This is a genomic window from Salegentibacter agarivorans, from assembly GCF_900113135.1.
GTDB lineage: Bacteria > Bacteroidota > Bacteroidia > Flavobacteriales > Flavobacteriaceae > Salegentibacter > Salegentibacter agarivorans.
This window is the reverse complement of record NZ_FOOH01000020.1, coordinates 1-57671: the sequence shown is the minus strand read 5'-3', so window position 1 is coordinate 57671 and position 57671 is coordinate 1. Positions and strand designations below refer to the sequence as shown.

Annotated in this window: 46 protein-coding genes (1 of these 46 running past the window's edge); 34 read left to right on the top strand and 12 right to left on the bottom strand. The window is 35.6% G+C overall.

Features of this window, described 5'->3' with window-relative positions:
- The 4 genes from nirD to BM084_RS13995 all read right to left on the bottom strand — a co-directional run.
- Positions 1-67: the 5' portion of a nitrite reductase small subunit NirD gene (nirD, locus tag BM084_RS14010; RefSeq protein WP_075326659.1), read on the bottom strand. Its footprint begins 311 nt before the window's first position; the window shows 67 of its 378 coding nt (coding positions 1-67); it begins with the start codon at positions 65-67; its stop codon lies off the left edge, out of view.
- Between the two features lie 45 nt (positions 68-112).
- Entirely contained in the window at positions 113-2623 is a 2511-nt protein-coding gene (gene nirB / locus BM084_RS14005; RefSeq protein WP_093305611.1) for a nitrite reductase large subunit NirB, read from the bottom strand.
- Between the two features lie 432 nt (positions 2624-3055).
- Positions 3056-3835 carry an NIPSNAP family protein gene (locus tag BM084_RS14000; protein WP_245764385.1) on the bottom strand — a complete coding sequence of 260 codons (780 nt, stop codon included), beginning with the start codon at positions 3833-3835 and terminating at the stop codon, positions 3056-3058.
- Between the two features lie 134 nt (positions 3836-3969).
- Positions 3970-4935 (bottom strand): DUF438 domain-containing protein, encoded by a 966-nt coding sequence (locus BM084_RS13995; RefSeq protein WP_093305609.1) that lies wholly within the window; start codon positions 4933-4935, stop codon positions 3970-3972.
- A 366-nt stretch (positions 4936-5301) separates the two neighbouring features.
- On the opposite strand from BM084_RS13995, the gene nadA reads away from it, so the two are divergent.
- Together nadA and nadB are read left to right on the top strand one after the other, a co-directional pair.
- Positions 5302-6246 (top strand): quinolinate synthase NadA, encoded by a 945-nt coding sequence (gene nadA / locus BM084_RS13990; RefSeq protein WP_093305608.1) that lies wholly within the window; start codon positions 5302-5304, stop codon positions 6244-6246.
- Positions 6247-6249: 3 nt separating this feature from the next.
- Entirely contained in the window at positions 6250-7782 is a 1533-nt protein-coding gene (gene nadB, locus BM084_RS13985; protein WP_245764384.1) for an L-aspartate oxidase, read from the top strand.
- Between the two features lie 35 nt (positions 7783-7817).
- Here nadB and BM084_RS13980 read toward each other — a convergent pair whose 3' ends face one another.
- From BM084_RS13980 to BM084_RS13970, 3 genes are all read right to left on the bottom strand, one after another.
- Entirely contained in the window at positions 7818-9056 is a 1239-nt protein-coding gene (locus BM084_RS13980; RefSeq protein WP_093305604.1) for an APC family permease, read from the bottom strand.
- Positions 9057-9283: 227 nt separating this feature from the next.
- Positions 9284-9952, bottom strand: a complete 669-nt coding sequence (locus BM084_RS13975) for a LytR/AlgR family response regulator transcription factor (RefSeq protein WP_093305603.1) — start codon at positions 9950-9952, stop codon at positions 9284-9286.
- Positions 9945-12986 (bottom strand): histidine kinase dimerization/phosphoacceptor domain -containing protein, encoded by a 3042-nt coding sequence (locus BM084_RS13970; protein ID WP_093305601.1) that lies wholly within the window; start codon positions 12984-12986, stop codon positions 9945-9947. Before BM084_RS13970 ends, BM084_RS13975 begins: the two co-directional genes overlap by 8 nt.
- 1392 nt (positions 12987-14378) lie before the next feature.
- Between BM084_RS13970 and BM084_RS13965 the strand changes: the two genes are divergently transcribed.
- The 8 genes from BM084_RS13965 to BM084_RS13930 all read left to right on the top strand — a co-directional run bounded on the left by BM084_RS13965 (position 14379) and on the right by BM084_RS13930 (position 27869).
- Positions 14379-15197, top strand: coding sequence for a 3-keto-disaccharide hydrolase (locus tag BM084_RS13965; RefSeq protein WP_075326668.1), 819 nt, complete (start codon positions 14379-14381; stop codon positions 15195-15197).
- 30 nt (positions 15198-15227) lie between these two features.
- Positions 15228-18614: a VCBS repeat-containing protein gene (locus BM084_RS13960; protein WP_093305599.1), complete on the top strand. Its 3387-nt coding sequence runs from the start codon at positions 15228-15230 to the stop codon at positions 18612-18614.
- Between the two features lie 291 nt (positions 18615-18905).
- The gene (locus BM084_RS13955) at positions 18906-22166 is read left to right on the top strand and encodes a SusC/RagA family TonB-linked outer membrane protein (RefSeq protein ID WP_245764382.1); all 3261 of its coding nucleotides are present in this window, start codon (positions 18906-18908) and stop codon (positions 22164-22166) included.
- A 28-nt stretch (positions 22167-22194) separates the two neighbouring features.
- On the top strand, positions 22195-24051 hold the full coding sequence (locus BM084_RS13950) for a RagB/SusD family nutrient uptake outer membrane protein (protein WP_245764381.1): 1857 nt from the start codon (positions 22195-22197) through the stop codon (positions 24049-24051).
- Between the two features lie 88 nt (positions 24052-24139).
- A complete protein-coding gene (locus tag BM084_RS13945) occupies positions 24140-24826 on the top strand; it encodes a 3-keto-disaccharide hydrolase (RefSeq protein ID WP_093305593.1) in 687 nt (228 codons plus the stop codon).
- Between the two features lie 54 nt (positions 24827-24880).
- Positions 24881-25864 carry a formylglycine-generating enzyme family protein gene (locus BM084_RS13940; RefSeq protein WP_075326672.1) on the top strand — a complete coding sequence of 328 codons (984 nt, stop codon included), beginning with the start codon at positions 24881-24883 and terminating at the stop codon, positions 25862-25864.
- Positions 25865-25882: 18 nt separating this feature from the next.
- Entirely contained in the window at positions 25883-27226 is a 1344-nt protein-coding gene (locus tag BM084_RS13935; protein WP_093305591.1) for a Gfo/Idh/MocA family protein, read from the top strand.
- Positions 27227-27596: 370 nt separating this feature from the next.
- On the top strand, positions 27597-27869 hold the full coding sequence (locus tag BM084_RS13930) for a hypothetical protein (RefSeq protein ID WP_143083667.1): 273 nt from the start codon (positions 27597-27599) through the stop codon (positions 27867-27869).
- Between the two features lie 90 nt (positions 27870-27959).
- Here the strand turns inward: BM084_RS13930 and BM084_RS13925 are convergent, their stop codons facing one another.
- Positions 27960-28853: an AraC family transcriptional regulator gene (locus BM084_RS13925; RefSeq protein ID WP_093305587.1), complete on the bottom strand. Its 894-nt coding sequence runs from the start codon at positions 28851-28853 to the stop codon at positions 27960-27962.
- Between the two features lie 197 nt (positions 28854-29050).
- On the opposite strand from BM084_RS13925, the gene BM084_RS13920 reads away from it, so the two are divergent.
- The 16 genes from BM084_RS13920 (at position 29051) to BM084_RS13845 (ending at position 43050) form a co-directional block, all read left to right on the top strand.
- Positions 29051-30169 carry an alpha/beta hydrolase gene (locus BM084_RS13920; RefSeq protein ID WP_177195715.1) on the top strand — a complete coding sequence of 373 codons (1119 nt, stop codon included), beginning with the start codon at positions 29051-29053 and terminating at the stop codon, positions 30167-30169.
- A 27-nt stretch (positions 30170-30196) separates the two neighbouring features.
- Complete coding sequence (locus tag BM084_RS13915) at positions 30197-31054, top strand: DUF4440 domain-containing protein (protein ID WP_093305585.1); 858 nt, start codon at positions 30197-30199, stop codon at positions 31052-31054.
- Positions 31055-31065: 11 nt separating this feature from the next.
- Positions 31066-31527 carry a nuclear transport factor 2 family protein gene (locus BM084_RS13910; RefSeq protein ID WP_177195714.1) on the top strand — a complete coding sequence of 154 codons (462 nt, stop codon included), beginning with the start codon at positions 31066-31068 and terminating at the stop codon, positions 31525-31527.
- Positions 31517-31645, top strand: coding sequence for a hypothetical protein (locus BM084_RS19550; RefSeq protein ID WP_262506681.1), 129 nt, complete (start codon positions 31517-31519; stop codon positions 31643-31645). Before BM084_RS13910 ends, BM084_RS19550 begins: the two co-directional genes overlap by 11 nt.
- 192 nt (positions 31646-31837) lie before the next feature.
- Positions 31838-32446, top strand: coding sequence for a flavodoxin family protein (locus BM084_RS13905; protein WP_093305583.1), 609 nt, complete (start codon positions 31838-31840; stop codon positions 32444-32446).
- Positions 32447-32485: 39 nt separating this feature from the next.
- Positions 32486-33607: a cupin domain-containing protein gene (locus BM084_RS13900; protein ID WP_093305581.1), complete on the top strand. Its 1122-nt coding sequence runs from the start codon at positions 32486-32488 to the stop codon at positions 33605-33607.
- 138 nt (positions 33608-33745) lie between these two features.
- The gene (locus BM084_RS13895; protein ID WP_093305579.1) at positions 33746-34204 is read left to right on the top strand and encodes a (2Fe-2S)-binding protein; all 459 of its coding nucleotides are present in this window, start codon (positions 33746-33748) and stop codon (positions 34202-34204) included.
- Between the two features lie 15 nt (positions 34205-34219).
- Positions 34220-36496 carry a xanthine dehydrogenase family protein molybdopterin-binding subunit gene (locus BM084_RS13890; protein WP_093305577.1) on the top strand — a complete coding sequence of 759 codons (2277 nt, stop codon included), beginning with the start codon at positions 34220-34222 and terminating at the stop codon, positions 36494-36496.
- A 16-nt stretch (positions 36497-36512) separates the two neighbouring features.
- Positions 36513-36851, top strand: coding sequence for a winged helix-turn-helix domain-containing protein (locus BM084_RS13885; RefSeq protein WP_093305575.1), 339 nt, complete (start codon positions 36513-36515; stop codon positions 36849-36851).
- 66 nt (positions 36852-36917) lie between these two features.
- Positions 36918-38075 (top strand): cysteine desulfurase family protein, encoded by a 1158-nt coding sequence (locus BM084_RS13880; RefSeq protein ID WP_093305573.1) that lies wholly within the window; start codon positions 36918-36920, stop codon positions 38073-38075.
- On the top strand, positions 38072-39226 hold the full coding sequence (locus BM084_RS13875) for an XdhC family protein (RefSeq protein WP_093305571.1): 1155 nt from the start codon (positions 38072-38074) through the stop codon (positions 39224-39226). The genes BM084_RS13880 and BM084_RS13875 overlap by 4 nt, the downstream gene beginning before the upstream one ends.
- Positions 39223-39825 (top strand): nucleotidyltransferase family protein, encoded by a 603-nt coding sequence (locus tag BM084_RS13870; RefSeq protein ID WP_093305569.1) that lies wholly within the window; start codon positions 39223-39225, stop codon positions 39823-39825. The genes BM084_RS13875 and BM084_RS13870 overlap by 4 nt, the downstream gene beginning before the upstream one ends.
- Positions 39826-40198: 373 nt before the next feature.
- Positions 40199-40405 carry a hypothetical protein gene (locus BM084_RS13860; protein WP_093305567.1) on the top strand — a complete coding sequence of 69 codons (207 nt, stop codon included), beginning with the start codon at positions 40199-40201 and terminating at the stop codon, positions 40403-40405.
- A 484-nt stretch (positions 40406-40889) separates the two neighbouring features.
- Positions 40890-41249, top strand: coding sequence for an SPW repeat domain-containing protein (locus tag BM084_RS13855; RefSeq protein WP_093305565.1), 360 nt, complete (start codon positions 40890-40892; stop codon positions 41247-41249).
- Positions 41250-41408: 159 nt separating this feature from the next.
- The gene (locus BM084_RS13850; RefSeq protein WP_093305563.1) at positions 41409-42467 is read left to right on the top strand and encodes a class I fructose-bisphosphate aldolase; all 1059 of its coding nucleotides are present in this window, start codon (positions 41409-41411) and stop codon (positions 42465-42467) included.
- Positions 42468-42501: 34 nt separating this feature from the next.
- The gene (locus BM084_RS13845) at positions 42502-43050 is read left to right on the top strand and encodes a hypothetical protein (protein ID WP_143083666.1); all 549 of its coding nucleotides are present in this window, start codon (positions 42502-42504) and stop codon (positions 43048-43050) included.
- Between the two features lie 87 nt (positions 43051-43137).
- Here the strand turns inward: BM084_RS13845 and BM084_RS13840 are convergent, their stop codons facing one another.
- From BM084_RS13840 to BM084_RS13830, 3 genes are all read right to left on the bottom strand, one after another.
- Entirely contained in the window at positions 43138-43575 is a 438-nt protein-coding gene (locus BM084_RS13840) for a hypothetical protein (RefSeq protein WP_093305559.1), read from the bottom strand.
- Between the two features lie 226 nt (positions 43576-43801).
- A complete protein-coding gene (locus BM084_RS13835; protein WP_093305556.1) occupies positions 43802-46945 on the bottom strand; it encodes a PAS domain S-box protein in 3144 nt (1047 codons plus the stop codon).
- A 377-nt stretch (positions 46946-47322) separates the two neighbouring features.
- Entirely contained in the window at positions 47323-47784 is a 462-nt protein-coding gene (locus BM084_RS13830) for a DUF2267 domain-containing protein (protein ID WP_177195713.1), read from the bottom strand.
- A gap of 477 nt (positions 47785-48261) precedes the next feature.
- On the opposite strand from BM084_RS13830, the gene BM084_RS13825 reads away from it, so the two are divergent.
- From BM084_RS13825 to BM084_RS13795, 7 genes are all read left to right on the top strand, one after another.
- Positions 48262-49281, top strand: a complete 1020-nt coding sequence (locus tag BM084_RS13825) for a helix-turn-helix domain-containing protein (protein WP_177195712.1) — start codon at positions 48262-48264, stop codon at positions 49279-49281.
- Positions 49282-49327: 46 nt separating this feature from the next.
- Positions 49328-50350: a helix-turn-helix domain-containing protein gene (locus tag BM084_RS13820; protein WP_093305548.1), complete on the top strand. Its 1023-nt coding sequence runs from the start codon at positions 49328-49330 to the stop codon at positions 50348-50350.
- Positions 50351-50535: 185 nt separating this feature from the next.
- A complete protein-coding gene (locus BM084_RS13815; protein WP_177195711.1) occupies positions 50536-51498 on the top strand; it encodes a Gfo/Idh/MocA family protein in 963 nt (320 codons plus the stop codon).
- Positions 51499-51957: 459 nt separating this feature from the next.
- The gene (locus BM084_RS13810) at positions 51958-52443 is read left to right on the top strand and encodes a YciE/YciF ferroxidase family protein (protein WP_093305545.1); all 486 of its coding nucleotides are present in this window, start codon (positions 51958-51960) and stop codon (positions 52441-52443) included.
- 25 nt (positions 52444-52468) lie between these two features.
- Entirely contained in the window at positions 52469-52822 is a 354-nt protein-coding gene (locus BM084_RS13805) for an SPW repeat domain-containing protein (protein ID WP_093305543.1), read from the top strand.
- Positions 52823-52865: 43 nt separating this feature from the next.
- On the top strand, positions 52866-53735 hold the full coding sequence (locus BM084_RS13800) for a manganese catalase family protein (protein WP_093305541.1): 870 nt from the start codon (positions 52866-52868) through the stop codon (positions 53733-53735).
- A gap of 125 nt (positions 53736-53860) precedes the next feature.
- Positions 53861-54718 carry an MBL fold metallo-hydrolase gene (locus BM084_RS13795; protein WP_093305539.1) on the top strand — a complete coding sequence of 286 codons (858 nt, stop codon included), beginning with the start codon at positions 53861-53863 and terminating at the stop codon, positions 54716-54718.
- A 605-nt stretch (positions 54719-55323) separates the two neighbouring features.
- Here BM084_RS13795 and BM084_RS13790 read toward each other — a convergent pair.
- Positions 55324-56586, bottom strand: coding sequence for a DUF389 domain-containing protein (locus tag BM084_RS13790; RefSeq protein WP_093305537.1), 1263 nt, complete (start codon positions 56584-56586; stop codon positions 55324-55326).
- Between the two features lie 831 nt (positions 56587-57417).
- On the opposite strand from BM084_RS13790, the gene tnpA reads away from it, so the two are divergent.
- On the top strand, positions 57418-57671 hold a 254-nt coding region (gene tnpA, locus BM084_RS13785; RefSeq protein ID WP_093305534.1), incomplete at its 3' end, for an IS66 family insertion sequence element accessory protein TnpA.

The following is a 57671-nucleotide window of genomic DNA, read 5'->3' as shown; positions in this document are numbered from 1 at the left end:
CCACATTCACCCATTTGAGCACTTCTGGTGCAGTTACACTTTGATACTGAGCTAATAATTCTTGCATGGCTTTTAAAGTTTGAAATTAGAAGTTGATTTGAAAAAGGAAAATTTAAGTCCAGGCCTTAGGCATTTTTTGGTCTCGAAGCGGGACATAACTAATATTATCATCACCTTCATCTGAATTGACAAAGTGTTTAAAACGCTTCATCATTTCAGGATCTTCAATTGCCTGCTTCCATTCGCATTCGTAATTGGTTATTAGACTCTGCATTTCTTTTTCAAGATCTTCGGCAATTCCTAAAGAATCTTCAACTACTACTTTTTTTAGATGTGCAATTCCACCGTCTAATTTCTCCAACCAGGGCGCAGTTCGCATAAGTGGCGCGGCGGTACGTATGTAATACATCAAAAATCTATCAAGGTATTTTATAGTGGTTTCATCGTCTAAGCCTTCAGCGAGTAAAATTGCGTGTTTTGGGGTTGCGCCTCCATTTCCGCATACGTATAAATTCCAACCAGATTCTACAGCAATAATTCCAAAATCTTTTCCGCGTGCTTCAGCACATTCCCTAATACAGCCCGAAACACCACCTTTTAATTTATGAGGAGAACGCAGACCGCGATAGCGTTCTTCAATTTGAATGGCAAAACTTACGCTTTCATGCATCCCAAAGCGACACCAGGTAGAACCTACACAGCTTTTAACGGTTCTTAGCGATTTTCCGTAGGCGTGGCCGCTCTCAAAACCGGCATCAATTAATTCTTTCCATATTTCGGGCAGTTGATGCAATTCGGCGCCAAAAAGATCTATACGTTGCCCACCGGTAATTTTTGTGTAAAGGTCAAATTTCTTGGCTACGGCGCCTATAGTCATTAATTTATCTGGGGTAATTTCTCCGCCCGGAATGCGTGGAACTATAGAATAAGTTCCATTTCGCTGAATATTGGCTAAAAATTTATCATTACTATCCTGGATAGTCACCTGTTTATTGGCAGTTTCCATAGTAGTACTCGCAAAAATTGAAGCCAGAACCGGCTTACATTTTTCGCATCCATGTCCTTTTCCGAAAAGATTTAATGCTTCATCAAAATCTTTTACTTTATTAATCTTTACCAAATCAAAAAGTTCTTGGCGGTTAAAATCAAAATGTTCACAAATCACCTCTTTTACTTCTTTTCCGAGAGATTTCATGGTAGCATTAAAGAGATCTGTTACCATAGGTTTACAACCGCCACAACCTGTAGAGGCTTTAGTTTTGGCCACCACATCTTCCATAGAGCAGCATTCTCCAGCTTCCAGTGGTTTACAGATATCTCCTTTTGAAATAGCTTCGCAGGAGCAAATTTGTGCAGAATCTAGTAACTCGGTTACCGAACCAAGGCTTGAGTTTTCGCCCCCGCGGCTTCCCAAAATAAGATCTTCAGGATTCTCTGGGAGTTTCATCCCATTGATATATATCTGGAATAAATTCTGATATTCTGAAGCATCGCCAACTAAAATTCCACCGAGAAGTTTTTTGCCATCGCGGGATACGTTGATTCGTTTATAAATTCCGCTTTGCTTGTTTTCGTAGGTAATGGCAGAAACTTCTTCATTTTCAATAAACGGATCGCCAAAACTGGCTACATCGGTGCCAATTAATTTTAGCTGGGTAGACATATCTATATGAGCGGCCATAGTTTTATCGCCCCCACAAATTTGAGAAACGGCAACCTCAGCCATATTATATCCCGGCGCAACAAGACCGTAGATAGCGTTATTATAAAGCGCAGCCTCCCCAATGGCATAAACGTTTGTTGCTGAAGTTTCCATCTTATTATTAACAAATATGCCACCGCGCTCGCCAGTTTTAAGTCCTCCAGATTTTGCAAGTTCATCCCGGGGCCTAATTCCGGCAGAAATAATAAGCATATTGGTCTCGTGCCTGGAGCCATCGGAAAACGTAAGCGCATCAATTTCCTCTTTACCGCTAATTTCTGAAGTAGCTTTATTGATTAAAATTTTAATACCTAAATTTTCTATTTTACGAATAAGGGTATTACTAGCAGCTTCGTCTAATTGTCTTGGCATTAACCGGGGCGCAAATTCTACCACGCTGGTTTCAAGACCAAGTTCTTTGGCTGCGTTTGCCGCTTCCAGGCCTAAAAGTCCGCCGCCTAATACAGTGGCTTTAGATTTATTGCTCTTCTGAAGTTTTTTTGCATAGGTTTTTATTGCATCTAGATCTTCTGTAGTACGATACACAAAAACCCCGGCTTTTTCTGAACCTTTTATAGGTGGAATAAATGGGGAAGAACCCGTTGCCAGTACAAGGTAATCGTAGCTTATTTTTTCACCTTTATAGGTGATAACTTCTTTTTCTTTGGTATTAATTTCTGAAATAAGCGAAGAAGTACGTAGTTTAATTTCATGATCTTTATACCAGCTTTTGGACGCCAGAAGTAATTCATCTTTTCCTTTCTCAGAAAAATATTCGCTAAGGTGAACACGATCGTAAGCCGGACTCGGTTCTTCCCCAAACACCTCTATTTGATAGTTTTCTCTATCAGGTCTGGTTACCAGTTTTTCACAAAATTTATAACCAACCATCCCGTTTCCTACTACAACTATTTTCTTCATAACTACGTAAGTTTAATTCAAATTTAAGTAAAAATACGTATTAATACGTATTGAATTGAATTTTCTGCGTAGAAAAACGGAATTAAGAAAAATAGCCGCTTATAAATAAAAAATCGGTATTATTTGAAGTTTATAATGATTTTTAGTGAAATCTAATAATTTGAAGGGTGGCTTAGTATTTTTATTATTACCGATTATTTTTAGAATTTGTTAAAAGTTTAATTAAGAGTCGAGATTTAAATGTTCTAGGCTTTATCTCGAAATTTAATCAATGTTTCCCTATAAGAGCTTCGGGAGCTTGGTTCGAGGTAGTTTATTTTTGATAGAGAAAAAGCTACAAAAAAAATGAGCCTGATAAGTTACCGGGCTCATTTAAAAAATATTTCAAATTATCCAGAGTTTATGTGTTACTTTCTGGACTATAATTTTTTACTAATAATCAGAATAATCGGTAGGATATAAATAGTGAATATCTATTTTAGAAACATTGCCTTGGTATTCGGGAATAGCTTCCATTTTCTTCCATACGGGTGAGTTGCCAAAGCTTTCCCAGTGCTCATCTCTTGATTCCTGGTCGCTAAATGTTGTGAGGTACATAAGATTTGGCATATGGGGCCCCGCTATCACTTCACCATAAAAAACAGCATTAAAATCCAATTCATCAAAAAGCTTTATTTCCCCTCCTTCATTAAACATTTTTATCTTATTCTTCAGCAAAGCTTCGGTTGAGGATTGATAACTTCTTAGTTCATAAACCCGGTCTTTTTTAGGCCCCTCAATTGCTGAAGGTTTCATTACCGGCATATCTTTAAATGCTTTTAGCAAAATGGTACTCATCCTTTTATAAGGTGGATTATCATTTGAACCCGATATATAATCACCATCTTTTTGCTGAAAAACTTCTGAATTCTGAAAGGCTTTATTTTTTGACGCAAATTCCTCTAAAGAAGTATAAGGAATCAACACATACAGTTTATTTAGGCTGTCGGCCTTGGGTTTGAAAACACCAATATTTTTCACTCCTAAATCCTTTAAGCCGGGGAGTAGTGCGTTTTGAAGGTAATTTTCGGTCTTTTCTACCTGATCGTGGTTTTCGAATTCATAAACCTTGAGTTCATAATATTCCTGTTCTTGAGCCTGGTTCACCAAAGGAGCGATAATTAAAAGGAACAGGGGAAGTAAAGTCTTAAAATTGGGAGCATATTTCATCATGATATATTTAAAAGGTCAGGAAATCGATTTTAGCAAAGTAAAGGTTTTTAAAATTATCAAAAAAAAGCGGCTGCTATCTTGTTTCCTAGTTTCTTTCTGGGTATTCTTTTAATTACTTAGTGATTACCTAATTTTTAATCCCAATCCAATAGGCGTTTTTCCCCTTCTATATTTTTAATATCAGTAATATCCTGAGACATTTCAATTACACCTTTATAGTTTTTCTGTGCATCACGAACAGCAAAGTACCTAATGTAGATAAGCCGACCTTTAAAATTGATCCAAAAAGATGATTCACTTTTTGTTCCTTTTCTAAATTCTTCCAGAATTTTTAAAACAGTACCTACACTTTTTGGAGGATGACAAAATTTTACTTCCCGGCCAATAATACCCGCACTTCTAGGAAATACGCGTTCTTCTCCACGATTGTAAAATATCACTTTGTCATTTTCATCTACATAAGTAAGGTCTAACGGCATAGTTTTAAGAAGCAGGTTTACCTGGTCAACCGTCATATAACCCTCATCGTAATGGGCGGTATTCTCTAACGAAAATGAAAGCTCTCTTTTGGTGAAATCCCGGCTGGGATGTATATATTCCTTATTAGGAAAGGCTGGTGGAACCTGCGGTAGCATCCAACCTATTTCTTCTTCTCCCACACGTACTTTGGTCCAATCTTCTTCTGTTAGTATTTTTAGAGCGTTTGGAAATAATGTTGTTTCTTCAATTAATAACAATCTAAAAATTCCGCTGATAAGATATTGTACGTCCTGGTCTATTTCTTCTATTTCCCTTGCTTCAATTTTTTTCCTCAATAATCTAAATTGCTCTCTTAAAGTGTCGTGAAAAGACCACATTCCCTGTGACGGGCCGTTCCATCCTTTTTGTTCCAGGAAAGGAAATAGTTGGTTCTCTTTTCTCTCAAAACGTCTTTCTATAGATTGCAACTGATTGAAAATATTATAGAACTTTTGATATTCAGCCGTGGGATCTGTATTTTTTAGTTCTTCAGTAAGTAATTTTATCAATTCTTGTTCCTGAAAATATACACTTACCGGGTGTCCTGCAGCTAGTTTAGAAGTATCAATCGTATCATTCATTTTTGTAAAATTTAATTTTTACAAAGAAAGATTTTAAGGCATACACAAATTTATGATCGCAATCACATTGCAGAAATTTGTATAAATAGCTGTAATAACTGAATTTTTCACAATAGAAAAATTCAGAAACGATAAGAAATTCCTTTTTTCTGATTAGGGTCATAAATCGCAGAATAAAATCCTATTAATTTTACTCTATAATCGAGATTAAATGCATCGGGGTTTACTTTGCAAATTTATTAACCGTTTACGGTGAGTGCCTAAGTTTGCTGTGAGGTAGCTTAATTCAATTATATTCATCTGATAGTTTCAGAAGAATAGATTTTCAAAAGATTCTGAATTCTTTTTTCTCTAAAAGTCATCATAATGAGTGTGTTAACGGAAAATAAATTATCACCACAAGAAGAAATTTCAATATTAAAAAACACGAAAAATGCCGTTATCCTGGCTCATTATTATCAGGAACCGGAAATCCAGGAGATCGCTGATTTTGTCGGAGATAGTCTGGAGCTGGCCAAAAAAGCTGCTACCACAAATGCTGATATTATTGTTTTTGCCGGCGTACATTTTATGGCTGAAACTGCCAAAATCCTGAATCCGTCTAAAAAAGTTCTTTTACCCGATCTTAACGCGGGTTGTTCTTTAGCCGAAAGTTGTCCTCCTGAAGCTTTTCAGCAATTAAAAGATAAGTATCCCGATCACGTGGTGGTCACTTATATTAATTGTTCTGCTGAAATTAAGGCAATGAGTGATGTGGTTTGTACCTCCTCTAATGCCGAAAGAGTGATAAATTCCATTCCTTTAGATAAACCAATCATTTTTGCACCCGATAAGAATCTTGGCCGGTATTTAATAGAAAAAACCGGCAGGAAAATGTTACTCTGGGATGGCGCGTGTATTGTTCATGAAGCTTTTTCTATAGATAAATTGCTGGAATTGTACGCAAAGTATCCTTCGGCTAAAATTATAGCTCATCCGGAATCAGAAGAACATATTCTTAAAATTGCAAATTACATAGGGTCAACTTCGGGAATGCTCAATTTCGTAAAATCCAGTGATCAGGATACTTTTATTGTAGCTACCGAAGCAGGAATTCTACATCAAATGCAAATGGATGTACCTGATAAAACCTTGATTCCGGCACCGGCAAAAGAAGATAATAGCTGTGCCTGCAGTGAATGTGCTTTTATGAAAATGAACACGCTACAAAAATTATACAACTGTTTAAAGGATGAATCGCCCGAAATAGTACTGGCAGAAAGCCTGATGAAAGCTGCTCACAGGCCAATAAAACGTATGATGGAACTGTAAATTATGAAAACAGATGTTTTAGTTATAGGTTCAGGAATTGCCGGGTTATCATTTGCAATTAAGGTAGCTGCAGCAAAACCAGATGCCATTATTCACGTGCTAACAAAAAGTAATAATGACGTTGGGAATACTACTAAGGCGCAAGGTGGGATTGCGGTAGTTCTCGATAAAATAAGGGATAGTTTTGAACAACATATAGAGGACACCATGAAAGCCGGCAAAGGCATAAATGATCCCGAAGTCGTAAAATTGGTAATTTCTCAGGCCCCGGAGAGATTGTACGAACTTATTAACTGGGGGACCAGCTTTGACGCAAATGAACTGGGAGAACTTGAACTGGGACTGGAAGGCGGACATTCACAAAAACGAATTGTTCATCACCAGGATCTTACCGGGAAGGAAATGGAGACTAAATTGCTTCAAAAAGCAGCATCTTATTCAAATATTATTTTTTGCGATCATTATTTTGTGACCGATTTAATTTTGAAAAAAGAAGAATCTACTACAACCTGCATAGGAGTAAGGGCGATAGACAGGCAAAAGGCTGAAGTGGTAAGCATCAGCTCTCGCGTTACATTTTTGGCCACCGGCGGAAGTGGAAGAATATTTCAAAATACTACAAATCCTTCAGTTGCAACAGGAGATGGAATTGCAATGGCGTACAGAGCTGGCGCAGAAATATTAAACATGAATTTTATTCAATTTCATCCCACAGCCCTTTATACTAAAAACCAGCATTCTTTGTTCCTTATTTCTGAAGCGGTTAGAGGTTTTGGAGCATATGTAATTGACAGTGCCGGAAATAGATTCCTTTTTAAATATGATGCTAACGGAGAACTGGCAACCCGCGATATAGTTTCTGAAGCGATTATGAAAGAGCTGCAACAATCGGGTAAAGAATCGGTATTTCTTGATTGCCGCCACCTTGAAGCAGAAGCTTTCAAAAGTCATTTTCCAACCATTGTACAATATTGCCTGGACGAAGGGATAGATTTTAAAAAAGATCTTCTCCCTATTGTGCCGGCCGCTCATTACCAGTGCGGTGGAATTCAGGTAGATAAATTTGCCAGAACCAGCATTAATAAACTTTATGCTTCGGGAGAATGTGCACACACCGGTTTGCATGGCGCCAACAGGTTGGCTTCAAATTCTTTGCTGGAAGCTCTTGTATTCTCTCACCAGGCCGCAGGTAATGTGGTAGAAAAGTTGGATTCAATCCCGTTAGAGGAATGTGAGCAGGAAGTGATTTTTCAAATTGATGTAAGCAAAGAAGAAAGTGATATTCTAAATAATTTCGAAAAAGAGCTAAATCGCCTCATGAGCTATAATTTGCTTTATACTTCCGAAGAAAATGAAAAGCAGAGAGTATTATCGAAATTGAAATTTTTAGATGAAAAAATTGAAAAACTATGTAAGAATAGTAACCCGGAATTTTTTGAGCTAAAAAATATGATTCAAACAGCCATGATTGTACTTGAACATGCAATTAAAAGCAAGTTTTTGAATAAAAAGGAAACCCATAAATTTTCTAATTGATGTCGAGCTATTTTTAATTTTTATAAAATTTCAACTCACATATTTCCCTGGGTGAGATTATATAGGTTGTAGCCGAATAAAATAAGGATGGTAAGCAATGCAATAACAGTAGGAATGGGAATATTATGTACATTTAAAGGAATATGAAAAGGCGCTTTTTTCTTATTTTTTCTGTTTTTATAACGAAACATTAATAATGAAAAATTGACCATTCCAAAAACAATAAAAATAAAAATATTACTGATGCTGGCCACCATTTTTAAATCTCCTAACAGTCCGAAGGCAATAGCTAAAATTGCGATGGCAATAATGGCGTAATTGGGAGCATTTCCTATACCTGATATGGTTGTAAACTTTTTTAACCAGGTTACCCCGCTATCGCGGGCAACATCATAAAGTAATCTGGAAGTTCCCAATATATTACTTAAAATGGTTTTGCTCGTGGCAAAAAGAGCCACTACAACCAGCCCTGTAGCGCCAATCCTGCCCCATTTAGTTTCTATTACTGCAGCCAGCGGTCCTTCAGATTCTGCAAGTTTCTGCCAATCTAATACACTTACGGCGCTTATTGCAATTAGAACATACAAAATAAGTACAGCCAATCCACTTAGAAGTACCCCTTTGGGCATATTCTTTTCGGGATTTTTAGTTTCTTCGGCCATTTTTACCAGATCTTCGAAACCTATATAACTAAAAAAAATTAAAGCACTACCAGCTATAATTCCATTCCAGCCTGAATCATTAAGCTTGGTGAGATCTGTAGAGCCAAACTCGGGAATACAAACTGCAATAACGGCGGCAAGTCCCGCCAGGGTTATCACAGTAGCAACCGAATTATAATAAGAACTGTATTTAGCGCCAAAAATATTGAAGAGAGCCATTAACGCAACTATGCCTATTACAATTATCCATGCCGGGAAATCCCATAATCTATTTAAGTAACTGGCAAAGCTAATAGCTATAGCAGCAGCGGCTACCACACCGGTAAATACCATAAAAATAGACATAAAAAAAGCCGGCTTTTTACCCAGGCTTTGTTTAATATATTCAAAACTCCCACCGGAATCTGGAAACCGACTAACAAATTCGGCGTAAGACAATCCCGTTAAAAGAGCTACTGTTGCAGCTATAATAAAACTTAGCCAAAGCATATTGCCGCCAAGTGCTGCTGCTTCTCCTATAATTGCATAAATACCGGCACCTACAATACCACCAATCCCGAACATTAATATGTCCCATAATCCCAGGGACCTTTTTAGTTTCTTTTTTCCCATACTTACAATTTATATTTATTGTAAGAAATGACTAAATGTTTTAACGTCATCTAAGGAAAAAATAACATTCTATTTAAATTTTATGAGATTTTGGAAACGTAAGTATTTAAAATGTAATGATCTATGTGCCCTTATAAAAATCAGTATTGGAGTAAAACTAAGTTATTACATGAGAATCAATAAAATCTATAGATAAATGATAAGTGAAAACAAGGGCTGGAAAATAATTAAGAAATTTCTTCTAAAATTTCTTTAGCATAGCTTTTTGATATGGGAATGCGGCTGTTATTAATAATTATTTCTTTGCTATTAAATGCAGTAACACAGTCTTTATTGATTACATAAGAACGATGCACTTGCAAAAATGATGGAGAATTCATTTGTTCTAAAAAATCTTTAATACTGGACCTTATTAATTTTTCAGAATCTTTTAAATGTAATATTAGATATTGATCTTCTTTCTTTGCATATAAAATCTGATCTTCAGAAAGGATGATTTTTTTGTCTTTATCCTTTACTATTATTTGCGCCTTATTTTTTATTTTACTTACAGCTAATTCAACAGCAATATATAAATCCTTATTATTAAGGGGTTTTACCAGGTAACTTGTTGGTGTTGTAGCAATTGCTTTTTTTATGGTCTCTACATCATTAAAAGCTGTTAAATAGATGAGAGGAATATCTAACTGGTTCCCTAACCATATCCCTGTCTGCGGGCCTTCTACTCTAATATCTAAAATAGCAATATCTGGTTTTAAAAGGGCAATCTCGGCGAGTGCGGTTTCTGCATTTGTTGCCATCCCACAAATTTTAAAACCTAAATCCTCCAACGTCTGTTTTAGAAGCTCCTGGGTTATTATTTCATCTTCTAAAATATAGATTTTTATGCTATTCATTTTTCGAAAAAAGTAAGGTTAATTTAAAATTAGTAGTGTTTTCAATCTTTAATTCTCCTTTCAATTGCTTGTTCATCATTCCTATAATTTTCATACCCATAGTTTGTTTCTGGGTTGCCTGTTGGGTAAAATTACCATTGTCAAAATAAATAAATACATACTTTTTATCCCGCTGCTGAAAATTTATAAATATTTCGGGATTCTTGGTTTGATGAAAAGCGTGTTTATTTGAGTTATTTATTAGTTCATTTAATAAAAGTGAAAAAGGGGTGGCTTGAGTGACGCTTAAAATGGAACTGTCAATATTTAGATGATACGTAATATTAGTAGGAAAAAGCTTTTTGTAATAAGCAACACAGCTTTCTATATTTTCTTTAACAGAAATAAGATCCTGGTTGCTTGAATTATATAACAGGTCATGAATACCGGCGATAGACTCGATCCTGCTTTGGCTATCCTGTAATTTTACTTTTAATTCTTCATTTTTACTGTTTGCCATTTGCAAACCTAATAGCCCGGAAACAATTTGAAGATTATTCTTAATTCTATGATGAATTTCTAACATCATAGTATTTTTAATTTGCGCTTCGTTCAATGCAATTTTATTTTTTGCAAATAATTTCTGTTTTACTTTATATTGATAAAATAGAAACAGAACAGAAATGACAACAAAAAATAGAATCAATAAAATAAACCACCAGGTTTTATAAAAAACTTCTTTAGAAATTACTTTTAGTACAATCGTTTCTCCTATCTTTTCTTTAGAAGCACTGTAGGCTTCAACTTCTAAATTATAAACTCCTGCTGCCAGATTTGCGAATAAAATTTCTTTACCAGCGTAGGTAGTAAACCAGTCTGAGTTACTTCCGATATTTAATAAACGATACCGGTACTTAATATCCTGAGGGTTTAGCTGTCCAAAAACAGAGAGTGTTGCAGAAAATCTTCTGTATTCTGAAGGCAAATCAATCTTGCGAGTATTATTTAAAAAGTCTGGAGAAGTGTTAACTTCCCAGCGATCGTTTTCTGAATTAAAAAATGAGATAGAAGTAAATTGAGGTTGTGCTTTTAAATTATTTTCAACTAATTCATCTGGCTTAAAATAGCTAAGACCTTTATTACTTCCCATTAAAATACTGCCATCCTGTTCATCTTTATAGGTGCTAAACCTATTGCCTTCTAGCTCATAAACGCCATCTTTTGTAGTATATCTAATAATTTTTTTTGAAGATGGGTTTAAGGATACAATCCCGGCATAGGTATTTAACCATAAAATACCATTGTGATCTTCAACCATCCCAACAATGGATGCATTTAATGCATCTTTATAAAGCAGATTTAATTTTTTAGTTGTGGTATCGAATGTATAAATTTCCCCGAACTTTGTGGAAACCAGAATGCCATAATCTTGCAGATAGTTTATAGATAGCAAGTGATCTGTTTCTACATTTTCAAATGTATAGGTATTAAAGTTGCCGTTTTTGTATTCAAAAATTCCCTGGCCAGTGTTTGCAAAGAGGGTGGTGCCATCTGTAGCAAATTCCTTTACTTGTACAACCTCGGTATTTGCAATTTTAGTATAGCTATTTTCATTAAGACTGTATTTATAAATTCCACTTCCTGGATCTGCCGTAAATAGGCTGTCTTTTAGTTTTATAATTATTCCACTATGTATTTTTATCGTTTTGTCCTGAATTACCTCATAATTTGAATCCAGGGTATATAGATAATCAGAGTTTGCAATTATAAGATTGTTGTCTGTTCCATTGAAAATACCCCGGGAGTAATTAATGTTCAGCTTGGTAGCATCGGATAGAATTTTTATTCGTTCTTCTGTATTTTTTTTTACGTCGATCTTGTAAAGCCCCTCTGTATCTGTTGCTATGATATACTTGTTTTCCTTTAACTTTTTAATTGAACGGATGCTTTTATCTTTTAAAAAAGTTTTGATTTTACTTTTAATAAAAGAATAGGAATCTAAGGTGTTTCCGTCGAGTATTACCAGGTCTTTTCCAAAATCCTTGTAAGCAATTCCTGATATATTTTTTACTTTAATTGTAGTAAATAACTCCTTTTGAAAATCTTTAAGGCGATATAACTCCATTGCTGTGAAGTCTCCATCAATTTCAGTGGAAAAGGCATAGTTGAAACCTGAAGTAAACTGCAGTTTTTTATTTCCGCCTAGAACACTATCAGTATGAGGTATTTCTAAGAATTTTTTAAATTCTTTATTGAATTTGAAAGCATTCTTATAGTTATCAATATAGGTGTAAAAGGCATCACTGACTTTAAATGGGGGCTGTATTATCGTTGGATAAAAATTAATTCCATTTGTGGCTTCAAAATCACTTTCGGCTATTTTTTTTATGAACTTTCCCTCCTTATTCAGAAAAACGCCCTCTTTTTCGGTTTGTAATTTTATCAGGGTAAAGTCATCCATTGTGATTGGATCATCCAGCACCGGTTGAGCAACCGGTTTTTCAAAAGGAATAGAATCAATAAACCTTAATTTTAACTTATCAAGTTTGGCACTATAAAATTTATTGTTTGACGTAAGAACAATAGGGCTTGAATCTTGAGCAGTGTAGGCTTTTGAAATTAAAAAGTTTGCGTTAAGCTTATTATATTCTTTGACAGCTTTAAGCGTTAAGGTTTCTGTGTTGATATAAAATAATTCAGCTCGAGCAACCTCGTAAGATAATTTTAGATAAAGTCCGTGGTCCTGACTTTTAAAGAAATGACCTTCTTTAATCTTTTTATTAAAAGTATCAGGTAATTTCAAGGTGAAGAAATTAGCCCCATCAAAACGTTGAATAATAATTTCCTGCTCTCCTAAAATATATTCGTTTGAAAGTTTATTCTCGCCTAAAATCCATAGCCATCCGTTAGTATCGTAGATAGAGTGGAAGGAATTGGAGATTAAATAACCATCTCTAAATGAAAAGGTATTTTTACTAACTAATAGAGAATTATCTTCTTGACACCAAAGTGCAACTGAAAAAAGGAAAATGAATACAGCAAATAAGTTTTTCAAATTTTGATTTAAAGAATATTAGATCAAATGTAAAGAAGCATTATAGTTTTTTAAGTAAAATATATAATTATTTAAAAAAGCTATAACAGCTATAACACTTCAATATTAAATCAATTAAAATTATTTGTGAAGAACTTACCTGTTTTAAAGATGTAAAAAATACGTTCATTATGCTTAAAAAACTCGTTCACGACAAAAAAGTGGCCGTTCACGACATTTTTTTTAATCCTTTCTGCATCTTTTCTACTTTTGACGGGAAGCGTAAATATTCAACTAAAAATAGTCATTGATAAAATAAGTAATACCTGGGATATTCGAAAAGTTACTCAAATTATTATGAACATTGTTTAGGATTAAATTAGAAGATGTAGAGCGAAGACTTCACATCTATTGAATGTATAGAGAAGATATTCTCTAATTAATAATGAATCTTAAAAAAATGGGGCGAACTAACGAATTACCAAATTCTCTCACATGGAGAGAGAAGGCTCTTTTAGAGGAGCAGGTATATTTAATTAATTATAACAAATATGAAAAATCACTAAAAGATAAGTTTAGTAGCATAATTAAGTAGATAGAGCTAGAAACTTTTTGACGATATAATTTGGGGATTAATTCGATGCATGTTTTTTAAGTATTTTTATTTGGGGATAGGAATACTTAGGTGTTAAGCATAAAGAATATGTTTTCGGATTAATTTTAAAACCTTTCCGTTCGCGGAAAGGTTTTTATTTTTCATATACTTTATGAATTTAATATTACCAGAAGATGGTGAATCAAAAAACCCTTTTTTTTGACTAACTAATAGCCTTCCTCAATTGTCAAATTTTTTAAGTTTGGAGCAGTGAACAGCGCTAAATCTGATTTGAACCTACAAGCAAATTTTGTAATTCACATTAAAAGCGGTTAGAATTAGGTTGGAAAACAATCTATCGCTTTATATTATTACCAGAACTAATTTTCGTTTTTCTTCCAAAACTTGAGTTTTATAAATTTCTCTTTATTCCCTGACAACAGAATGAAATTTCGGTAAAGCTATCCTGTTTTTTTTATTAAAAATTTTTTAGGTGAAATTTGATTATAGTAAGAATTTTCTAAAAAAATGAAAAAAAATGTATGAGGTACATTTATTTAGAAATAATATTTATATATTCATTTCCTAATAAATCTGTTAACTTAATATTAAATATTGTTTAATGTGATTTCCCACTGTTTATCTAAGCTAAATTTTTTACAAAATTTAGCTTATCCAATAAAAGATCACAAGCTATAAAACTAATTTTTTAATAACTATTTCATTCTTCTTTTACCTACAAGTAAGCTAGACTTGAATGTAATAGGAGGAATCGGATTGGAGAATTCTGGTTATCGTTTTCAACTAAATAAATATATATGTTTAAGCCCCTCATAAACGTAGCATTTGGAATTATTTTAGGAAGTTTTATATGTACTTCACAAAAATCACGTCAATGGCAACCCCTCTTTAATGGAGAGAACTTAGATAATTGGGAAGTTAAAATTCGCGGATATGATCTTGGTGAGAACTTCGGTAATACTTTCAGAGTAGAAGATGGGAACTTACAAATTAGATACGATCAATATGACGGGGGGTTTGATAATAAGTTCGGACATATATTTTATAAGGAGTCTTTCTCCTCTTATCTCATAGGAGTGGAATATCGCTTTATAGGCGACCAGGTTACTAACAATCCAGGTGGTTGGGCCTATAGAAATAATGGAATTATGTTACATGGACAGGAGCCGACAACTATGGGCAAAGATCAGGACTTTCCTAATTCAATAGAAGTCCAATTACTTGGGGGTAACGGAGAAAATGAACGATCTACTGCTAATCTTTGTACTCCTGGAACCCAATATATAATGAAAGACAAACTCATAAAAACTCATTGCAAAGAATCTTCTTCTCATACCTATCATGGAGATCAGTGGGTTCGGGTAGAAGTGCTGGTGCTAAGAGATTCATTAATGGTTCACTATGTAAACGGGGAAGAGGTAATGCGTTATAGTAAGCCACAAAGAGATGATGGGGAGCTTTTAAAAGAAGGTACCATTTCGTTACAAAGTGAAAGTCATCCTACTGACTTCCGAAAAGTAGAAATTATTGACTTAAGTGAGTATGAAAATAAGCCAGATAAACTTCAAAAAGTGGTAAAAACACTTATCAGTGAAAAGCGAGTAGCAGGTAAGTAGTAGTAACCGTTATAGTGTTCCTCTAAGTTTATGAAATTAGAAAAGTTTTTACGAAATATAGCGTCGGGTCTTACTCTGGGATTAATCATTATAATCCAGGGATGTGAGAAACCTGGTATGTTTACAGAAATGTCTTCTGATGAAACAGGAATAGTGTTTTCTAATGATATTACAGAAGATGGACATAATAATATAATGACTTATGAATATACCTATAATGGAGCGGGGGTAGCAGTTGGAGATCTAAATAATGACGGCTTGACTGATATTTATTTTATAGGTAACCAGGTGCCAAATAAATTATTCCTTAATCTTGGAGACTGGAAATTTGAGGAGGTTACTCTTCAAGCAGGTCTTCAGGGTAGAAATGACTGGAACACAGGGGTAAGCCTGGTGGATATAAATGGAGATGGCTGGTTGGATATTTACGTTTCCTATTCTGGAAATTCCCCTTCTGAAGGATACAACAAGGCCATTGTAAAGGAGTACTCTTCCAGATCAAACCAACTCTTTATTAATGACGGAGGAAAAAAAGGTGGAACTCCTACTTTTACGGAAAGTGCTCGTGAATATGGAGTCGATGCTCGGGGTACCTTTACTTCTCAAGCCTATTTTTTTGACTACGATCTGGATGGAGATCTTGATATGTTTTTATTGAACCACGCGAATATGTTTTATTCGGCATTTTTTAATGTGCAAAAATTAAGGAGTTTAAGACATCCCTACTTCGGTAATAAATTATACAGAAATGACAATAATAAATTCACGGAAGTAACCGAAACAACCGGGATACATGGCAGCGGGCTTAATTTTGGATTAAGTGCATCAATTTCAGATATTAACAAAGATGGCTGGCCAGATATATATGTAACTAACGATTACGAAGAGCAGGATTTTTGCTATTTGAATAATAGAGATGGGACTTTTAAGGAAATTTCTCATCTCGCCATGGGACAGCTTTCAAAATACGGTATGGGATCAGATATTGCTGATGTTAATAATGATGGTCTCCCTGATATTTTTGTGGCTGATATGCTTCCTGAAGATAATTACAGACAAAAAATTCTGAAAGGACCCGATGAATACAATAAATTCTCCAAAGCGGTAGATAGCGGCTATCACCATCAATATATGAGAAATACATTTCAGCTTAATCGTGGGCTTGCCGAAGATTCAATTCCGCGTTTTAGCGAAATTGCCCAATTTTCGGGGATTTCTAATACAGATTGGAGCTGGGCCACACTGTTTGCCGATTTTGATAATGATGGTTTAAAAGATCTTTTTATAACCAATGGCTATCTACGGGACGTGACCAATCTCGATTTTGTGAACTTCACTACAAGTAAGGAAATATCCGAAGCTAATGCCAGGAATCAAACAGTTGATTTATTACCGTTAATTAGTAAAATGCCTTCTACTAAAATTTCAAATTACTCCTTTCGAAACACTAATGGAATAAAATTTGAAAACCACGCTACAAAATGGGGCCTGGATAAACCCTCTGTTTCTACTGGCGCGGCCTATGCAGACCTGGATAATGATGGAGACCTTGATCTTGTAGTTAGTAATTTAAATGATCCTGTTACCATATATCAAAACAACCAGCAGGAGTCTCATAAGAATAATTATATTAAAATAAAGCTGAAGGGGGAAGGCCATAATACATTTGGTCTGGGAGCAAAAGTCATCACAACACTAGGAGATCAAAAGAAGCTTTATCATGAAGCCTATTATACGCGAGGATATTTATCTTCTGTTGAACCTCAATTGACAATAGGGATAGGTAAAGAAAAAAACTTAAAAAAGTTGGAGGTGGTTTGGCCAGATGGAAGAGTATCTATTCTTGAAAATATAGATTCTAATCAAGTTTTGACTATTAATCAAACTGATGCGGTCAATAAGTACCAATCACCAATAGACATCGAAACACCTTTATTTAAAGAGGTGACAAAATCATCAGGATTAGATTTTGAGCATAAGGAAAACGATTATGTAGATTTTCTTCATCAGGGATTAGTACCATATCAATTATCCCGTTTAGGAGGTAGAATGGCTGTTGGAGACGTTAATGGAGATGGTAATGATGATGTTTTTTTTGGAGGAGCTTCCGGTCAGTCAGGGCAGATGTATTTGGGAAAAGATAATGGAACTTTAGAGAAAGGGCCAAAAGGGCAGCCCTGGACGGCACCAGAAGATGTTTACAGTGAGGATGTAGGAATACACTTTTTTGATGCTGATACTGACGGTGATCTTGATATGTATGTATTGAGTGGGGGAAATGAAAAACCTGTAGGATCTTCTTTTTATGAGGATAGGCTTTATATTAATGATGGAGCTGGGAACTTTGAAAAAGCAGTAAACTCCCTACCTAATACTTCTTTCAGTGGGGGAGTGGTGGTTTCTACAGACTATGATAAGGACGGAGATCTTGACCTCTTCGTAGGAGGACGCCATAAAGCAAAGAATTATCCTTTCGCCTCGCAGAGTATATTGTTAAGAAATGACAGCCGGGATAGTATTGTGAAATTCACAAATACCAAAGAAATAGCTTTGGAAAAACTAGGAATGGTAACAGATGCCGTTTGGACAGATATTGACAATGATTCCTGGCCAGATCTCTTTATAGTTGGGGAGTGGATGCCCTTAACGGTACTTAAAAACAACAATGGTATTCTTACAGATAAGACCACAGAATTGAACCTGGATAAGACGAAGGGTTGGTGGAGTAGCATAGATGCACAGGATTATGATCTTGATGGAGATATAGATTTTCTTCTTGGAAATGCGGGGCTCAATACTCAATTTTATGCTTCCGCGACAGAACCAATGGTATACTATGTTCAGGATATAAATAAAGACGGGAATTTTGATCCGGTATTGTCATACTATATAGACGGGGAGAGTTACCCTCTCCCAGGAAGAGATGAAATGCTTGGGCAGGTAGCTTCACTACGAAAGAAATATACTTCTTATGATGACTATGCCAGTGCAACTATGAAGGATTTGCTAAAAGCAGCAAATGTAACATCTACTTCAATCCTTGAGATTAATGAACTAAGCTCGAAGTATGTAGATAATCTTGGTAATGGTAAGTTTAATTTAACCTCCCTGCCAGAGATGTCTCAATTATCAATGATCAATGCTTTTGCCTTTGATGATTTTACTGGTAATGGGAAGAATGATATCGTAGCTCTTGGAAATTTTTTCCCTTATAGAGTGAATTTAGGAAAATCTGATGCATCAAAGGGAGTTCTTTTGAATGTAATTGATAAAGAAGTTACCACTAATAACCAATTTTCGAGTTTATGGTTATCCGGAGATATTCGAGATGCTAATCTTATGCGCTTCTATAATGGAGCAAAAAGGTTAGTCATTTCCCGCAATAACGATAAGGCCAGTATATATAAATACAATTAAGAAGCACGAATTTAATATATCGTGATAGAATTAAGACCTAATAAATTATGGATGCATATTACGTATTTACTAAAACGTTTAATTAAAATTCTTCCTTATAGATGGATTTAAACATAAATGACCACATTCTAAAATAAGTATTAATTAAATCTGCCCCGCCAATGAAATAAACCAATTTAAACAGAATGCACAAAACAAAAAAAGCTTATGAAAAGAGAAAATTCATTCATTTAATTAACCAGAAACGTGGTCTTATAGAACACTGGATGCGTTTTGAAATTTAAATTTAATATGAATAAATTAATATTTTTTTACTTACCATTTATTATCTGTCCGATGGTAGTTTCCGCCACAGGAAATAGTCCAGGTGAAGAAACGCTATTTTCGGAAGAATTCGTTCCGGACTTAAAACTTCCAGATAAAAATGAATTAATATCACTGGGATATTCCCCTAAAAAATCAACTTCGGAAACCCAACAGACCGTAAGGGGTGTCGTAACAGATCCCACCGGGATGCCTATACCGGGTGCGAATGTAATAGAAAAAGGAACTACTAATGGAGTAGTCACAGACTTTGATGGAAATTATGAAATAACCGTAGGATCGGATGCGGTATTACTTTTTTCCTATTTAGGTTTTTTGACTCAGGAAGTGAGTGTAGATGGACAAGCTACTTTGGAGATAGTACTTCAGGAAGATCAGGCTCAATTGGATGAGGTTGTTGTAGTGGGCTATGGTACTCAAAAACGAGAGAATATAGTTGGATCAGTTGCTACGGTCGGTGGGGAAGAAATTCAAAAATCTGCGAACCTAAATGTATCTAACGCATTAACAGGTAGAATTCCGGGAGTTGTTGCTACCCAGGGAAGTGGTGAGCCAGGCTATGATGGCTCTAATATTAGAATTAGGGGAACCAATACTTTAGGAGATAGTAGTCCCTTAGTTGTAATTGACGGTATTCCTGCCAGAGCTGGGGGTTTTGAACGATTAAACCCAGCAGATATTGCAGATATTTCTGTTCTTAAAGATGCTTCTGGAGCTATTTATGGAGCTCGAGCAGCAAACGGAGTTATTTTGGTTACCACCAAAAGAGGAAGGGAAGGAAAGGCCCAATTATCATATAATTATAATATGGGATTCACGCAGCCTACAGTAATTCCAGATCTGGCTGATGCCGTTCAATACGCTGAGATGAGAAATGACCTGGAAGTTTATAAACTTCCTGTTAATGAATGGGAACCTGCAAATAGTGCCTTTCAGTCCACAGGTGTCTATACCCGACCTGATGGAAATGAAGTATTGGCGCCATTTACGCCAGAGGAATTTGCACTCTTTCGAAGTGGAGAAGATCCCTGGAATTATCCCAATACCGACTGGTTTGGAGAAACTCTAAAAGATTGGTCTACCCAGCAAAAACATAATTTACAAATTAGTGGGGGAAGTGAAGACGTTAACCTAATAGCCTCCATTGATTATCAGGATCAAGATGCCTTTTACAAAAATTCGGCGACAAATTATCAGCAATATGGAATTCGTGTTAATATGGATGCGGAAATTAGTGATTATATAAGCACACAAATTGGAGTATTGGGAAGAGAAGAAGACAGAAATTTTCCCACCCAGGCCGCTTCAGATATTTTCCGGATGTTAATGAGAGGTAGTCCCGTTTCCAATGCCTATTGGCCAAATGGTATGCCAGGTCCTGATATTGAGAATGGTCAAAACCCTGTGGTAATCACAACAGACCAAACCGGATATAACCGGGATAAAAGATATTATTTTCAGACCAACGGGAAGGTAGTAATTGAAGCACCCTGGGTAGAAGGGCTGAAATTTACAGGTACCGCTGCTGTAGATAAATATGTTAGGCAAACTAAAACCTGGCAAACGCCCTGGTATTTATACACGTGGCAGGGGGATTATGAAGATGATGGGGAAACTCCTGCACTCATAAGAGGTCAAAGAGGGCCGGCTGAGCCAAACTTAAATCAGGGAAATGAAGATCAATTGAATATTCTCTTGGGTGGCGTATTGAGCTATGATAGAGATTTTGGAGATCATGAGATTAACTTGCTCGCAGGGGTAAATCGTGAAACCATCAACAATGAAACTTTTGGAGCTTTTCGAAGGTATTTCCTGTCAACTACAGTAGATCAAATGTTCGCGGGTGGTAGAGAAGAACTCAACAACTCAGGAAGCGCCTGGGAGCGAGCAAGGTTAAATTATTTTGGCAGAGTTGGATATAATTACAAACAAAAATATCTAGCTGAATTCTTGTGGAGATATGATGGTTCTTATATGTTTCCATCAGAGAACCGCTACGGCTTCTTTCCAGGTTTTATGCTTGGATGGCGTATCTCTGAAGAAAATTTTTGGAAAGAGAATGTTTCTGTAGTTAACTTCTTGAAATTAAGAGCTTCCTGGGGGCAAATGGGTAATGATAATGTATATTACGATGATGTGCTTCAGGAATACCAGTACTTTGCTACCTATGGACTTGGTTCATACGTTGCCGGCGGGGCTGTAAACCAAACTCTCTTCGAAAGTAGAGTCCCAAATCCACTAATTACTTGGGAGGTTGCAAATAACTATAATATAGGATTGGATGGACAGATGTTTGAGGGAGCGATTAATTTTGAATTTGATGTATTCTTAAACAAACGTTCTAATATTCTCTGGAGAAGAAACGCTTCTATACCGCAATCAGCGGGGATGACACTTCCGGCTGAAAATATTGGTGAAATTGAAAACAGAGGATTTGACTTTAATATTGGGCACAGCGGCAAGGCTGGCGAAGTTACTTACAATGTAAATGTTAATGGAGGATATGCCAAGAACAAAATTATTTTCTGGGACGAGGCGCCGGGTGCGCCAGAATGGCAACGAACTACAGGAAGAACAATAAATTCCGGTTTGTATTATATCTATGATGGAGTTTTTGTAGATGAAGAAGATATAGCCAGTAATACTCTTGATTATAGTGATATTACTAATACCATCCGGCCTGGGGATATGAAGTACCGGGATTATGATGGAGATGGTTATATTACACCAGATGACAGAGTACGTCGGGATAAAAACACCACCCCTACCTTCCAGGGCGGGCTTAACTTTGGAGCCCAATATAAAGGCTTTGATCTTTCTGTCCTTTTTCAGGGTGCAGCCGGAGGAGAAATAAGAGTTGGTACTGATGAGGCCGGATCTATTGGAAATTACCTGGAGGAACATTACGATAATCGTTGGACCGTAGAGAATCCCAGTTCGGTTCATCCTCGTATCACCGATCGTGGTAATCAATATTATTCTTATAATAATACCTATTGGCTTCAGAGTACAGACTATATCCGTTTAAAAAATGTGGAATTAGGATATACACTTCCAGTTGAAATAGGGGAAAAGATTGGAATGAGTAGTCTAAGGGTTTACACAAGCGGTTTTAATCTTATTACCTGGAGTGGCATGACTGCCTATGACCCCGAAGTGACCAACTCCATTGGACATTATTATCCACAATCTCGAATTTTGAATTTGGGAGTAGCAGTAACTTTTTAAATATTCTCGAAATATGAAAAATTATAGAATGAAAAATATAGGATATTTCCTGCTCTTACTTTTTGCAGTAGTAGGTTGTAATGACGATTTTGTAGATACCCAACCTTTAGATGAATTCTCGCAATCAGATGTTTGGGTGGATGCAGCCCTGGCAGAGGCCTTTGTACTCGAAATATACAATGGTTTAGGACAGGGAGGATTTGATGAACAAATGATGGCTTCACTATCAGATGAAGCTTTGTTTACGCACCCTGGTAGAGGGATTAATACCATCACCGAATCGCGATCTGGACCTGCGGAAAGAGGATTTATAAATTATACGTATAACTGGGGAGACCTATATGGTCGAATTCGTGCGGCTAATATCGCTTTAGAGAATTTGGAAGAGCCTGGTTTTGATGATCCAGATATGGTTAATCAGCTTAGAGGAGAAGCATTGTTTTTACGAGCGTATTACTACCATAACCTTTTAAGGATGCATGGAGGAGTACCTATCGTTGACAAGGTTTATACGTTAGATTCCGAAGACCTGGAGATTCCTAGAAATACATTTGAAGAAACTGTAGAATTTATTGTTTCAGACTTAGATAGTGCCAAACCTTTATTGGAAGGCTTAAATGTAGATGGGAGGGCTAGTATGGAAGCTGCGCTTGCTCTTAAAGCAAGGGTATTATTATACGCAGCGAGTGATCTTCACGATATTCCAACAGCCTCGGCTAACTCGTCTGATATTGCCGGTTATTCTAATCCCGAATATCTTGGTTATGTAAGTGGAAATCAACAAGACCGTTGGAGAAGAGCACAAGCTGCAGCCAAAGAGGTTGTAGATTTAAATAGAGGATATAAAATGGATCTAATTGAACCTATTTCTGCAGAAGAAGGCAAAGAAAACTATATGGCCCTTTCCCTTGGAGGTGGCAGTGTTATGGCAGATCCTGCAGCAGCTACCGAACTACTTTTTGCAAGGTATTTCGTAGCTGCAAAAAATGAATCGGGACAACAGATAGGACTTTATAATGGTCCAAATGGTTATCATAATTGGGCGGGGAATGCTCCTACCCAAAATTTAGTAGACCATTATGAGCTCATAGATGGAAATGAGTTTAACTGGAATAATTCTGAACATGCTAATAATCCATATGATAATCGGGATCCACGATTTTATGCTACTATTTTATACGATGGTGCAGACTGGAAACCCCGAACCGCAGATGTGGCTGGTAGTGATCCATTTGACCAAATCCAGACGGGAACTTATGAAGTAAAATCTGGTACCGGAGAAACCATAACACATAATGGTTTAGATACACGTAGTAGTGCCATAGAAGACTGGAATGGAACTCATACTGGATATTATGTAAGAAAATTTACCGATCCAGATCCTGCTATCGTGGATCAGAATGTTCGTCAGCAGATTCCTTTTCCCTTTCTTAAATATACAGAAGCCGTACTTAACTATGTTGAAGCTTCTATAGAACTAGGGGAAGAAGATATGGCTAAAGAATGGCTTAATAAAATTCGTTATAGAGCTGGTATGCCAGCTATTACAGCATCTGGACAGGATTTGATGGAGCAATATAGACAAGAACGTCTGGTGGAGTTGGTTTATGAGGAACATCGTTTTCATGATGCCCGGAGATGGATGATAGCACCCCAAACCCTTGGGCAACAGGTTCGTATTATTGACGTAGAAGGGTTTCTTAAACCGGGAGCCAATATCCAGATATATAGATATGACCCTTCCAGTTATAATTACGAATATGAAGTCAGAGATCTCTCACCGGGAATAGAAAACCGTGAATGGCTCGATAAGATGTATTTCATTGCAATACCAAGGGATGAGATGAATAGAAATGATCAATTGATTCAAAACCCTGGATATTAAACTAAGTGAAAATAAACGTCGGGAATTTAAGATGATAAAATCTTTTCCTGGCGTTTTATTTAAACATATTTAATTTTAAAAGATTTAGATGAAAAATTATATAGCAATTTATATATTATCCTTTTTAATATTCTCCTGTAAAAGCCACGAAACAAAACGGAGTGACACAATCAATCTATTTAATGGGAAAGATCTTTCAGGATGGCATGTGGATGTACCTAAAATGGATGAAGATCCTGGTGCTAAAAGTCCATTTATAATTAGGGACGGCTTATTGGTTAGTTTGGGTGAACCGCAGGGGCATCTAATTACAGATTCAGTATATCAAAACTATAAACTGGACGTGGATTATCGCTTTCCGGGAGAACCAGGAAATTGTGGAGTGTTAGTACATGCATCTACCCCGCGTGCTTTGTATGGTATGTTTCCAAAATCAATAGAAGTGCAAATGATGCACGAAAATGCAGGTGATTTTTGGTGTATAGTAGAAAATGTTGAAGTTCCTAACATGGAAGAGCGTAGAGGGCCCAAGGAAAACTGGGGTATAACAGAAGGAAAAGAACGCAGGATTAAAAATTTAACCGACGATTCTGAGAATGCTTTGGGAGAATGGAATAATATGGTAATTGAAAGCCGTGCAGATACTATTAAAGTATGGGTGAATGGCGATCTGGTAAATGAAGGATTTAATTCTACAGCAAAAAAAGGACATATCGCCTTACAGGCTGAAGGTGCCGAAGTAGAATTTAGCAAAGTAGAACTTACTCATTTATAAACTCAATCCCATTTTCAACCAGTATTTATTTAAGAAGTCAGAAAATTTATAAAGATGAAAAGTAGACAAAACCTGTTTATTTTACTGTTTCTTTTAGTTGTTACAATAGCTTCTTCCCAGGAAAAGCAACTTGAAGATTATACTCAGCAAATAGCAGGATCAGATTTGGTAATTGAAATGGTAGCAATCCCTGCCGGAACCTTTACAATGGGAAGTCCGGAAGGTGAAGAAAACCGCTATATGGACGAAGGTCCTGTACATGAAGTGAAAGTAGACGCTTTCTGGATGGCCAAACATGAAATTACCTGGGAGTTATATAATTTGTTTGTGAACAGGGCAATAGATGGAGTTCCACCAACTGCCAAAGCGGGGGAGGTAGATATAGTAGTAGATGCAGTCTCGGGAGCTACTATTCCTTATGTAGATATGAGCCTGGGGATGGGTACCGGTGAAGGTTTACCGGTAGGAAATGTAACCCATCATGCGGCTTCTAAATTTTGCGAATGGTTATCTGCCAAAACAGGCCATTTTTATCGGTTGCCTACAGAAGCCGAATGGGAATATGCAGCTCGTGCGGGTACTACTACAGCGTTTCATTTTGGAGATAATATAGAAGATTTGGACGAATATGCCTGGTTTTATGGCAATAGCGAAAATTCTTATCATAGAGTAGGTCAAAAAAAGCCGAATCCCTGGGGGCTTTATGATATGTATGGAAATGTAGCAGAATGGACACTAGATCAATACCTGCCAGAAGTTTATAGAACCAGGAAATCTGTAACAATAAACCCTATAGAATTTCCTGAAACTGAATATCCACGCTCGGTTAGAGGAGGCTCTTATTATGATGATGCCGAGTATTTAAGAAGTGCCGCCCGATTGGGCTCACTAGAAAATTGGAAAATGCGGGATCCGCAATTTCCTAAAAGTAGATGGTGGAATACAGATGCCCCATTTGTAGGATTTAGAATTGTAAGGACTCCAAATCCACCATCAGAAACCGATTATGAAAAATATTGGGGTTCACAAACCCCGTAACTTTAAAACAATAGAATAATGAATAACTCTAAAAAGAACCAGAAACCTGATTTGCAATCTTCAAGAAGAACTTTTTGCAAGAATACAGCTCTTTTCACAGCCGGAATGATGCTACCCGCTATGGAAATGGGGGCTATGGCAAATGTTTTTAATGATAAAACCTTAAAGATAGCAGTGGTAGGCTGTGGAGGTAGAGGTACAGGAGCAGCAAACCAGGCATTGAAGGCTGATGAAAATGTGGAATTAGTAGCAATGGCTGATGCCTTTGAAGATAGGTTGAACGGAAGCCTACAAAGCCTTCAAAAAGAATTTGAAGGAACAAAAAAAGTAAATGTTAAGGAGAAAAATAAATTTGTTGGTTTTGATGCTTATAAAAAAGCCATAGACCAGGCAGATGTGGTTATCCTGGCAACTCCGCCGGGCTTCAGGCCCTATCATTTTGAGTATGCTATAAATGCAGGCAAGCATGTGTTTATGGAAAAACCCGTGGCTACCGATGTACCTGGAATAAGAAAAGTACTCGAAATGGCCAAAGTTGCGAAAGCGAATAAACTAAATGTGGTTGTTGGTCTTCAGCGGCATTACCAAAACAATTACATCGCAATGGAAGAAAAAATTAATCAAAATGCGATTGGAAAAATAATTTCGGGCCAGGTATATTGGAACAGCGGCGGAGTATGGGTAAATCCCAGAAGAGCAGGCCAGAGCGAAATGGAGTACCAAATGCGGAATTGGTATTATTTTAATTGGCTGTGTGGAGATCATATCCTTGAACAGCACATTCATAATATAGATGTTGCAAACTGGTTTATTGGAGAATATCCCGTTTCTGCTCAGGGTATGGGAGGACGCCTTGTAAGAACAGGTTCTGAACATGGGGAGATTTTTGATCATCATTTTGTAGAATTTAAATATCCTGGGGGTGCAGTAATTTCAAGTCAATGTCGTCATCAACCTGGGACCTGGTCTAAGGTGGGAGAGGATTTTCAGGGTACAAAAGGATCTGTTCATATGAATGATGCAGGTGCTGCTAGTATTACAGATATAGAAGGTAATAATATCTTTGAATACAGAAACCGAAGGGATCCAAACCCCTATCAGGTAGAGCACGATAAACTCTTTGCTTCCATAAGAAATAAGGAGGTTATAAGTGATGCGGAAAATGGAGCAAAAAGTACCATGACTGCCATCATGGGAAGAATGGCTACCTATTCAGGTCAAATAATTAACTGGGATGAAGCTTTAAAATCAGATAAAGTTTTAATGCCAGAAGAGGTAACCTGGGAGTCTACTCCTCCAACTGTACCGGGTAAAGATGGACTATATCCAATTCCAACCCCAGGTAAAACAGAGATAATTTAAAATTTGCAAAATATATTTTTAATAACGAGCATATGGAAATTTCTGTATGCTCGTTTTTTTTTATTTTCCCGTACTAAATAGCGATATACCTATTAAAGAAATTAAATATAGGATTTTGATAATTTTTGTGATATTTTGATATCTTAAAAAGTCGGGATGACAGGGCTATTAGACCCTTCCCAGTATACCTTTAAATTCAGTACTTTTCTTAATTTTCTTTCCTTCAGGTAACCGATTAGGTAACTTTAAGGTTAATATTAATCAAATGTAAAGAAAATTAATAAGTTTTTTAAACATTTTATTTGAAAAAAATTGGATCGTTTTGTTAATCCTACTCGGTTGAAAAATTTTAGTGACTGCTTAGAAAATTATGATGACAGGTTTTTATGTTGAAAATGAAAAACCTAAATACTCTAATCCTAAACGTAAGAAATTTGATATAAAATTTAATAGCGATCGTTCTGCCTATGCAAAATGGAACCAATATAATCTTGTGGATGAAAAAAATAAGTATTACTTAAGTAGTGAATCAAGACTAATGCAAAAAGAAGACGATCAGTGGAAGATTATTAACGTGATATCTTTTTGGGATAGGGTAAAACCTATAAACCCACTTGAAATTGAAAGTCAGTTTAAGGATTAATTCATTCCCTTAAATCAAAAAGACTGTTGATAAATCCAAAATGCGGCAAATATCCTCCGCATTTTGGATTTTTAATTTAGAATTTAACCATTAATTCATTGAACGATACTCACTAGGTGTAATACCAGTTTCCTTTTTAAACATTCGGTTGAAATGCTGGGGGTATTTAAAACCCAGTTCATAAGCGATTTGGCTTATTGATTTATCTGCTTCGAATATCTTTTCTTTTGCGATATCTATTAGCTTAAGGTGAATATGATCCATTGCCGATTTACCGGTTTCCTTTTTGATTAAATCTCCAAAATAATTTGAAGAAAGGTTTAATTTATCAGCAAAATAAGCTACTGAGGGTAATCCTAATTTCGTCGGATTTTCAGAATGGAAGTATTCATTTAATAATTTCTCAAAATTGGAAAGAATACCTTTATTTAAATTTTCCCTGGTAATAAACTGCCTGTCGTAGAAACGTTCACAGTAGTTCAGTAGTAATTCAATATTGTTGGCTACGATGGTTTTACTGTGCTTATCAATATTCTGATCGAGTTCATAATCGATTTTTAAGAACAGTTCTTTTATTATTTGCTCTTCTTTTTTAGAGACATGTAAGGCTTCATTAAGCTCATAGGAAAAAAAGTTATATCTGTGAATGTTTGCTGCAAGCGGGGTGCCTTTGATGAATTCCGGATGAAAAAGTAGGGCAAAACCTTTCGGATTGTAATCTTTTTGGCTTTTTATTCCCACTACCTGCCCGGGCCCCATAAAAACTAAAGTCCCTTCTTCATAATCATAATTATTTCTTCCGTACTGGAGCTGACCACAGTTGACACCCTTTAAGAATATGGCATAAAAACCAAAACTGAAATTACCGCTAGGCAATGGCCTGGCGGTTGAACTGTCAAAAGCCGTTATTAAGGGATGCCTGGTGGGTATCTCCTTAAGTTCATTGTATTGAGAAATGGTATCTACTTTAACTAAATCCTTCATTTTTATAGTTTCTATAATTTCATAACAAATATACCAATCAGATTATTGGTAAATTAGAAGAACAGAACACATCAGTAAAAATGGTAAGGATATCAGTATTTTATATACAAAGTATGGTTATTTATTAATCGATATTTGTATAGAAATGAGTATTTATCCTTATTCAGGTATATGTTCAATTCAAAAAATAAAGAAGAATGACATTAAAAACACATATTAAACCTAAGACATTATCTTCTGCTTTTAAGAGGATTTTAGTATTGCTAAGTTTTATTATTTTTTCCTGTGGGGTTAAACCTAATGGGGAATTAGTTATTGCAGAGCAAGGAAGTTTTGCCGCTGGAGGCACGGTAAAAAAGAGTCCTGGAAGCTTTGATCCTGTTGAGCACGGAGCATTCAATCCGGGTAACCAAAGTACGGCAGGACAAACCATTCATGGTGACCACGCTACGGTTTTTTATCAAAAACCTGTAAACGCTCGCGAATTACCACTAATATTTTGGCACGGGTTCGGCCAATCGATGAGAACCTGGCAAACTACGCCCGATGGCAGGGAGGGATTCCAAAGTATTTTCCTTCGGAAACGCTTTCCGGTTTACCTTATCGATCAACCCAGAAGAGGATTAGCCGGAAGGAGCACAGAACCTACCACAATTTCGGCAAGTACCGATGACCAGTTGTGGTTTGGTATCTTCAGATTGGGAATGGGGACGGAATTTTATGAAGATGTACAGTTCTCAAAAGATCCCGAAGCTTTAGATCAGTTCTTCAGACAAATGACGCCTGATACCGGACCCTTGGATATTGAAGTAAATATTGATGCTGTTTCTGCTTTATTCGATAAAATTGGTCCTGGTGTGCTGGTGACCCATTCCCATAGCGGTGGACAGGGCTGGCTCACAGCCTTGGAAAATGAGAATATAAAGGCTATAGCGTCTTATGAGCCCGGAAGCAATTTTGTGTTTCCGGAAGGAGAGGTGCCTGAGCCTATGCCTTATTTAGGCGGTGAATTAAGTGCCAGGGGAGTTCCAATGTCGGAATTCGAACGCCTTACCGAAATTCCGATTATCATCTATTTTGGAGATTATATCCCTGAAGAAGAAACACAAAACCCAGGTAAAGAACAGTGGCGTGTAGCCCTTGCTATGGCCAGAAAATGGACAGATGTAGTAAATGAACACGGTGGAGATGTTACGCTGGTGCCTCTACCTGAGATTGGGATGAAAGGAAATACGCATTTCCCAATGTCAGATTTAAATAATCAGGAAGTGGCCGATCATTTATTCGAGTGGCTGCAGGATAAAGGCCTGGATTAAAAAATATTAAACCTTAAAAAATATACTATGAAACTCATAAAAACATTTTATTTAATCACTATGATAACCTTATTTTCCTCACAATGGTTGATGGCCCAACCTGAAATTTTTCCAAAGGGAGAAAAAGCACCCAATGTTCATCATACCGGTGATGTTTGGTTAAATCACCTGGCTGAGGCTGATGAAAATTTTGATTTTAATGTCGTACAGGCAACAATGGCAGCCGGTTCAAAGCTGAATTGGCACCTTCACCCCAAAGGCCAACAATTATATATCACAGACGGAGTAGGTTACTATCAGGAAAAAGGAAAGGAAGTCCAGGTAGTAAAACAGGGGGATGTGATAAAATGTGAACCTGAGATAGAACATTGGCACGCTGCTACACCCAACACCCCGGTTACCTATATTGCAATAAGTGGAAATGCCCCAACAAAATGGACTGATACCATTACTGCGGAAACCTATAATGCTATCAAGGCTCCGGAATTATCAAGTTCGGATACTGAAAAAGAAATCAAAGAACTTTCCAAAAAGAAATGGGATTGGATGGCCGATAAGGATGTTGAGAAACTTGAAAAGCTATTTCACGATAAAGCAAAATTTGTACATATGAGCGGTTCCTGGAAGAAAGATCGGGAACTGGAAATTATAGAAACTGGGAGCATTTGGTATAAAAAGGCTGAAGTACATGATGTAGCCGTGGAGACCTTTGGAGATGATACTGCAGTTTTATGGAACCGAATTACACTTACCGCCCATGTTCGGGGAAATGATGTGTCCAATGAATTTACCGTGACAGAATTTTATAAAAAAGAAAGTGCCCATTGGAAGTTACTCGATCTCACATTTAGTAGTGTTCGGGATGACCATGAAATTCAAAAATAAAACTATTAGCTATGACAAAATTTAATATCAAAACAGTAATTATTGGAGCATTTTTATTGCTGAACGGTATCGGAGCTACTGCTCAAAATACTGACAAAGAACAGAAAATGATCGAGCTTTCCGAGAAGAAATGGGAATGGATGGCTGATAAGGATGCCGATAAACTTGAAGATTTATTTCACGATAAATCTCAATTTGTCCATATGGGCGGAAGCTGGGGAAAAGACCGTGAAGTTGAGGTTATTCGTAGCGGTGGTATACACTATAAGAAAGCAGATATTCATGAAGTTTCTGCTGATATTATTGGCAATACAGCTATTGTATCCAGCCGAATTACCTTATTGGCAGTGGTAGGTGGTAATGAAGTAACTAATCCTTTTATAGCCACCGAAGTGTATGTGAAAGAAGGTAAAGATTGGAAATTAGCAAACCTTTCTTTTGTAAAGCAACTTTCTAGTCCTAATGAAGATTGAAAAAGCAGGGATGAAACTCCCTAAAGTATTGTTGATATTATTTTTAGCAATATTCTGTATTAGTTCTTATGGCCAGGAAAAAAATGAGGACCAGGATGTTGAAGACGATCTACGCTAATAAAAAGGCTTATCAGTCACATTTAGAAACACCCCCATTTTAAATCTTGTAAAGAAAAAACGAGAAGTATGATTGATACCCTCGAATTAATTGATATGTAAGCTTTAGATAAATAAACAATGCCTCTAATTTTTAATAAAATTAAAAACTATTATTAATTAAAATTTTAGTCTCAATTAACTATTGAAATTAATGAACAAGAGTTTAGTTGTCATATTATCATTCCTAATTTTTGCAGTAGAAATGAATTGTGCTAATTCTCAGAAGAAATTATCTGTAGGTTCAGAGAAGACCCTTATTGTATACCTGTCCCGAACCAATAATACAAAAGTGGTAGCCGAGTTAATTCAGAATAAGGTGGGTGGTAAACTGGTAGCCCTTGAAAAAGAAAACCCTTACCCCGAGGATTATCAAAAAATCGTGGACCAGGTAGATCGTGAAAATGAAGAAGGATATCTACCTCCCTTAAAAACCAAAATTGAGGATCTTAAAAAATATGATACGATCTTCATAGGCTTTCCTACCTGGGATATGCAAATGCCACCACCAATGAAATCCTTTTTAACTGAAAATGATATAAGTGGAAAAACCATAATTCCATTTAACACCAATGCCGGATTTGGAATAGGCCAGGGTTTTGAGCAATTGCGAAAGCTATGTCCTGAAAGTGATATTCTTGAAGGTTTTTCGGTAGAGGGAGGCTATGAAAAAAGAGGGGTGTTCTTAGCCATTGAAGGAGAACGTGAAGAAGAAGTTTCAGATCAGGTTGATACCTGGTTGCAAAAAATTGGACTACTATAAAAACTGTCCTGATAACTATTGAATCTTAAAATTAAAAAAATGAACTATAATTTTAGAAGTATACTTTTTTGTTTGTTGATAGTAGTTCCTTTAACTATTTCAGCACAATCGGAAAATGAAAAGTTAAGTCCTACTGAATATAGTATTGCCAGAATTTCTGCTGCTACTGCTACAGGAGATCTTGAAACTTTAGAAGATGCCTTGAACGAAGGTTTGGATAATGGACTTAGCATTAATAAGATAAAAGAGGAACTTGTTCATCTGTATGCATATACAGGTTTTCCCAGAAGTCTTATGGCCATCAATACGCTAACCGATGTATTGGAAGATAGAAAGGAAAAGGGAATTGAAGACGAAGCGGGGGAAAAACCTAAAGACTTAAAAGAAGGGAATAAATATGAAATAGGAAAAGAAGTTCTGGCTGATCTAACCGGAGTGGAAAATCGTCCAAAAGCTGGTTATGCCAAAACAGTTCCAATCATTGAAGTGTTTTTAAAAGAACACCTCTTTGCAGATATTTTTAAACGAAGAGTCTTGAGTTACAAAGAGCGGGAAATTGCCACGGTAGCCGCTCTTTTAAGTATGGGAGGTGCTGCACCTATGGCTACAGGTCATATTAAAATTAGTATGAGGCACGGTGTGACGGAACCACAGATACTCCAGATTGTGAAGATGATTGAAACCGAAATAGATGAAGGAACAGGTCTTGAGAGTAGGGAAGTTGTTGCCGCACTTATCTCCGGGGAGCGTACTGAAACGAAAGCCGCAACTGATGACGGTGAAAAAATATATCCACGAGGGGAAAAAATAGAAAACCCTGTTTTTACAGGGAATGCGTGGGTAAATTTTTTAGTAACAGCCGATGAGGTAAATAAGAATTCTGTAGGTGTAGTAACTTTTGAACCCGGAGCCAGAACTTTTTGGCACCGGCATCCCAACGGGCAGATTATACTTGCGCTTTCAGGGGAAGGCTATTACCAGGAAAAGGGGAGTCAAAAAGTAATAATGAAAAAAGGAGATGTAGCAAAATGCCCGGCAGATACGCCTCACTGGCACGGCGCTGGTCCGAATGACGACTTTGTGCAAATAGCCATTACCAGTAGAGTTGATGGCCCAACGGAATGGGAAGATGAGGTTTCAGATTCTCAGTATAAGAATTAGAGCAATAAAATTAAATAGAGGTGAATTTTTATAAAATGCTTTAATATTTCTAAGCTTAAGTCTCAATTTATTAAGTTTTACAAGTTAGAAGGATTATTTTTTATACTTTAATAGGCTTTCAACTAAATATACATAACTATGGCGCAATTCGATTTAAATATTAACGGTAAGAAACACTCGGTAGATGTAGACCCGGAAACTCCCTTACTTTGGGTGCTACGGGATAATTTAAAATTGGTTGGTACAAAATATGGCTGTGGAATTGCTCAATGTGGCGCATGTACCGTACACTTTAATGGTTCTGCTGTAAGATCCTGCCAGGTTCCAATTTCTGCTGCCCAAGAAAATGAAATAACTACTATAGAAGGTTTATCCGAGAACGGAGACCATCCTGTTCAAAAGGCCTGGTTGGAGCACGATGTCCCGCAATGCGGGTATTGCCAGGCGGGGCAGATTATGGCAGCCACGGCACTTTTAAAGAATAATCCCAGTCCCAGTGATGCAGAAATAGAAGATGTAATGAACGGAAATATTTGCCGCTGCGGAACTTATAACCGAATTAAAGCCGCTATCAAATCAGCGTCCCAAACCGTATAATTAAAACCTGAAAAAATGAAAAAAGTAAAAACAGGAATGGGCAGAAGATCATTCATCAAGAATGTATCGCTTGCCGGAGGTGGATTATTAATCGGTTTTAATTGGTTGGCCTGTAAGCGTGCGGCTGAAGAAAACGGGGAGGAAGTAGCGATGCAAATGCCCGATGAGTGGTTTGAACTCAATGGATATTTGAAAATAGGGGATAATGGTATTATAACGATCTACTCTCCCAATCCGGAGATAGGACAAAATGTGAAAACAGCGATGCCTATGATTGTAGCCGAAGAGCTTGACGTAGATTGGAACAATGTCATTGTAGAACAGGCACCACTTAACCTTGATGTTTTTACTCGTCAACTTGCCGGTGGTAGTCAATCTATTCGCCAGGGATGGGAACCGCTAAGAATGGCTGGGGCCACCGCCAAACAAATGTTGCTTAGTGCGGCGGCAAAAGAGTGGGAGGTACCTGTTACTGAACTTTCTGTGGACAAGGGAATTATTAGTCATAAAGCTAGCGATAGGTCTATAGGTTATGGTGAAATCGCTAAGGCGGCCACAAAGATTGAAGTACCTGATGAAATTGAACTAAAAGATAATAGTGACTTTAAAATTATCGGTACTTCCCGAAAAAATGTAGATGCTAAAAAAATAGTAACAGGAAAACCCTTATACGGGTTGGATATTTATGAAGATGATATGCTTATTGCAATGATAGTCCAACCTCCGGCCTTTGGGATGGAGTTTAAATCTATGGATGCAGCTAAAGCAAAAGAAATGCCCGGAATAAAAGATATTTTTACCATAGATACATATCCTGAAGATATGGAGCGGGAATGGAGTGATGTGGCTGCATTTTCCAAATTGGTAGTTGTCGTTGGGGAATCCACCTGGCAGGTCATGCAGGCAAAAAAGGCCCTAAATGTAGAATGGGATTTAAATCCTGATTTAACGCATCAAATGCAAATTCTCGAAAAATCCCCGGGTATGGAAGATACAGGTGGCCTGGAAAATTCCGACATGCATACAGCCCTGATGAGCGATGCCGGGCCCGCAAAATCAGAAGTAGTTCGAAAAGATGGTGATCCTGAATCAGCCTTTAGCAATGCAGCAAGGGTTATTGAGCGTTCGTATTCCTGCCCATTCCTTGCCCACAATTGTATGGAGCCGATGAACTTTTATGCCAATGTAACTGATGAAAAGGCCGAATTATTAGGGCCTATTCAAACCCCGGAATTTGCTGAAAAAAGTGTAAATAAACGATTAGGGTTCGAGCTAGATAAAATCGATGTCCAAATGACCCGAATGGGAGGGGGATTTGGCCGCCGACTGTATGGGAATTTCCTTGTGGAAGCCGCTGTAATTTCACAAAAAATGAAAAGGCCGATAAAATTAGTATATACCCGGGAAGACGATATGACCAACGGGGTTTATCGTCCGGCTTACAGGGTGTCTTACCGTGCAGCAATTGATGCGAATAATAATATTACCGCATTTCACGTAAATGCCGGGGGGATTACCGAAAGCCCCCTTTTTGCGAATCGTTTTCCGGCAGGAGCAATTGATAATTACCTTGCCGAGAGTTGGACGATAGATTCGAGTATTTCCACAGGAGCTTTCAGGGCACCGCGTTCTAATTTTATTGCCGGGGCCGAACAATCTTTTTTAGATGAACTTGCTGAGGAAGTTGGAAAAGATCCGATTCAGTTCCGCTTGGATATGCTAAAGCGGGCGAAAAATGACCCGGTAGGGGAAGAAAATGATTATGATCCCGCGCGATATGCTGGCGTTCTGGAACTTGTTAGGGATAAAGCCGGTTGGAATAATGGTAATTCTACTTCAAGTAAAGGAGTAGCTGCCTATTATTGCCATAATTCCTACGTCGCACAGATTTTAGAAATGGATTTAAAAGATAACGAGCCGGTCATCGATAGAGTAACCTGTGCCGTAGACTGTGGTATTGTGGTAAATCCTGATGCAGCCAAAAATATGGTGGAAGGTGGGACTATCGATGGAATTGGACATGCTTTATACAGTGAGTTATCATTTAAAGATGGCGGCGTTCAACAAAATAATTTTGATTCCTATCGTCTAATTCGGCATCGTGAAGCTCCAAAAAAGATTGATGTACATTTTGTAGAAAACGGTATTGATCCCACAGGACTAGGAGAGCCGCCTTTCCCACCGGTGCAGGGAGCATTAGCCAATGCCCTTTATAAAGCAACAGGAAAAAGAATTTACAAGCAACCCTTTCTACCGGAAATTAATGCGGAAAGCAGGGAATTAAAAACTTAATTACAGCTGGCTCCCAATGAAAAAAATTAAGTTTAAATATTGGGTAGAAAATGAAGGTGAAAAATTCTATGGACCAGGACCCAATGAATTGGTAAAAAGAATTCATAAAGAAGGATCCCTATCCAGGGCAGCTGCACAGATGAATATGTCCTATAAAAAAGCTTGGGATCTGGTTCAGCGATTAAATAAGCATGCTGCCGAGCCTTTAGTGATTTTAAAGAAAGGAGGATCCCATGGTGGTGGCGCGGAAATAACCCCCTATGCCTTAAAGGTTATTCGGGAATATGAGAAATTGGAGCAAAAGGTTAATGAGCTTCTGGAACAGGAAAATGATCTGCTAAAAATTATAAAATAACGGAAAATAGGGGAGCAGTGAAATTCCCTTTATTTTAAAAACCGATATATATAGCAATATATAACGATGAAGTCAAAAGATAAGCCTATATACCTCGATTACAACGCAAGTACTCCGGTAGCCCAGGGAGTCGTCGAGACAATGCTGCCGTATTTTACTGAAAAGTTTGGTAATGCCGGTAGTGACCATGTCTTTGGATGGGATAGCCGCGAAGCAGTGGAACTTGCCAGGGAACAAATAAGCGGATTGTTGAACTGTAAACCCACGGGACTAACCTTTACTTCAGGGGCTACTGAAGCTGCCAATCTTGCCCTTTTCGGGTTTTGCGAGAAGCATAAGGTAAAAGGGAAGCATATTATTACCTGTGAAACCGAACATAAAGCGGTGCTGGATCCTATGCAGGCTTTAGAGAAAAAGGGTTTTGAGGTGACGTATCTTAAGGTGGATCGAGCTGGGAATATTGATTTGGAAGATTTGGAAGAGGCTATTTCATCTGAAACAATATTGGTTTGTCTGATGCTGGCAAATAATGAAACCGGGCTCATCCATCCTATGGCTGAAATTGAGGAGATTGTGCATTCAAAAGGAGCGATATTAATGAGCGATATTACCCAGGCGGTAGGTAAAATTCCGGTGAATTTGGAAGAATTGAATTTAGATATGGCTATTTTCTCTTCCCATAAGATTTATGGACCTAAAGGTATTGGAGCCTTGTATATAAATAAAAAGAATAAGGTAGCAATTGATCCTTATGTTTTTGGGGGCGGACAGGAAAAAGGTTTGCGACCTGGAACTTTAAATGTTCCCGGAATTGTAGGCTTTGGAAAGGCTGCTGAAATTGCAACTTCCAAAATGTCAGTGGAACCAGAAAGAATGATGAAATTAAAGAATAAATTAGAAAACGCCCTAGGGAAAATAGATGGAGCTATTATCAATTGTAAGCATGCCAACCGTCTTCCTAATACCACCAATATTTCTTTTAAAGATATAACCGGAAATTTATTGCTAAGGAAGCTAAAGCATTTAGCCGTTTCACGCGGTTCGGCATGTACTTCCAATTTTGTCAAGCCTTCTCATGTGCTAATGTCTATGGGTTTAAGCGATGAATTGGCTTTATCTTCAATAAGGATCAGCCTGGGAAAGGAAACAAGTGATCAGGATATTGAATTTGCTGTTAATGAGGTCGAGAAAGTGGTAAATAGTTTAAAAACTGCAGCTGTATGAGAGAACTGGATGTCATAATTTCTAAATATGAATTTCTGCGGGAGAATAGTACTGGGTGCGTTCTGGCTACAGTGGTTCACGTACAGGGTTCCTCATACAGAAAAGCCGGTGCACGAATGCTGGTTGATGAATATGGAAATATCACAGGGGCAATTAGTGGCGGCTGTCTGGAGGGCGATGCCTTGCGCAAAGCGCTTCACGCCCTGCACAGGCAAAAAAATAAATTGGTATCGTATGACACCAGTGATGAAGACGATGCTATTATCGGTGCACAATTGGGATGTAACGGTATTATCCAGGTGTTATTTGAACCCATTGATTATTTGGATGCTTTAAACCCATGCGAACTCTTGAAAAAAGTTACCAAACAAAATAGTCCTTTGGCCATTGTGGTGCAATTTAACCTAAACAAGCAGAAAGAGCAGTGCGGAACAAAATTGGTAATTACCAAGGACTTGAAAACTTTTGGACAAAAACCAGAAAAGGAGTTATTTCATTATATAGAAGAACAAGCAAGTCTTACACTAAAATATAATCATCCCCATTTTGCTGAATTTACAACGGAAAAAGAATCCACTCATATTTTTATTCAGAATTATCAGCCCCCGGTGAAACTTATTATTGTTGGTGCCGGAAATGATGCTCAAATTCTTGCACAACAAGCTGATTTATTGGGATGGGATGTAATAGTGACCGATGGAAGGCCAACCCACGCAAATAAAGACCGGTTTACCTCCTCCTGCCAGGTGATCGTTTCTAAGCCGGAAGAAACCTTGAAAAATATTGAAATAGACCATCGCAGCTTCTTTGTACTTATGAGTCATAACTATAATTATGATCTGGCGGTTTTAAAGATGCTTTTTAAGGAAAAACTTATCCCGTACATTGGCATCCTGGGGCCATTGAAAAAATACCAGCGAATGCTCAACGATTTAGAAGATGAAAATTATGATTGGGAAGATGAAAATTTGGATAAAATATATGCACCGGTAGGATTGGAAATAGGTGCGGAAACACCTGCAGAAATAGGGCTTTCTATTCTGGCTGAAATTCAAATGGTTTTAAACGGTAAAAGTGCTAAGCCGTTACGAGAGAAAGTGACGCCCATTCATGACAAAAAGCTTAATCATTTTACCAAGGTTGCGATATGATGGGAAGAGCAAAAATAGGAGTTATTATTTTGGCAGCAGGAGCTTCTAGAAGGCTTGGTTTTCCAAAACAACTCGTTGAATTTAAAGGCAAATCTTTGCTACAGCATAGTATAGATGTAGCGGAATTACTTGAATTCGATTACAGGATTTTAATGTTGGGTGCAAATGCAAAAAAGATTGAAAAGGGGCTGGACATTGGGAACTTTACCATCATCATTAATGAAGAATGGGAACTTGGAATGGGCACGAGCATAAGCAAAGGGGTTTCCGCTGCGCTAAACGTTAAAAGTGATCTGGAGCTTATTTTAATATTACTTTCAGACCAACCTTTTGTTACCAAAGAAAAAATTCAGGAATTAATTCGCGAACAGTTAGAAAATAAAATGCCTGCTACATTCTCAGAATATGCGGGGGAGGTCGGAGTGCCTGCTATTTTTTCAAAGGAAACTTTTTCAGATTTAATGACGCTAAAAAAAGATCAGGGCGCTAAAAAACTAATATTAGATGAAAAGATAAGCTTTGAAACCATAAAATTTGAAGAAGGAATTTTTGATGTGGATACCGCTGAAGATGTGGAACTATTAAAACAGATGGAATAAAGTTAAATATTAAATATTTTGGAATGATTGCCGAAGCCGCGGGCAAAAATGAAGAAATCCTGAAAGTGCATGAGAATCTAAGATAGGCTGAAACCAATTGATAAGCAGATAGAGATAGGAACCATAAAGCTTCAGCAGGAAAAAGGCGGAAAATCTTCATTTAAAGTGAACTACTAAGGGATTAAAAAAATGATGAATTGCCTTTTTACCAGTTCTGATACCGATTTGCTAACTCCAATGCGAAAAGGGTAACCAATGGAACCCTCATAATTAACACCATACAATCCAAGAAATATTCCCGGAATGGGATGGATGTAAAGATGGACGGCGATCATTATGTGAAAAATATGATAATGATTTCAATAGGAGGCTAATGGTACCAATGAAAGAAGCTTTAAAAATTATCCGGGATCAACAAATTCAACTTAAAACTGAGAACAGGCTGTTGAGCGATTGCCTGGGGTATTCACTTTCTAAAGAAATCTTAGCCCCTTTTGATATGACGGGGCTTTTAGACCCTTTCCCAATACCAGTAAAATTAGCACTTTCTTTAATTTCTTTTCCATTTGGTAACTTTTAGAATGATATTATTCCGATAAAAAGAAAATCATAAAAATAATCCCAAAGTTTAGTTGATGGTCTAAAAATTAAGTTCCACGAAAATGACTGGCTTCTCATAACTCGAAAGTCACTGAGTCCAATTCCCCTTGGAGCGTTTTATTTTCGCAGTTTGCTAACTAAGACAAAATTTCAACAAAGAGCATATAATAAAAAAGAGTATTACTATAAAAAATGTAGGATTAAAGTTTTTTTAACAATAAAAAACGCATATTAAATTTTGTTTTTAACAACCTGGAACATTCTCCAGGTATGATTGTAAAGAGTACATTAGGCGTTAATTGGCATTCTTAGGAGAGAATTATTCAATCAGTTTTAATAAAGGTTTGACCTCTTTTTAATACTAAAATTGGTTGTTCATTTTTAAATTTAAGGTAAATGAAAACCGTAATTAAAAGAACGGTTGAAAGTTGTAAATCTTTAGTATAATTAAAATCCCTCTTGGTATGATACGACCCAAAGTTCATGGTTACCTTGATTATCTCATCGGGAGTTTATTAATAATAATCCCTTTATTATTTTTAGACAACTATTATTTACCAGCATGGATATTATTAGGTTTTGGAATAGGAACTATTTTATACAGTATATTAACAGACTATGAAATGGGTATTGCTGGTCTAATTAGTTTTAAATTACATTTAATTATAGATATAATTATTGGACTATTCCTGGCCTTTTCTCCGTGGTTTTTTGGTTTTCAAAAAGAAATCTATCTACCATTTTTGATTATAGGAATAGGGGAGGTTCTAATTAGCTTATTTACAGAGAGAAAATTTTATAAAGCTAAAGCCTTACTTTTCTAAATATGGATTTTTTCCTGGTATATTTTAAGTGTTACTTCCTCTTATAGTTAATTTATCAAGGAATATTTTCAAGTGTAATTAAACAATAAAATATTCTTTATAGAGTAAATATTTGAAAATTTTAAACAGGCAATACTTTAGTTAATCCACCAATTGATTATGGATACATTTGAAAGAATACAGAAAATATTGGGTGACAATGCGGACTATTACCTTAGTCACCGTTCTAAAAAAATTGGGCTAGATAAATTGACAAAGCCAGGACCCAGCGTTATAGATAACTTTAGAAATTCTGATAGAAGTACACCAGTACTTAAGAGCTTATCCCAATTATATAATAACGGAAGATTGAAAGGAAGCGGATATTTAAGCATACTTCCGATCGATCAGGGGATTGAACATTCAGCAGCCTTCTCATTTTATAAAAATCAGGATTATTTTAATCCAGAAAATATTATAAAATTAGCTTTAGAAGGTGGATGCAATGCCGTTGCCAGTACTAAAGGTGTTCTAGCCTTGCATTCTAGGAAATATGCAGATAAAATTCCATTTATCGTTAAAATCAACCATAATGAGCTATTAACTTATCCCAATACTTATGATCAAATTAAATATAGTTCTGTAATAGAAGCATGGAATATGGGTGCAACTGCAATTGGAGCTACTATTTACTTTGGGTCTGAACAAAGTAACCGGCAAATTCAGGAGATTGCAATGGCATTTGAAAAGGCACACGAATTAGGAATGGCCACAATTCTTTGGTGTTATACGCGAAACAATCAATTTAAGAGAGATAATACTGATTATCATACTGCAGCCGATCTCACTGGCCAGGCTAATCACATAGGAGCGACTATTAAAGCGGATATCATAAAGCAAAAACTACCCACTCTTAATTATAGTTTCCGTGAACTTAATGCTGGTAAATATAATGATGAAATGTATGATGCCCTTGGCACTGAACACCCGATTGATTTATGTAGGTGGCAAGTTGCCAATTGTTATATGGGACAAATTGGGCTTATTAATTCTGGAGGAGCTTCTAAGGGAGAATCTGATTTAAAGGATGCAGCCACGGCAGCTATAATAAATAAACGTGCTGGAGGTTCGGGATTAATTATGGGGAGAAAAGCATTTCAGAAACCTTTGAAGGATGGAATTGAAGTTTTGAACCTGGTTCAGGATATTTATCTCGAACCAAAAATTACCATAGCTTAAAACTGAAAATTAAGAATTAACTAAAATGAATATTATGAAAGAATTATTTAAATTTTTGACGGGCGTTCTTTTATTCGTATCAATCTCCAGTTGTAACAACAATCAGCAGGGAAATATTGAAGATGATGAAGACCAGGATATTCGTATTGAAGGTCATCAGAAACAAACTGCGGGGGATGATGCCTATCCTGAAAATGCAGTAGGAGAATATTTGGACTATATATCTCAAGATCGTTCTGCTGATTATCCAGACCCAGAAAAAGCACTAAAATTATTAGCTGCGGCTATATCTGAAAAGAATGAAGTAGCAGGTATAAGTTCTGGGAATGAACTCCAGAAGCTAACTAATATTAATGAAACCAAGGATTATAATATTAATAAATCAGATTTCGTTACGATATTAAATTCTTTTGAAGATAGCTCTAATAGCGGCTCATTTGAAGGAGAAATCGATACGAAAGAGCTAGAAAAAACTGTGAAAGAAATAAGAATAAATAATGATGAAACATCAAATGATAACATCAGAATTTTCTTTAAACAGTCTGGTGAATTACTTCAAAATATGGATGTAAAAGGCAACTAAGCATTATTTCTATTTCTTATTTATAAAAATTTCCGAACATTTGGCCACATAAAGGATTAGTCTCTATCCATATGTGGCTTTGCTATTTTAGATTAAATACTTTTCAATTTTTACCATTTCCTCTCGCAGTAATTTTATTTGGTACTTTTGATTCAATATTAAGGCACGAATTTTCCCGTCAGTAATCTTTCTTAAAGATTCACAATATGCTGAATATAAATTTTTCTCAATGTTACAGCACATAAGACTATGTTTATTATTTAAGTCCGGATGGTATTTCTGCTGTAGTTCTCTGAGTTCATTTTTGCATTCCCGATCCAGTTTTTGGAGGTATTCCTGATCCACTCTTTTCAGCATTTCTTTTATTATTAGCTTGTGAAATGATATTTTTTGACAGACTAACTTCTTATAGAGATCTTTCACATAAGGCTTTTTGGAGGAAAGAATACATTGTTTATAAAACAAGCCCCATTTATAATTTTGCTTATAAATTTTTTCCAGTTCTTTAAGTTCAACGGTTTTCAATTTAAATAATTTAGAGGTTAACAATTCTAAAATTAAATGAAAATTGATATCTGAACTTTGTAAAAAAGTTAATTAACCTGTTTTTAAATCTTCCTTATTTTAGAGGGTTATAAAGGATAATAGCACAACAAAATTTTAATAAATTCGAAAATAAATAAGTTAATAAAGGCTTAAAAATATTATTGATACGGTAGACAATAGACCAAAAAATAAGAAAAATTAATTTCTAGTTATTCTCACTCTGTAGTTTTTCTGTTCTATCTACGATATCATGAATAACTTTGTCTAATTCTTCAGCAGCGGTTAAAATCATATCAATGATTTCTTCAAATGATTTTTCATTTTTGTCTGTTTGTTTAATTAGATCAATTAAACCCATTATCGAGGAAAGTGGAGCTCGTACAATGTGTGATTGTACCCAGGCTATTTCACGTAGTTTTTTATTTTGTTTTTTTATTTTTTTTATTTGTTTTCTGGAAGTAGTAACATCTAAAGCGGCGCCTACACTACGAATAGGATCACCATTCTCATTTCTAACTATATAGCATCTATCAACTAAAAAAGCTAATGAGCCATCTTCGGTATAAATTCTATATTCACTGTACCAATAGTTTTCTTTTTTATTATTAAGTATTTGGTGCAGTGAATTCCAAACAATATCAGCATCCTGGGGATGAATGTTCTGATTCCAAGAATTATCTTTGGAGAAAAGGTCTTTGGTAGTGTACTTAAAAGTTTTCTCATAACTTTTACTACGATTAATTGTATTAGTGGTATGGTCTATATCCCATATCATTTCATTACTTGCCTGCGTAGCTAATTGAAACCGTTCATTACTAATTTTAATCTGGATTTCAATTTCTTTTTTTTCCGTAATATCTTGAATTGTTCCTTCTACCCTTAATGGGTTATTTTTATTATCTACCAAAAGGCGGATCTCTTGATGAACCCACTTTATCTCATTCTGGGCAGTTATAATTCGGTGTTCAAAACTCTCTATCTTTCCTGGTTCTAGCATGGAAAGAGGATTACTTTCTATTAAATACCGGTCTTCGGGATGAAAAGTCTTAGTAACATTTTGCATTGTTGGTTCAAAATTATCTGGGGTGTAACCATATATTTTATAGGTTTCTTCACTCCATTCAGAGATTTCGGAATCAAAATCTCGAACCCAATAACCAATTTTTGCAATTTTATGTGCGGTTTTAAGTCGCTCATAAGTTATTTTTAACTGCTTTTGTGCTTCTTTTTCCTCGGTAATATCTTTGGCTACCGCCATAATTATTTTAGATTCTGGATAAACAGATCTATTCCAGACTAACCATTTAACCTTCCCTGATTTGGTTATAAATCGGGCTTGTATAGCATCTGTATTTTCACCTTTAATTGAATCTTTAAAGGTTGTTTCGGCTAAATCTCGATCTTCACTGTGAATAAAGCGAAAAATCGGAACATTTAACAATTCAGTGGTATTGTACCCTAATAATTTCCTAAAAGCCTTATTATACTTTTTTAATAATCCATCGAATCCAATAATACAATGAGGATCCGGAGAAATATTCAAAAAGTTTTGGTATTGTTCTATTGTGTTTTTTTGTTTAATAAGTACGCCAATTTGTAAGCCTACTTCCTTAAGCAATTTAACCTGCTCCAATAATTCTATCATTTCAGCCTGACAAAGACATACTAGACATCCTAAAATTTTTTCGTTGAAAATAATTGGTACTCCTATAGCAGTTTTCAAATTAAAAGAATCTGCAGCCTTTGAACGTTTAAACCTATTATCTTGTGAAAGTTTATCCCAAATAATAGTATGTTGATTTTTCCACACTTGACCTGGAAGACCAATTCCTTTTTCAAAGTGATTTATTATTTTACTTGAATGAATGAAACCTTTAAATTTATCTCCTTTAGAGGAGTTCGCAATTAAGTCTATTCGTGTGTCGTCCTCAGAAATTAACCACACTTCACAAATACAAATTTTATAAAGCTTTACTAGTTGGTTTAAAGCCTGGGAAAGGCAGAAGGTTAACGATCCTGGTTTATTTATTATTTTGGATATAGAAATTAATAATTTTTTGCTTATTTGTTTCTCTACGCGCTCCGTAACATCTCTTGTATTTGCTACGATCCCTTTTATAGCTGGATCCGAGAGATGATTCGTGAAATCAGTTTGAATCCACCTCCAATTTCCCTGAGCATCCTCAAAGCGATAAGGTTTACTGGAGATAAATTTTGTTGTTAAAATTTTTTTAAGGTATTCTTGAAGTGCCTTAGCATCCTGATAATGTATAAAGTCGAATGCATTTTTACCGATAAACTTTTCTGGTGGGGTTCCCAGCACCTTAATTGTTGTAGGAGCTACATAGGTGAAATCTCCAAGAGGGTTGATAATAGCAATAAGATCAGCTCCATTTTGAACCAGTGATTTAAATCTAGCTTCACTGGAAATAAGTTTTTCCTGGGCTTGTTCTTTCATTATTAAATGGGCAAGATTGGAGTTAAGGGTTTTTAATAGTTGAAAATCATTTTCTTCCCAATTTCTTTCTCGGGTGCAATCTTCTATCCCTATAAACCCTGAGAAATTATTATTGATTTCTACTGGGAGTACTAATATAGACTTTACATTTTGTGTTTTTAACCGGTTTTTGGTAGGAGAATTAGGTAGGTTAGAGATATTTGCTTCAAAGGGTTTTCCTTGGTATAATGGGAGGGTAAATAAAGGAAATTTTGCCCAAGGAATATTTTGCTTTTCGGCACTATTAAATTTTGAGGTAGCATTTTTAGATTCCCACGAAAAACGATGAGATGTAGTTTTCTTATCGATATTATTTTCATAAAAGAATACACGGTCGACAATCAGACATTTAGATACAATCTTAAAACATTCCTCTAAAGAATTAGACCAGAAGTCTGATTTTAATAATATCTCATTGAGCTCTCCATTTGCTTCTAAGTATAACCTTTGTTTTTCTACACGCTTGGCTTGGTTATACCTGTCTGTCAGATCAATCGCCGTGATTATTTCAGCCCTTTTATTATTAAAATTAATAAGATTACCTTTGATTTGTACATAAATAATGCGTTTATCTTTGGTTTGATGTTTATAAAGACTTTGTTTAAATCTGTCTTTTCTTACCCGTACATCTTTGACAGCTTTTTCTACTTTCGGTACATCTTCAATAGGACGTATATCTTTAATTGTCATATTTAAAAATTCTCTCTCTGAAAAGCCATAGTGACGAATAGCCTCTTGGTTGACTGCAAGAAAGTGAAGGGTTTCTAAATCATAAATCCACATAGGAAAAGGAGCGAGATCAAAAATATAGTTCTGAGAAACGGAATCAACTGAAAAATTATCATTTGACATTTTTGGTAGGTCATTAAAATTAGGGTAGTGCCAAATATATCAATTCATATTAATTTTATTACAAAATCATCAAGCAACATAAGAAGTTTAAGGTCTGATTATACTTAAAAGAATCTAATCTTTCTTGATGTAATAATTAAGGATTAGTACTTCCCTATACAGTTTTGAGAAATTAGAATCACTCTTTTCCTCCTCTAAACCCAAAGGATGGATTAGGAATTCCCCGTGTAACAGAAGAGAATACTTCAACCCTTTAGTTAAAATAAGTAAAGAACAGTAAATAAGTCTCTCGGAACTTTTAAAAATAGGAGTAATGGTTTCGTTGTAACCAGAATTCCTAACTCCATCATAGATTTATTTAATTTTTAATAATAAGTTTATTCAGCTTGTATTTTTCGATTTAAATAGGTTTTTATTTCCCCGGGCATTTGATTTATGATATCTGTTATTTGGAAAAGGGACACATATTTGTTTAAAGATTTAATAGTTATACTAATAATTTCCTCAGTAGGTAATTTCCAGGGAAATTCTTCTTCTCCTTTATTCTGTTGATTCTGCTTTACTTCCGATTTCATTTCTTCTAAAGTAGAATAATCAAGTTTCGGTTTTTTGGAAATTTCCCAGCTTTCAGTATAGATTCCTCTTAAAATTGTGGGTAAAGGTTGCATTAACAGAAAAGCTTCATTAAAATCAATTCTGTCTCGTATAGTAAACATTACCGACCTCCATATCCTTAATACTCTTTCCTTTTCTTCGGGATGTCCTAATTCGGCTGCCAGATTATTAATGTACTCATGTGCCTCTTGTTTGAATGTCTCAAAATTTAGATTAGAATTCATTATTTTCATTTTTAAAAATTAATATTAATTGTTCTTTTTAATAATCGCGAATGAACCTTTTCATATAAAATTAAAACAATTTGAATTCATGATTTTTTCGTTTTAATAACCTTAACCTTTTAATACAGTTTTAGCACCGCTTAGTTTAACATATTAAGGTTTAAGCTTTTAAGTAGTCTGATAAAGGGAAGTAACCTTTAATTAAATAATTAACATTTGTTTAAAAAAACTTTAAAGTCTGGTCTTCTAATTTTCGATGTAATTTAAGGTTATGCTAAAATTCTGAAACTCTGAATATTATTAGACCCCATATTTTATAACCTTAAGATATAGTTCTCTTTTTTAAAAATCATCAACTGAAGTTGGTATTGGGTTATAGTAAAAAAGCAATAAATACTAACAAAACAGCTTATATTCCCTTACCAGCAGGTAAAACAGCTATTTTAATTTATAATTTCGCCGGCTAAAAAATATTCATTGAAGCCTATAAAAATCTTTACATCTCCGGCATTGCAAACTTTTAATAGGTTAGCCAATCATTTGGAAAATAGAACTATCAATTCTCCACTTCCTATTCTGGAAATATCAGAAAAATTAGGTAAAGGAACTATTTTGGCACTTGATATTTTTGATGATATATCTGTTATTTTATTTAGTGGCCACTTCAAAAATGATCTTCTATTGGATCTTATAACCAATGTAGAGAATCCTCTTAATTTTATTTACAATTGTAACACCCCATTTAATTACAAGTATGGGAATAAGAACGCCTGGCGGGAGTTAGACCAATTTCAACACGCGATTATTTCCAATTCTTCCAACACCAATATTCAGGTAAAATTAAAAGCTAATAAGCGTTATTACAGTTATATAATTTCCATATCAAAAGCTGTATATCTTAATAATAGAAATTATTGTACCCAAACTATTGCCGCTTATTTAAAAATTATTTTTGAAAAAAAGGATAAAACTCCAGCTTACTTTCATAATGGGAGTTATAATCTGGAGATAGCTAATATTCTTAAACAGGTAAATCTTGAAAATTTTTCTTCATTCGAGCATCGTATATTCTTAGAAGCTAAAATCCATGAATTAATTAACCAACATCTTTTACAATACAAAAGAGATATTGATAATAGTGCCAATACATCTAATTTATTCTCTTATGAAGTAAAGGCTATCCACGAGGCAGCAGTGTTTATACAAAATCATATAGACGAAATTAAAACAGTAGGGCAGGTAGCTAGATATGTAGGCTTAAATAGCAATAAATTACAACGAGGTTTTAATCAAATATTTAATATAAGTGTAAATAGTTTTATAAGAAATGCCAGAATGTCTAAAGCTGAAGAGCTTTTAATAAATTCAGAAGAAACAATTTGCCAAATTGTTTCCAAAATAGGTTTGAATAGTAATAGTTATTTTTCGAGGTTATTCAAAAAAAAGTATAAGGTCTCTCCTTCTCAGTTTAGAATTAAGAATAGAACGATCAATTAGTCTAATATTTTAACCGTACCTTTTACACTAACCAAAAATTATAGGAATGCAAGTATTTAAAGTAAATGCTATCCCAATCGATGATGTGATGCTGGATTTAGGGAAAGCTTTTGGGGTAGAGGTAGAAGAAACCTGTAAGGAACTAAAATTAAAGTTACCTACATCCTTAGGTACTGGTAAGATCTCAGGAATTCAATTCCCTAACGGTTTGGGTTTTATACAATATGATTGTAAGTTTCATAAAAATACAGAAATTCATTTTATTAAGAGTGAAGTTCATCCTTTGAAATTTATATATGTAACCGAAGGCCAACTTAAACATCGGTTTTCAAATGGTGATCAGCTCCATAAGATTGATCAATACCAACATGCAATTGTGGCCAGCGAAAAAAATAATGGGCATATTTTAAAGTTTGAAAAAGGGAAAGAAACATGCTTTTCGAGCATAGAGCTAAATAGAATAGAATTTGAACAAAAATTAGCATGTAAGTTGTTAGGTGTATCTTCAAGCTTATCACAAGTTTTCTATGATGTAAGCGCATTAAAAAGCTTTTACCATAATGGTTATTATTCCCTAAAAATAGCCGACCTTTTTGAGGATATGAATAGTTATAAAAAAGAGAATTTTATACGGAAACTTTTTTTGGAAGCTTTTACTATTCAAATGTTAGCTGAGGAGATCTTGCAGTATGAAGATGCCCTGAGAGAAGAGGGAAATGCTGAAATTTTAACGCGTTACGAACTAGGGGCAGTAAAAGATGCAGCTGAATTTATTGAAGAAAATATTTTTAAAAACCTCGGGGTTAGAGGGATTTCCATTGAAGTGGGAATTAACCAGAACAAATTGCAAAATGGTTTTAAAACCTTATATGGTCTTACCGTTCACGAATTTATAAAAAGACATCGACTTCAACTTGTCAGAGACCTGCTATTAAACACAGATTTACAGATTAACGAAATATCCGATAGGGTAGGAATAAATAGTAGAAGTTATTTCTCAAAAGTATTTAAAGAAAAATATGGTTTAACACCTAAAGAATTTAAGAAAAAAGCTGAGTTAGCAAAATAATTTTGAGACTATAGATTGAAAAAATTGAATTTGTTATATTTTAATTCAAAAATTACATTTCCTTTTTATAATCATACCTAATTTTGATCCCTCAATTTGAGAAATAAAGGTTTAGAATCTTTAAATTTTTATAAATGGAGGACGAAGGGAAATTTTTAAGGATTGGTATTATAGGGGCTAGTCGCTTGGGTGTAAATCAAATTTCTCGTTTAAAGAATGAGCAAAATTTAAATATCGATTTTGTAGTACTTGATAAGAATTTAAATAACCCAAAGGAAATTATTAACGAAATTCCTTCTGCTGAATTTTTAAGTTGTGAAAAAGAATTCTTTAAAAGTGCAACGAATGGAATAATATTGGCAGATTATGTGGATCTACAATTAAAAAAATATCAGCCATCATTTAAAAAAGCAAGATCCTTCTTTTGTAATGCCAATTTTTTAAGTCAGCTTGAGGGTTTAGAACATTTTCTTCAAATAGCCAAATCAAAGAATATCCTGGTTTGTTTTAATTTACCTTTTCGGTTTACCCGAGGCTTTTTAGAGCTTAATGATATTGTAAGAAAGGGTAAACTAGGAAAAATTCACCAAATTGATCTTACCTATTATAAGAATCAATCGGATGAAGGTACGGCTTCTTGTAAAAATCACACTAACTTTTTTGGAGGATTTATGGATACTGGTGTTCATTTGCTGGATATTGCTCTAAAATCTCTCAATTATCCCGAAATTAAATATTTAACCGTTATCCCTTATAAAAGAGGGAAAAAAATTGAAAAACAGAATCCATTCTGCGAAGATTATTTATTACTGACTTGTATAACTGCAAACGGAACATTAATAAACCTTAGGTGTTCCAGAAACCTTCCTCGAACCAGAAAACGGACAATAGAAGCAGATTATCATGGAGAGAAGGGGGATCTTAGATTAAGAAACCACGATAAATCGGAACATGATTTAATAGTGGAGGAGTATAAAAATGAATATTTAAGTATAGTAAGCTCCCCTCCAGATGTATTTGTTGATGCAGCCATACAAGAGTGGATTTGGAGTTTAAGAGCTGAAAAAGGATATGATAAAAAAAATGCCAAAGAAATGTTAGCCCTTGCAGGTGTGGTCCATCAAATTTATAATCAACCCTCACCGTAAATTCCTTCTTGTAACTTGATTTTCAACCTGAATATTTCAAGGAAGGTATCTCCTTTAAGGAAAGAAATTGAAATCTTGCTTATTATTTAAAAATAAGAGGGGTTGTCTAATAGGACAGCCTTTTTTGTTATTATGCTGTTTGGTAGTACCTAATCTTCTCCTGTAAGATCTATTTGACATTTGTGGCCAAAATTTCAATATCATAAGTTTGATTAAAGAAGATGATTAAAGCAATAGGAAAACATTAATAAAAAATCACTTTATCTCACCCGTGGTTTTAACATTTATGCAGTTCATTTTAATTTCAAAATCCTGGGAGTGCCTGTCATTAATGATAATTTATAATTTTCTAAGTATTATTCATATTAACAAATGTTTGAAGTCTAATTAATATAGAATCCTCGATTTCCTTATTAATTTTAGAATAGTTCTGATCGTTTAACCATTAAATAGTATTCTATGAAAACTTTAAAAGATTTGTTTGAACACCGAATAAAGGATCTATATAGCGCAGAAGATCAATTAATTAAGGCACTTCCAAAGATGCTCGAGCAAGCAACAAACGAAAACCTTAAAAATTCTTTTAAAAATCATTTAGAAGAAACTAGATTCCAAAAAAAACGTATAGAAGAAGTATGCGAAAACCTCAATATAGATCCATCTGGAGAAGATTGTAAAGCTATGAAGGGACTGATAGAGGAAGCAGAGAGTTTCCTGGCTGAAGATGCTGAAGATGATGTGAAAGATGCAGGTATAATTGCAGAAGCTCAAAGAATTGAACATTATGAAATATCTGGATATGGCACTCTTATAAGATATGCAAAAGAATTAGGATATGATAAGGAAGCAGAAAAACTTGTACAAAGCCTAGAAGAAGAGTATAGGGCAGATGAAGATCTAAATGATCTCGCGAAAGATAAAATCAATAAAAAAGCAGAAGCCTAAATACAAATTATCAAATCTAGTAAATATGATACCAACAAAGATTCACGGCTATATCGATTATTTAGTTGGATTATTCTTAATTATCATACCATTTATCCTGGTCATAAGTAATCCTACAGCTAAATGGTTGTTAATATCCCTAGGCGTTAGTACTATTTTTTATAGTGCAATTACCGATTATGAAATGGGACTAGTGGGGATAATCCCCTTTAAGATCCACCTTTTTATAGATATTTTGGCAGGATTATTACTCGCAATTTCTCCCTGGTTATTTGGCTTTGTTGATGAAATTTATTTACCATTTTTAATTATAGGTATAGGAGAAATAATTATCAGTTTTATTACCTCCAAAGAACCCAGATATCCAGAAAAGGCATAAAGAAGATGATATATTGAATTATTTATTAACCAAAAATTAATGTATGTTTTATCACGATGGAAAATTACAATTCGATGTAAAAGTCGATAAACCAAACCCTCAATTTGCTAAGATGTTACAGCAAGCCATTGGAGGTATTGAAGGGGAAATGAAAGTATGTATGCAATATATGTTCCAGGCCTGGGGAGCACGCGGTCCTGAAAAATACAGGGATATGCTTTTGGAAACCGGAACTGAAGAAATGGCTCACATAGAATTGCTAGCTACCGCTGTAGCTTTAAACCTGGAGGGAGCAACAAACGATTTAAAAGATGAAGTTGCTAAAGACCCTTTTATGGAACAAATAATGGGCGGAGCAAATCCTCGCCATATCTTATCCAGTGGCATGTCTGCTATGGCTGTAGATAGTAGTGGTGTACCTTTTAGCGGAGCCTACGTAGTAGCTACAGGAAATTTGGCAGCTGATATGTATGCCAATGTAACCGCTGAGTCAGCAGGAAGAATACTAGCTACACGCTTATGGAAATCTACTGATGATAAAGGAATGAAGGACATGCTGGCTTTTCTAATTGCCAGAGATACCATGCACCAAAATCAGTGGCTTGCAGTTTTGGAAGAATTAGGTGGCGTAAAAGGTAACCATCCAATCCCTAACATTTTCCCACAAGCAGAAGAAAATCCTGATTTCAACTACAACTTTATTTCTACACATATTGATGGAGAATCTAAGGCTAAAGGGAGGTGGAGTGAAGGTCAATCCATAGATGGTAAGGGAACATTTACATTTGAAAAAGCTAAACCTTTAGGGAAAAAACCTAATCTCGGAAAACCGCATCCTCATGGTTTTGCTCAAAAAGAACAAATGAAGGCTAACCCTTCTATGGCAGAAGACACCATCGATAAGCTGAAATAAAAAAGTTTTGTGTTGTGTCATTCCGTGAATTCTGATTGGGGGGAAGGATCGGAATGACTTTTTATACATTGTAAAAAAACGAATATGTTAGAAAGGTTTAGGAAGGAAAATATAGTCTAATCAAAATGGAAGAAGGAAAAGACCAACATACAATACCAATTACCTCTATTAGAAGTGGAAAAGGAGAAGCAGTTTGTAGTGATATTTTCTACTATACTAATAAGATTGTGAATGTAATAATGGTAGGAGAACCGCATAGTGAGGATTGGGTACTAATTGATGCAGGTATGCCAAATTCTGGGCAGGAAATACAAAATGCAGCGGAAAAAAGATTCGGAAAAAATAACCCACCAAAAGCTATTATTCTTACCCACGGTCACTTTGATCATGTTGGAGGCATTATTCATCTCTTAGATGTATGGAATACCACAGTTTATGCCCATCCTTTAGAATTTCTTTATTTAACTGGTGAAAAAAGATATCCCGAGCCAGATGATGGTGTAGAAGGAGGGATGCTTGCTAAATTTTCTTCTATCTACCCTATTGAACCTATTAATATAACATGTAGACTAAATGAATTGCCTGAAGATGGAACTATTCCGGAACTTCCAGAATGGAAATGGTATCATGTCCCAGGTCATGCTCCTGGACAAATTGCATTATTTAGAGAAAAAGATAGATTTTTAATTGCAGGTGATACTTTTACTACTGTTAAACAAGATTCTTTATACAGCGTGTTAACTCAGAAAAAAGGAATATATGGACCGCCTGTTTACTTAACTACAAATTGGGAAATGGCCCAGGAATCGGTAGAAAAACTACAGCAATTAGAACCAGAGAAGGTTATAACAGGACACGGCGAATATATGGAAGGAGCAGAATTCACAGAAGGTTTGTTGGAGCTAGTTCGAAACTTTGAAAAGGAAGCTATCCCTTCACACGGAAAATTCGTAAGAAATGAAAATAAAAAGACTTCTGGTTAAAAAATCAAGCCGGGAAGATTCAAATACCAGAAGTTCTAACTAACCATATTTCTTTCCGGATCATAAAAATCAGGTATTCCGGCAGATTTGTTTTTCCTTCGTCTAATTTTAAGTTTATTTCTGCCGGATAACCTGTTTGTTATTAATCAAATAAGAAAAAACCAAAATTAAAAAGGTTTTAAAACCGGGAAAGGGAGTAGATTTTGTAAAGCTCATATTCAGGAATTTACTGAAAATGAATTTGATATTATCGGTGTTTCTCACACCTTTAAGGTTTAGAACAACTTATAAATTTATTATCTCAACCAATCATAAAGGGTTTATATCTTATGTCAGGATTTAATTTAAGGATAAAATATATGAACAAAGAATAAATGGGTTTTCTATTCATTTTTTGGAACATTGGATATAGAGCAGTCCCATGGAATGCAGGAAAGAATGGATTTAGTTGAACTAATTTACCAGGTATGTGCCATCTGGAGAATCAGGTTTCAAATAATTTTAATCTAATTACCGAACTTAATGAATAGATGTAAAAAATAACTCTATAAATAGTGGCGAAAATATTTAGGCTTAAAGCTTCAAAGGAGTGTAATCAGGTAATTTTACTCACTAACTACATCTATTTGGTACACTTCATATAAATTTTTTATTTCATATTTCATATTTTCCTTAAGGTGAGTTATGATTTGTGTTTTAAGTTGATTGTCTGAGATATTAGGATCTTTTTTTAATACGGTCGATTTAAAAATTGCTACTGGCGTATCTTTATATTTAGTATTTGTGAATGAGACACTTTTATTAAGAATCACAATAGAAGAGTCTAATTTTCTCAGTTGAGAATTAAGTTCATCTGTAAGTTCAGTATTAAGGCTTGCTTTTCGATAAAAGGGAGGTTGTTTAAATTGCCAGAACATCATACTACCTATGGCCAATAAAATTATAGCGGTAGTAATTATTCCTGCTCGTTTTTTTCCGTTTACAAATCGCACCCCGTTAGGTGTTACCTTGCCGTAGAAATAAAATACTAATGTAGCAGCAAAATGAATTCCTAATAATTGAAGAACGATTCTATAAAGACTACTAAATACAACTTGCCAATCGCCCATATAGAGTCCTATTCCTATAAGTCCCACAGGAGGAGCTAAAGAAGCAGCTACTAAAATACCCACAGCCGCACCAGAAACCAAACTATCTCTTTCACTCTGGCATATATTTATTGCTCCTGCAAATCCAGAAACCAGAGGCAGGAAAATGGCAAATTTTGAAACCTGGCTCACTTCTTCCATTAAAGGAGTAAGTGCGTTTAGAGGAAAAAATATACTCATTAGAATACTGGCTATAATTCCTGTCCCTATGGCAAGACCGTATCTGCCCAAACTACTTTTTAAAAGCCCCATTTTACCAGCTGCAGTTCCCAGCGCGGCATTCATAGCCGGTCCTGCAAAAGGAGCTACGAGCATAGCCGCAACTAAAAGATAAGTAGTTGTAGTGAAGAGACCAATCCATACAATTATCCCTGCAACAAATGAATAGGCTACTAAACCGAAAAGAGATCCTACACTTTGTATACCACCAAGGTAAATTTCCAAAGAGCTTTTGGTTTGAACATCTGTCGCCTGTTGAGGTGCCTCAGAAGCCGGAGGATATAAGGTAACTACCCCTCTGGGAATCAGAACTATTTCTAGTTCTTCCAGCTCATCTATTTCCTTTAAAAAATTATTTACTTTTTCGTTAGGTAAATACGTAAAATAAACCTCCTTTTTATCAGAAGAAAAATGAAAGGTGTTTTTACCTTCAAATTTTTCTATAGCTTGGAAAATTTTATCCTGGTTTCCTTTTGGGATTTTAATAATTACCTGCCTCATCAATTATGATTTATAATCATTTAAATAACGTACATAAACACTTTTTATGGTATCTTAAAAGCCATAGAATTCTACCATATGTACTTTTAATTCTGCTTTCTATATGGTGTTCACATAAGTATGAAACACATATCAAGATACAAATCCCTAAACTATTTTAAAATTGATTTAAAATAAATTAGATGATATTTAAGGTCGAAAATTATTCTAAAAAATATTTTTTAAAAATTTTATTTTTTATTAAGATAAAAAATACCAGCCTGTGTTATAACCTGTTAAACATTTAAAATCAACACTAATCATTCTGTATTTTTAATCCAATTATATTAGAGGGAAGATGGTTAAATAGAAAGGGCCGGACATCATTCATCGGTACTGCTTCTAATTCTTGAAATTAGAAATGGGGATGTCCGGTTTTTATTGGTCTTAATCGTAACTAATTATAAAGAATGATGATACCTGAAGAGATTTTAAAGCGGACCATAGTCCCTTGGGCAATAGCGGATGGTACCTTGAGAATTTACCAGAAGTGGTAAGAGTTGATATTTTTTAATTTATAAGGTGGATTTGTAGGCGCTTAAAATCCATGTACCTGCCGAATTATCTATTGATACTTTTAATCGTGTTGCCTGGATGTAATGGCTTTTACCACAAGAGCCAGACAGGCTAGGATATTCACCTTGCCTTGAAGTATTGGTTTGTGGAAAAGAGAAGTGGAAAAGTTCTTTTATAAAATTAACAGTACTTAAAGAACCCTTATTAACGTATCCAGTTGGCTAAGTACATCTTTTGTAAACTTAAGATAAATTCTAGCTTGCCCACAAAAAAGAAATGGATAAGCAAGCCTATATGTATGAGTTAATCGAGAAATGGGAAGTTAGCGGTCTAAGTAAAAAAGATTTTTGTCACCATCATGGGATAACTCGTAGTAATTTTTACTACTGGATTAAAAAATGGAAGAACAGGAAATCGGAAGCTCCAGATGGATTTGTGGATATCACTCCTGATAAAGCAGCTATTTTTCATTCGCAGTATCGCCTGCGATATCCCAATGGAGTACAGCTAGAAGTCAGTGGTATTGGTTT

What these genes read in the sequence shown, in the direction of transcription:
- nirB (WP_093305611.1), bottom strand. Translation starts at nt 2,623, where the DNA reads ATGAAGAAAATAGTTGTAGTAGGAAACGGGATGGTTGGTTATAAATTT.
- BM084_RS14000 (WP_245764385.1), bottom strand. Translation starts at nt 3,835, where the DNA reads ATGATGAAATATGCTCCCAATTTTAAGACTTTACTTCCCCTGTTCCTT.
- BM084_RS13995 (WP_093305609.1), bottom strand. Translation starts at nt 4,935, where the DNA reads ATGAATGATACGATTGATACTTCTAAACTAGCTGCAGGACACCCGGTA.
- nadA (WP_093305608.1), top strand. Translation starts at nt 5,302, where the DNA reads ATGAGTGTGTTAACGGAAAATAAATTATCACCACAAGAAGAAATTTCA.
- nadB (WP_245764384.1), top strand. Translation starts at nt 6,250, where the DNA reads ATGAAAACAGATGTTTTAGTTATAGGTTCAGGAATTGCCGGGTTATCA.
- BM084_RS13980 (WP_093305604.1), bottom strand. Translation starts at nt 9,056, where the DNA reads ATGGGAAAAAAGAAACTAAAAAGGTCCCTGGGATTATGGGACATATTA.
- BM084_RS13975 (WP_093305603.1), bottom strand. Translation starts at nt 9,952, where the DNA reads ATGAATAGCATAAAAATCTATATTTTAGAAGATGAAATAATAACCCAG.
- BM084_RS13965 (WP_075326668.1), top strand. Translation starts at nt 14,379, where the DNA reads ATGTTTAAGCCCCTCATAAACGTAGCATTTGGAATTATTTTAGGAAGT.
- BM084_RS13960 (WP_093305599.1), top strand. Translation starts at nt 15,228, where the DNA reads ATGAAATTAGAAAAGTTTTTACGAAATATAGCGTCGGGTCTTACTCTG.
- BM084_RS13955 (WP_245764382.1), top strand. Translation starts at nt 18,906, where the DNA reads ATGAATAAATTAATATTTTTTTACTTACCATTTATTATCTGTCCGATG.
- BM084_RS13950 (WP_245764381.1), top strand. Translation starts at nt 22,195, where the DNA reads ATGAAAAATATAGGATATTTCCTGCTCTTACTTTTTGCAGTAGTAGGT.
- BM084_RS13945 (WP_093305593.1), top strand. Translation starts at nt 24,140, where the DNA reads ATGAAAAATTATATAGCAATTTATATATTATCCTTTTTAATATTCTCC.
- BM084_RS13940 (WP_075326672.1), top strand. Translation starts at nt 24,881, where the DNA reads ATGAAAAGTAGACAAAACCTGTTTATTTTACTGTTTCTTTTAGTTGTT.
- BM084_RS13935 (WP_093305591.1), top strand. Translation starts at nt 25,883, where the DNA reads ATGAATAACTCTAAAAAGAACCAGAAACCTGATTTGCAATCTTCAAGA.
- BM084_RS13930 (WP_143083667.1), top strand. Translation starts at nt 27,597, where the DNA reads ATGATGACAGGTTTTTATGTTGAAAATGAAAAACCTAAATACTCTAAT.
- BM084_RS13925 (WP_093305587.1), bottom strand. Translation starts at nt 28,853, where the DNA reads ATGAAGGATTTAGTTAAAGTAGATACCATTTCTCAATACAATGAACTT.
- BM084_RS13920 (WP_177195715.1), top strand. Translation starts at nt 29,051, where the DNA reads ATGACATTAAAAACACATATTAAACCTAAGACATTATCTTCTGCTTTT.
- BM084_RS13915 (WP_093305585.1), top strand. Translation starts at nt 30,197, where the DNA reads ATGAAACTCATAAAAACATTTTATTTAATCACTATGATAACCTTATTT.
- BM084_RS13910 (WP_177195714.1), top strand. Translation starts at nt 31,066, where the DNA reads ATGACAAAATTTAATATCAAAACAGTAATTATTGGAGCATTTTTATTG.
- BM084_RS19550 (WP_262506681.1), top strand. Translation starts at nt 31,517, where the DNA reads ATGAAGATTGAAAAAGCAGGGATGAAACTCCCTAAAGTATTGTTGATA.
- BM084_RS13905 (WP_093305583.1), top strand. Translation starts at nt 31,838, where the DNA reads ATGAACAAGAGTTTAGTTGTCATATTATCATTCCTAATTTTTGCAGTA.
- BM084_RS13900 (WP_093305581.1), top strand. Translation starts at nt 32,486, where the DNA reads ATGAACTATAATTTTAGAAGTATACTTTTTTGTTTGTTGATAGTAGTT.
- BM084_RS13895 (WP_093305579.1), top strand. Translation starts at nt 33,746, where the DNA reads ATGGCGCAATTCGATTTAAATATTAACGGTAAGAAACACTCGGTAGAT.
- BM084_RS13890 (WP_093305577.1), top strand. Translation starts at nt 34,220, where the DNA reads ATGAAAAAAGTAAAAACAGGAATGGGCAGAAGATCATTCATCAAGAAT.
- BM084_RS13885 (WP_093305575.1), top strand. Translation starts at nt 36,513, where the DNA reads ATGAAAAAAATTAAGTTTAAATATTGGGTAGAAAATGAAGGTGAAAAA.
- BM084_RS13880 (WP_093305573.1), top strand. Translation starts at nt 36,918, where the DNA reads ATGAAGTCAAAAGATAAGCCTATATACCTCGATTACAACGCAAGTACT.
- BM084_RS13875 (WP_093305571.1), top strand. Translation starts at nt 38,072, where the DNA reads ATGAGAGAACTGGATGTCATAATTTCTAAATATGAATTTCTGCGGGAG.
- BM084_RS13870 (WP_093305569.1), top strand. Translation starts at nt 39,223, where the DNA reads ATGATGGGAAGAGCAAAAATAGGAGTTATTATTTTGGCAGCAGGAGCT.
- BM084_RS13860 (WP_093305567.1), top strand. Translation starts at nt 40,199, where the DNA reads ATGGTACCAATGAAAGAAGCTTTAAAAATTATCCGGGATCAACAAATT.
- BM084_RS13855 (WP_093305565.1), top strand. Translation starts at nt 40,890, where the DNA reads ATGATACGACCCAAAGTTCATGGTTACCTTGATTATCTCATCGGGAGT.
- BM084_RS13850 (WP_093305563.1), top strand. Translation starts at nt 41,409, where the DNA reads ATGGATACATTTGAAAGAATACAGAAAATATTGGGTGACAATGCGGAC.
- BM084_RS13845 (WP_143083666.1), top strand. Translation starts at nt 42,502, where the DNA reads ATGAAAGAATTATTTAAATTTTTGACGGGCGTTCTTTTATTCGTATCA.
- BM084_RS13835 (WP_093305556.1), bottom strand. Translation starts at nt 46,945, where the DNA reads ATGTCAAATGATAATTTTTCAGTTGATTCCGTTTCTCAGAACTATATT.
- BM084_RS13830 (WP_177195713.1), bottom strand. Translation starts at nt 47,784, where the DNA reads ATGAATTCTAATCTAAATTTTGAGACATTCAAACAAGAGGCACATGAG.
- BM084_RS13820 (WP_093305548.1), top strand. Translation starts at nt 49,328, where the DNA reads ATGCAAGTATTTAAAGTAAATGCTATCCCAATCGATGATGTGATGCTG.
- BM084_RS13810 (WP_093305545.1), top strand. Translation starts at nt 51,958, where the DNA reads ATGAAAACTTTAAAAGATTTGTTTGAACACCGAATAAAGGATCTATAT.
- BM084_RS13805 (WP_093305543.1), top strand. Translation starts at nt 52,469, where the DNA reads ATGATACCAACAAAGATTCACGGCTATATCGATTATTTAGTTGGATTA.
- BM084_RS13800 (WP_093305541.1), top strand. Translation starts at nt 52,866, where the DNA reads ATGTTTTATCACGATGGAAAATTACAATTCGATGTAAAAGTCGATAAA.
- BM084_RS13795 (WP_093305539.1), top strand. Translation starts at nt 53,861, where the DNA reads ATGGAAGAAGGAAAAGACCAACATACAATACCAATTACCTCTATTAGA.
- BM084_RS13790 (WP_093305537.1), bottom strand. Translation starts at nt 56,586, where the DNA reads ATGAGGCAGGTAATTATTAAAATCCCAAAAGGAAACCAGGATAAAATT.